General features: G+C 61.1%; 61 protein-coding genes (1 of these 61 only partly in view). 39 read left to right on the top strand and 22 right to left on the bottom strand.

From position 1 onward, the window contains the following. The 4 genes from GGD57_RS03335 to GGD57_RS03320 form a co-directional block, all read right to left on the bottom strand. On the bottom strand, positions 1-1567 hold the 5' portion of the coding sequence (locus tag GGD57_RS03335) for a cadherin domain-containing protein (protein WP_184467388.1). It extends 158 nt beyond the left edge of the window; the window shows 1567 of its 1725 coding nt (coding positions 1-1567); it begins with the start codon at positions 1565-1567; its stop codon lies beyond the left edge, outside the window. A gap of 390 nt (positions 1568-1957) precedes the next feature. Further along, the gene (locus GGD57_RS03330) at positions 1958-2344 is read right to left on the bottom strand and encodes a GNAT family N-acetyltransferase (RefSeq protein ID WP_184466829.1); all 387 of its coding nucleotides are present in this window, start codon (positions 2342-2344) and stop codon (positions 1958-1960) included. Between the two features lie 54 nt (positions 2345-2398). Continuing rightward, positions 2399-5479, bottom strand: coding sequence for an excinuclease ABC subunit UvrB (uvrB, locus tag GGD57_RS03325; protein WP_184466811.1), 3081 nt, complete (start codon positions 5477-5479; stop codon positions 2399-2401). 132 nt (positions 5480-5611) lie between these two features. Then, entirely contained in the window at positions 5612-7351 is a 1740-nt protein-coding gene (locus GGD57_RS03320; RefSeq protein WP_184466809.1) for a rhomboid family intramembrane serine protease, read from the bottom strand. 346 nt (positions 7352-7697) lie between these two features. Between GGD57_RS03320 and GGD57_RS03315 the strand changes: the two genes are divergently transcribed. Continuing rightward, positions 7698-8087 (top strand): hypothetical protein, encoded by a 390-nt coding sequence (locus GGD57_RS03315; RefSeq protein ID WP_184466807.1) that lies wholly within the window; start codon positions 7698-7700, stop codon positions 8085-8087. A gap of 196 nt (positions 8088-8283) precedes the next feature. After that, complete coding sequence (locus tag GGD57_RS03310) at positions 8284-8661, top strand: hypothetical protein (protein ID WP_184466805.1); 378 nt, start codon at positions 8284-8286, stop codon at positions 8659-8661. A gap of 139 nt (positions 8662-8800) precedes the next feature. On the opposite strand, the gene GGD57_RS03305 is transcribed toward GGD57_RS03310, so the two are convergent. After that, entirely contained in the window at positions 8801-9256 is a 456-nt protein-coding gene (locus GGD57_RS03305; RefSeq protein ID WP_184466803.1) for a DUF805 domain-containing protein, read from the bottom strand. A gap of 160 nt (positions 9257-9416) precedes the next feature. Beyond that, positions 9417-10184 (bottom strand): adenylate/guanylate cyclase domain-containing protein, encoded by a 768-nt coding sequence (locus GGD57_RS03300; RefSeq protein WP_184466801.1) that lies wholly within the window; start codon positions 10182-10184, stop codon positions 9417-9419. Between the two features lie 217 nt (positions 10185-10401). Here GGD57_RS03300 and GGD57_RS03295 point away from each other — a divergent pair, with 217 nt between their 5' ends. From GGD57_RS03295 to GGD57_RS03280, 4 genes are all read left to right on the top strand, one after another. Next, on the top strand, positions 10402-11187 hold the full coding sequence (locus GGD57_RS03295; protein WP_184466799.1) for a DUF899 domain-containing protein: 786 nt from the start codon (positions 10402-10404) through the stop codon (positions 11185-11187). 220 nt (positions 11188-11407) lie between these two features. Further along, positions 11408-11752, top strand: a complete 345-nt coding sequence (locus GGD57_RS03290) for a DUF4087 domain-containing protein (RefSeq protein WP_184466797.1) — start codon at positions 11408-11410, stop codon at positions 11750-11752. A 281-nt stretch (positions 11753-12033) separates the two neighbouring features. Continuing rightward, complete coding sequence (locus GGD57_RS03285; RefSeq protein WP_184466795.1) at positions 12034-12411, top strand: response regulator; 378 nt, start codon at positions 12034-12036, stop codon at positions 12409-12411. Positions 12412-12487: 76 nt separating this feature from the next. Then, complete coding sequence (locus tag GGD57_RS03280) at positions 12488-12739, top strand: hypothetical protein (RefSeq protein WP_184466793.1); 252 nt, start codon at positions 12488-12490, stop codon at positions 12737-12739. Between the two features lie 71 nt (positions 12740-12810). On the opposite strand, the gene GGD57_RS03275 is transcribed toward GGD57_RS03280, so the two are convergent. After that, entirely contained in the window at positions 12811-13725 is a 915-nt protein-coding gene (locus tag GGD57_RS03275; RefSeq protein ID WP_184466791.1) for a LysR family transcriptional regulator, read from the bottom strand. Positions 13726-13826: 101 nt separating this feature from the next. On the opposite strand from GGD57_RS03275, the gene GGD57_RS03270 reads away from it, so the two are divergent. Both GGD57_RS03270 and GGD57_RS03265 read left to right on the top strand, forming a co-directional pair. Then, a complete protein-coding gene (locus GGD57_RS03270) occupies positions 13827-14708 on the top strand; it encodes an NmrA/HSCARG family protein (RefSeq protein ID WP_184466789.1) in 882 nt (293 codons plus the stop codon). A 132-nt stretch (positions 14709-14840) separates the two neighbouring features. After that, positions 14841-15641 carry a class I SAM-dependent methyltransferase gene (locus GGD57_RS03265; RefSeq protein ID WP_184466787.1) on the top strand — a complete coding sequence of 267 codons (801 nt, stop codon included), beginning with the start codon at positions 14841-14843 and terminating at the stop codon, positions 15639-15641. Positions 15642-15908: 267 nt separating this feature from the next. Here the strand turns inward: GGD57_RS03265 and GGD57_RS03260 are convergent, their stop codons facing one another. Then, positions 15909-16745 (bottom strand): RDD family protein, encoded by an 837-nt coding sequence (locus GGD57_RS03260; protein ID WP_184466785.1) that lies wholly within the window; start codon positions 16743-16745, stop codon positions 15909-15911. 259 nt (positions 16746-17004) lie between these two features. Here GGD57_RS03260 and GGD57_RS03255 point away from each other — a divergent pair, with 259 nt between their 5' ends. Continuing rightward, positions 17005-17352, top strand: coding sequence for a DMT family protein (locus GGD57_RS03255; RefSeq protein WP_184466783.1), 348 nt, complete (start codon positions 17005-17007; stop codon positions 17350-17352). Between the two features lie 90 nt (positions 17353-17442). Here the strand turns inward: GGD57_RS03255 and GGD57_RS29365 are convergent, their stop codons facing one another. Continuing rightward, a complete protein-coding gene (locus GGD57_RS29365; protein ID WP_281423715.1) occupies positions 17443-17565 on the bottom strand; it encodes a hypothetical protein in 123 nt (40 codons plus the stop codon). On the opposite strand from GGD57_RS29365, the gene GGD57_RS03250 reads away from it, so the two are divergent. Then, positions 17564-19075 (top strand): DUF1800 domain-containing protein, encoded by a 1512-nt coding sequence (locus GGD57_RS03250; protein ID WP_184466781.1) that lies wholly within the window; start codon positions 17564-17566, stop codon positions 19073-19075. The genes GGD57_RS29365 and GGD57_RS03250 overlap by 2 nt on opposite strands. A 12-nt stretch (positions 19076-19087) precedes the next feature. Beyond that, positions 19088-20272: a DUF1501 domain-containing protein gene (locus tag GGD57_RS03245; protein ID WP_184466779.1), complete on the top strand. Its 1185-nt coding sequence runs from the start codon at positions 19088-19090 to the stop codon at positions 20270-20272. A gap of 171 nt (positions 20273-20443) precedes the next feature. Here the strand turns inward: GGD57_RS03245 and GGD57_RS03240 are convergent, their stop codons facing one another. Both GGD57_RS03240 and GGD57_RS03235 read right to left on the bottom strand, forming a co-directional pair. Beyond that, positions 20444-21031: a hypothetical protein gene (locus GGD57_RS03240; protein ID WP_184466777.1), complete on the bottom strand. Its 588-nt coding sequence runs from the start codon at positions 21029-21031 to the stop codon at positions 20444-20446. A gap of 18 nt (positions 21032-21049) precedes the next feature. Continuing rightward, positions 21050-21436: an acyl-CoA thioesterase gene (locus GGD57_RS03235; protein ID WP_184466775.1), complete on the bottom strand. Its 387-nt coding sequence runs from the start codon at positions 21434-21436 to the stop codon at positions 21050-21052. A 273-nt stretch (positions 21437-21709) separates the two neighbouring features. Between GGD57_RS03235 and GGD57_RS03230 the strand changes: the two genes are divergently transcribed. The 6 genes from GGD57_RS03230 (at position 21710) to GGD57_RS03205 (ending at position 27934) form a co-directional block, all read left to right on the top strand. After that, on the top strand, positions 21710-23530 hold the full coding sequence (locus tag GGD57_RS03230; RefSeq protein WP_184466773.1) for a methyl-accepting chemotaxis protein: 1821 nt from the start codon (positions 21710-21712) through the stop codon (positions 23528-23530). A gap of 145 nt (positions 23531-23675) precedes the next feature. Continuing rightward, positions 23676-25007: an extensin-like domain-containing protein gene (locus GGD57_RS03225; RefSeq protein WP_184466771.1), complete on the top strand. Its 1332-nt coding sequence runs from the start codon at positions 23676-23678 to the stop codon at positions 25005-25007. Positions 25008-25108: 101 nt separating this feature from the next. Then, a complete protein-coding gene (locus GGD57_RS03220) occupies positions 25109-25456 on the top strand; it encodes a hypothetical protein (protein WP_028757224.1) in 348 nt (115 codons plus the stop codon). Between the two features lie 123 nt (positions 25457-25579). Beyond that, a complete protein-coding gene (locus tag GGD57_RS03215) occupies positions 25580-26203 on the top strand; it encodes a hypothetical protein (RefSeq protein ID WP_184466769.1) in 624 nt (207 codons plus the stop codon). Between the two features lie 181 nt (positions 26204-26384). Next, on the top strand, positions 26385-26780 hold the full coding sequence (locus GGD57_RS03210) for an Ohr family peroxiredoxin (RefSeq protein ID WP_184466767.1): 396 nt from the start codon (positions 26385-26387) through the stop codon (positions 26778-26780). Positions 26781-26887: 107 nt separating this feature from the next. Further along, on the top strand, positions 26888-27934 hold the full coding sequence (locus tag GGD57_RS03205) for a DUF3095 family protein (protein ID WP_184466765.1): 1047 nt from the start codon (positions 26888-26890) through the stop codon (positions 27932-27934). Positions 27935-27966: 32 nt separating this feature from the next. On the opposite strand, the gene GGD57_RS03200 is transcribed toward GGD57_RS03205, so the two are convergent. The 3 genes from GGD57_RS03200 to GGD57_RS03190 all read right to left on the bottom strand — a co-directional run bounded on the left by GGD57_RS03200 (position 27967) and on the right by GGD57_RS03190 (position 29821). Beyond that, a complete protein-coding gene (locus tag GGD57_RS03200; RefSeq protein ID WP_184467386.1) occupies positions 27967-28377 on the bottom strand; it encodes an NUDIX hydrolase in 411 nt (136 codons plus the stop codon). A 27-nt stretch (positions 28378-28404) separates the two neighbouring features. Further along, a complete protein-coding gene (locus tag GGD57_RS03195; RefSeq protein ID WP_184466763.1) occupies positions 28405-28911 on the bottom strand; it encodes a MarR family winged helix-turn-helix transcriptional regulator in 507 nt (168 codons plus the stop codon). Positions 28912-29047: 136 nt separating this feature from the next. After that, positions 29048-29821, bottom strand: coding sequence for a siderophore-interacting protein (locus tag GGD57_RS03190; protein WP_184466762.1), 774 nt, complete (start codon positions 29819-29821; stop codon positions 29048-29050). A gap of 280 nt (positions 29822-30101) precedes the next feature. On the opposite strand from GGD57_RS03190, the gene GGD57_RS03185 reads away from it, so the two are divergent. The 9 genes from GGD57_RS03185 (at position 30102) to GGD57_RS03145 (ending at position 39954) form a co-directional block, all read left to right on the top strand. Next, the gene (locus tag GGD57_RS03185; RefSeq protein ID WP_184466760.1) at positions 30102-30719 is read left to right on the top strand and encodes a DUF1442 domain-containing protein; all 618 of its coding nucleotides are present in this window, start codon (positions 30102-30104) and stop codon (positions 30717-30719) included. A gap of 170 nt (positions 30720-30889) precedes the next feature. Further along, positions 30890-31285 (top strand): Rap1a/Tai family immunity protein, encoded by a 396-nt coding sequence (locus GGD57_RS03180; RefSeq protein ID WP_184466758.1) that lies wholly within the window; start codon positions 30890-30892, stop codon positions 31283-31285. 111 nt (positions 31286-31396) lie between these two features. Then, entirely contained in the window at positions 31397-32356 is a 960-nt protein-coding gene (locus tag GGD57_RS03175) for an acetylxylan esterase (protein WP_184466756.1), read from the top strand. Beyond that, positions 32353-33081 (top strand): esterase family protein, encoded by a 729-nt coding sequence (locus GGD57_RS03170; RefSeq protein ID WP_184466754.1) that lies wholly within the window; start codon positions 32353-32355, stop codon positions 33079-33081. The genes GGD57_RS03175 and GGD57_RS03170 overlap by 4 nt, the downstream gene beginning before the upstream one ends. A 367-nt stretch (positions 33082-33448) precedes the next feature. After that, positions 33449-34894, top strand: a complete 1446-nt coding sequence (locus GGD57_RS03165) for an MFS transporter (RefSeq protein WP_184466752.1) — start codon at positions 33449-33451, stop codon at positions 34892-34894. Between the two features lie 188 nt (positions 34895-35082). Next, positions 35083-36147 (top strand): sensor histidine kinase, encoded by a 1065-nt coding sequence (locus GGD57_RS03160; protein ID WP_184466750.1) that lies wholly within the window; start codon positions 35083-35085, stop codon positions 36145-36147. Positions 36148-36314: 167 nt separating this feature from the next. Then, on the top strand, positions 36315-36866 hold the full coding sequence (locus tag GGD57_RS03155; protein ID WP_184466748.1) for a DUF924 family protein: 552 nt from the start codon (positions 36315-36317) through the stop codon (positions 36864-36866). Positions 36867-37055: 189 nt separating this feature from the next. Beyond that, positions 37056-39575, top strand: coding sequence for a mechanosensitive ion channel family protein (locus tag GGD57_RS03150; RefSeq protein WP_184466747.1), 2520 nt, complete (start codon positions 37056-37058; stop codon positions 39573-39575). A 112-nt stretch (positions 39576-39687) separates the two neighbouring features. Further along, a complete protein-coding gene (locus GGD57_RS03145; RefSeq protein ID WP_085737553.1) occupies positions 39688-39954 on the top strand; it encodes a hypothetical protein in 267 nt (88 codons plus the stop codon). On the opposite strand, the gene arsC is transcribed toward GGD57_RS03145, so the two are convergent. Continuing rightward, entirely contained in the window at positions 39947-40381 is a 435-nt protein-coding gene (gene arsC, locus GGD57_RS03140; protein WP_184466745.1) for an arsenate reductase (glutaredoxin), read from the bottom strand. The two genes, GGD57_RS03145 and arsC, sit on opposite strands and share 8 nt — an antisense overlap. Positions 40382-40541: 160 nt before the next feature. Here arsC and GGD57_RS03135 point away from each other — a divergent pair, with 160 nt between their 5' ends. From GGD57_RS03135 to GGD57_RS03120, 4 genes are all read left to right on the top strand, one after another. Further along, complete coding sequence (locus GGD57_RS03135) at positions 40542-41045, top strand: DinB family protein (protein WP_184466743.1); 504 nt, start codon at positions 40542-40544, stop codon at positions 41043-41045. Positions 41046-41067: 22 nt separating this feature from the next. Then, a complete protein-coding gene (locus GGD57_RS03130; protein WP_184466741.1) occupies positions 41068-41676 on the top strand; it encodes a TetR/AcrR family transcriptional regulator in 609 nt (202 codons plus the stop codon). 233 nt (positions 41677-41909) lie between these two features. Further along, positions 41910-42740 (top strand): response regulator, encoded by an 831-nt coding sequence (locus GGD57_RS03125; protein ID WP_085737551.1) that lies wholly within the window; start codon positions 41910-41912, stop codon positions 42738-42740. A gap of 183 nt (positions 42741-42923) precedes the next feature. After that, the gene (locus tag GGD57_RS03120) at positions 42924-44255 is read left to right on the top strand and encodes a diguanylate cyclase (RefSeq protein WP_184466739.1); all 1332 of its coding nucleotides are present in this window, start codon (positions 42924-42926) and stop codon (positions 44253-44255) included. Positions 44256-44310: 55 nt separating this feature from the next. Here the strand turns inward: GGD57_RS03120 and GGD57_RS03115 are convergent, their stop codons facing one another. Both GGD57_RS03115 and GGD57_RS03110 read right to left on the bottom strand, forming a co-directional pair. Continuing rightward, positions 44311-45333, bottom strand: a complete 1023-nt coding sequence (locus tag GGD57_RS03115; RefSeq protein ID WP_085737549.1) for a GlxA family transcriptional regulator — start codon at positions 45331-45333, stop codon at positions 44311-44313. A gap of 295 nt (positions 45334-45628) precedes the next feature. Further along, on the bottom strand, positions 45629-45829 hold the full coding sequence (locus tag GGD57_RS03110; protein ID WP_184466737.1) for a hypothetical protein: 201 nt from the start codon (positions 45827-45829) through the stop codon (positions 45629-45631). Positions 45830-46204: 375 nt separating this feature from the next. Between GGD57_RS03110 and GGD57_RS03105 the strand changes: the two genes are divergently transcribed. The 4 genes from GGD57_RS03105 to GGD57_RS03090 all read left to right on the top strand — a co-directional run bounded on the left by GGD57_RS03105 (position 46205) and on the right by GGD57_RS03090 (position 47496). Next, on the top strand, positions 46205-46699 hold the full coding sequence (locus GGD57_RS03105) for a histidine kinase (protein WP_184466735.1): 495 nt from the start codon (positions 46205-46207) through the stop codon (positions 46697-46699). 84 nt (positions 46700-46783) lie between these two features. Further along, positions 46784-47017 carry a DUF2171 domain-containing protein gene (locus GGD57_RS03100; protein ID WP_097613016.1) on the top strand — a complete coding sequence of 78 codons (234 nt, stop codon included), beginning with the start codon at positions 46784-46786 and terminating at the stop codon, positions 47015-47017. Positions 47018-47067: 50 nt separating this feature from the next. Then, positions 47068-47277 (top strand): DUF2945 domain-containing protein, encoded by a 210-nt coding sequence (locus tag GGD57_RS03095; RefSeq protein WP_184466733.1) that lies wholly within the window; start codon positions 47068-47070, stop codon positions 47275-47277. A 33-nt stretch (positions 47278-47310) separates the two neighbouring features. Then, complete coding sequence (locus GGD57_RS03090) at positions 47311-47496, top strand: DUF3008 family protein (protein WP_184466731.1); 186 nt, start codon at positions 47311-47313, stop codon at positions 47494-47496. A 36-nt stretch (positions 47497-47532) separates the two neighbouring features. Here the strand turns inward: GGD57_RS03090 and GGD57_RS03085 are convergent, their stop codons facing one another. Next, a complete protein-coding gene (locus GGD57_RS03085; protein ID WP_184466730.1) occupies positions 47533-48252 on the bottom strand; it encodes an MgtC/SapB family protein in 720 nt (239 codons plus the stop codon). A 235-nt stretch (positions 48253-48487) separates the two neighbouring features. Between GGD57_RS03085 and greA the strand changes: the two genes are divergently transcribed. Together greA and GGD57_RS03075 are read left to right on the top strand one after the other, a co-directional pair. Further along, positions 48488-48970, top strand: coding sequence for a transcription elongation factor GreA (gene greA / locus GGD57_RS03080; RefSeq protein WP_184467384.1), 483 nt, complete (start codon positions 48488-48490; stop codon positions 48968-48970). Between the two features lie 137 nt (positions 48971-49107). Beyond that, positions 49108-49455 (top strand): hypothetical protein, encoded by a 348-nt coding sequence (locus tag GGD57_RS03075; RefSeq protein WP_184466728.1) that lies wholly within the window; start codon positions 49108-49110, stop codon positions 49453-49455. Between the two features lie 66 nt (positions 49456-49521). On the opposite strand, the gene GGD57_RS03070 is transcribed toward GGD57_RS03075, so the two are convergent. After that, positions 49522-50415: a LysR family transcriptional regulator ArgP gene (locus GGD57_RS03070; RefSeq protein ID WP_184466726.1), complete on the bottom strand. Its 894-nt coding sequence runs from the start codon at positions 50413-50415 to the stop codon at positions 49522-49524. Positions 50416-50516: 101 nt separating this feature from the next. On the opposite strand from GGD57_RS03070, the gene GGD57_RS03065 reads away from it, so the two are divergent. After that, a complete protein-coding gene (locus GGD57_RS03065; RefSeq protein WP_184466724.1) occupies positions 50517-51125 on the top strand; it encodes a LysE/ArgO family amino acid transporter in 609 nt (202 codons plus the stop codon). A gap of 41 nt (positions 51126-51166) precedes the next feature. Here GGD57_RS03065 and GGD57_RS03060 read toward each other — a convergent pair whose 3' ends face one another. Then, on the bottom strand, positions 51167-51385 hold the full coding sequence (locus tag GGD57_RS03060; protein WP_184466722.1) for a hypothetical protein: 219 nt from the start codon (positions 51383-51385) through the stop codon (positions 51167-51169). A 72-nt stretch (positions 51386-51457) separates the two neighbouring features. Between GGD57_RS03060 and GGD57_RS03055 the strand changes: the two genes are divergently transcribed. Together GGD57_RS03055 and GGD57_RS03050 are read left to right on the top strand one after the other, a co-directional pair. Next, positions 51458-52399, top strand: a complete 942-nt coding sequence (locus GGD57_RS03055) for a LysR family transcriptional regulator (protein WP_184466720.1) — start codon at positions 51458-51460, stop codon at positions 52397-52399. A gap of 99 nt (positions 52400-52498) precedes the next feature. After that, positions 52499-52654 (top strand): entericidin A/B family lipoprotein, encoded by a 156-nt coding sequence (locus tag GGD57_RS03050; protein WP_004680588.1) that lies wholly within the window; start codon positions 52499-52501, stop codon positions 52652-52654. Positions 52655-52709: 55 nt separating this feature from the next. Here GGD57_RS03050 and GGD57_RS03045 read toward each other — a convergent pair whose 3' ends face one another. After that, entirely contained in the window at positions 52710-53060 is a 351-nt protein-coding gene (locus tag GGD57_RS03045) for a hypothetical protein (protein WP_184466718.1), read from the bottom strand. 34 nt (positions 53061-53094) lie between these two features. Continuing rightward, positions 53095-54096: a glycine betaine ABC transporter substrate-binding protein gene (locus GGD57_RS03040; RefSeq protein WP_184466716.1), complete on the bottom strand. Its 1002-nt coding sequence runs from the start codon at positions 54094-54096 to the stop codon at positions 53095-53097. Between the last annotated feature and the right edge of the window lie 405 nt (positions 54097-54501).

Genomic DNA, 54501 nt, shown 5'->3' with positions numbered 1-54501 from the left:
TCTGGATCTTGTTGCCGACGAGCTTGAAGACGCCGTCTGCATCATCCGTCAGCCGCCACTTCACCGCTCCGCCTTCCGGATCCACGGCCGAGAGAAGACCGACCGAGGTGCCGATCGCGACATTCTCGGAGATCGAGCTGCGCGAGAAGGCGAGGTTGATCGGCGCCTTGTTGACAGGGGCCTCGTTGACGTCGAGGACGTTGATCGTAATGTCCTTTTCGACCGTGACCTTGCCATCCGAAACGGCCACCTTGATCGTGTACGACTTGGCCGTCTCGTAATCCAGAGCCTTTGACGTGACGATGCGATTGCCGTTGATCCGGAAATGGTCGTTCGCCCCGTCGAGTAGCTTGTAGGTAAGGACGTCGCCGTCGGCATCCTTGGCGCTGAGCAGGCCGACCGTGGTCCAGATCGGGGTGTCCTCGGACAGTGCGGTCTTCGAGAGCTGGATATTGGTCGGCGCGCTATTGCTGCTATTGGGCTTGAAGGTTCCCTGGGCGAAATCGTAAACGCCGTCTGCAAAGCGGGCGAATTCGACGTCAGTCAGCGTATCCGTTCCTTCCGCGGCGCTCGTCAGGATGTGATCGCCGTTGTTCATGGCGAAGGAATAATTGGCGAAATTACCTGAGAAGATCGCGGTATCGATGCCTGCGCCGCCATTGATGGCGTCGTTGCCGGCGCTGCCAGTCAATTTGTCATTGCCGGCATTGCCGTTGAGGATGTCGTTGCCGCCATTGCCGTCGAAAATGTCGTTGCCGTCGGTGCCAAAAAACTCGTCGTCGCCGCCGCCCGTCTTGACGTCAATGCCGGAGGCATAGCCGTGGATGAAAGATCCGCGATCTCCCAACTCGTCGGAAAGATCGAGGTGGGCATTGTCCGTCAGCGCCAATGAAGGATTAAAATTGTGGAAAGAATCGGTCGACCAGACGATCTTATCAAAGCTTTCGAACTGCGCGCTTGAACCGGCAACCCAAACGCCCGCCGTTTCAAGAATTTCGATGTTCTTAATCGTCAGGCCCTGGAGCGACGGGGCACGCAGCGTATCGATCCCGGCGCCGCCATCGATCGTTCCGGACAGTGAAACAAATGTATCCACAGTTATGGCATCGTCGCCGTCGCCCGCATCGATGTTATAGACCGCAGGGGTAAAGCTGAAGCGGTCATCATCGGAGATCGTATCGTTGCCTGCGCCGCCTCTGATGACGTCATTTCCGACGTCGCCCCAAAGCATGTCATTGCCATCCCCACCATTCAGCGTGTCATTACCAACTCCGCCCTGGATCAGATCGTTTCCGGCGCCGCCGTTCAGTGTGTCTGCACCATCACCGCCATTGATGTTGTCGTGGCCTGCGCCTGTCGTGATCGTATTGTCGCCGCTTGAGCCTGTCACGTTTGCAGAGACCGCGCCCAGTTCGTCGGCGAGGTTCGCTACACCGGAATCCGAGACCACCAGGGTGACAGGCGCGGAAGCGTTATTGGCGGAGTCGCGGATGATGTCGTAGGCTTCGAACTCTACGCCGGTCTTGGTAATTGTGGCGCCGTTCGTGTCTAAAATATTCAAGGCCATATTTATCTTTCCCCAAAAGATGCGTTGTACTCGGAAAATGAGAAATCCGCGAAAGAACTGTTTATTGTCTCGGCGGACGACAACCCCTCGGGGATCTATGCCCACCATTAATGAAGTTTTCAATGAGAAATTGCGATTTTTTCCTGGCTTTTTAACGAAAAAGTAAGGCTGCAATACTCGGGAAGGACTTCGAATTTGCGAACCAAAAGTCGTGGTTTAGTCTTTTAATTTATGCTCTCTCATATGCGTTTATGAGCTCGGATTATAAGCGTGGGAAAACTGCATTCGCCTGTGCTTCAGCATTGCCGTCGGGCGTGGCCATCGGCGGCGCTGTCTCATTCCCGATGAGTCTTGGCGCATCCGCTTTGAGGGGCGCTTCTGTCAGGGTTCTCATGCGAGCTTGATGAGACCTGCCTCTGTGGGGGTAAATCCGCAGGCGCGGTAAAAGCCGGTCAGATGCGGCTCGAAATCGACATGCAGCCATTCTGCGCCGCGTTCGCGGGCCATTCTCGTCGCTTCCCTGACCAGCCGCGTTGCGATCCCTTGCCTGCGCATCCCGGGATGAACTGAAGTGTCGAGAATGAAGGCGTGAATGCCGCCGTCCCATGCGACGTTGACGAAGCCGACGAGCCTGTTGTCGTGATAGGCGCCGATATGGGTGAGGCTGCGGGAGAAGACAGGGGTGAAGGCGCGCGGCGCTGGGGTGTTCCAGGCGGCGGACCAGAGGGCGTTGAGTTCGGTGGCGGAGGGGAAGGGGTCGATGCGGAGTTCTGCCATGACCGTTTCAAATTCTCTGCTTAGATGAGAGATGCCGGCATCGCCGCACGGCGTTCACCGCCCCGGCCGCCCGGTTTTCCCTTTCGTCCGCCCCTTGCGCTTCTGCTCGCCTGGGTCCTCATAGCTCCCAACGCCCGTCTTTCCCCTGACCACCGACCGTACGTCATCGCGTTCCGGCTGACCTTCCAGCAACGGCGAGAACCGTTTCGTGCCCTTGGCGGCGTCCGGCTTGTCAGGCACGTGGCCGGTCACGGGCTTTTCCGTGCGGCCGACGGTCATTTCGTCGAGGGTGTTGCGGCGGAAGAGGCTCTTGTTGTCGGCGGGGGTGGCGACGTGGCGGCCCATTTCGTCGAGGTCCGGTTTGCGGAAGAGGGGTGTGGTGGTGTCGGTGCCGGGGCCCATGTCGTCTAGGGTTGGTTTGGCGAAGTAGGAGGGTGTGGCACCCCCCTCTGTCCTGCCGGACATCTCCCCCACAAGGGGGGAGATCGACTCGCGGTTGGCTTTTCCGTTCCTTTTGCCGCCTTCCTGGTTGCGGGCTTCTTCTCTCGCCATCGGGTCGTCCATCGCGGCGAGTTCCACGGCCTTGAGGCGTTTGATTTCGTCGCGGAGGCGGGCGGCTTTTTCGAAGTCGAGGTCGGCGGCGGCGTCGCGCATGCTCTTTTCGAGCGCGTTGAGATGGGCCTGCAGGTTGTTGCCCACGAGGTTGCCGCCGTCGGCGAAGCCTTTGCCTGCGGCGCCCGAGATGTCGGCGCGGACGTGGTCGCGCTCGTAGACGCTGTCGAGGATGTCGGAGATCTTGGCCTTGACGGATTCCGGTGTGATGCCGTTTTCGAGGTTGTAGGCCATCTGCTTTTCGCGGCGGCGGCCGGTTTCCTCCATGGCACGCTTCATCGAGCCGGTGATGTTGTCGGCATAGAGGATGACCTTGCCGTCGACGTTACGGGCGGCGCGGCCGATCGTCTGGATCAGCGATGTCTCGGAGCGCAGGAAGCCTTCCTTGTCGGCGTCGAGGATGGCGACGAAGCCGCATTCGGGAATGTCGAGGCCTTCGCGCAAGAGGTTGATGCCGACGAGCACGTCGAAAGCGCCGAGGCGCAGATCGCGGATGATCTCGATGCGCTCCAGCGTGTCGATATCGGAGTGCATGTAGCGCACGCGCACGCCCTGTTCATGCAGATATTCCGTGAGGTCCTCGGCCATGCGCTTGGTCAGCACGGTGCACAGCGTGCGGTAGCCCTTGGCCGCGGTCTCGCGGATCTCGCCGAGCACGTCGTCGACCTGGGTGCGGGCCGAGCGGACCTCGACCGGCGGGTCGATCAGGCCTGTGGGGCGGATGACCTGTTCGGCGAAGACGCCGCCGGACTGTTCCATCTCCCAGCCGCCCGGCGTGGCCGAAACGGCGATGGTGTCGGGGCGCATGGCGTCCCATTCCTCGAAGCGCAGCGGCCGGTTGTCCATGCAGGAGGGCAGGCGGAAGCCGTATTCGGCCAGCGTCGCCTTGCGGCGGAAGTCGCCCCGGTACATGCCGCCGATCTGCGGCACGGTGACATGGCTTTCGTCGATGAAGACGAGGGCGTTGTCGGGGATGTATTCGAACAAAGTCGGCGGCGGATCGCCGGGGTCGCGGCCGGTGAGATAACGCGAATAGTTCTCGATGCCCTGGCAGGAGCCTGTGGCTTCGAGCATTTCGATATCGTAGCGGGTGCGCTGCTCCAGGCGCTGGGCCTCCAGCAGGCGGCCGGCCTTTTCGAGCTCGGCGAGGCGAAGCCTGAGCTCCTCCTTGATCGACTTGATGGCGCCGTTCAGCGTCGGGCGCGGGGTGACATAGTGCGAATTGGCGTAGATCTTCACCGATTTCAGATCGCCGACCTTCTGGCCGGTGAGCGGGTCGAATTCGGTGATGGAATCGATCTCGTCGCCGAACATCGAGATGCGCCAGGCGGCATCCTCAAGGTGGGCGGGGAAGAGTTCGATCGTGTCGCCGCGCACACGGAAGGAGCCGCGCGTGAAATCCATGTCGCGGCGCTTGTATTGCTGGGCGACGAGATCGGCCAGCAGCTGACGCTGGTCGAGCCGGTCGCCGACCGACATCTGGAAGGTCATCGCCGTATAGGTCTCGACCGAGCCGATACCGTAGATGCAGGAGACCGAGGCGACGATGATGCAGTCGTCGCGTTCGAGCAGCGAGCGCGTCGCCGAGTGGCGCATGCGGTCGATCTGCTCGTTGATCGAGCTTTCCTTCTCGATATAGGTGTCGGAGCGCGGCACATAGGCTTCCGGCTGATAATAATCGTAGTAGGAAACGAAATATTCCACCGCATTGTCGGGGAAAAAATTCTTGAATTCGGAATAGAGCTGGGCCGCCAGCGTCTTGTTCGGCGCCAGGATCACAGCCGGGCGCTGCGTCGCCTCGATCACCTTGGCCATGGTGAAGGTCTTGCCCGAGCCGGTGACGCCGAGCAACACCTGGCTGCGGTCGCCATTCTCCAGGCCCTCGACGAGATCGCGGATCGCCGTCGGCTGGTCGCCTGCCGGCTTGTATTCGGAGTCCATGCGAATGGTGATGCCGCCTTCGGATTTATCCGGGCGGGCAGGGCGGTGCGGCGTCCAGATCTTGCCGTTCTTGTGCAGCGGATTGCCGCTTTCGATCAGCTTCGACAGCGCCTCCACCGTGGCGGTGACGCCACCCGGTGCGAGGTTGCCGGCATCTTCGAGTGAAATGTCGAGACCGGCAACGGGATTGAGGCCGGCGGCGGCGCGTGTCTTCGGGTCGGATGAGCCGCCGATCGAGACGCCGCGCGCTGTCTTTGAAGCGCTCACGCTGCCGGCGCTCTGCGCCTTCGCTCCGCGGGGGCCTCGCATCGGCTCGGACGCCCGTTCGGGCTTGCGGCCTTCGGCCGATCGCGCGGCAACGGCTTCGGCGTGCTTGCGCGCCTCGTTCTCCACCTTCTTGCGGTGCTTGCCGGCTTTGGAGGCAATTTCGCGCTGGCTTTCGACGCCCGCCGCCTCGGCATCCGCCTCCAGCTGCTTCACCCAATCGGCGACGGAGCCGGAGAGCGGCGCGCCTTCAAAGGACGACTGCGGGGCTTCCTCGAAGCCATTCGGGGCGGGGGATTTCTTCGGAGATTTGGCCATGGCGGGAATATGGAGAGAGTCAGCGCGAAAGGGAAGAGGAAAAGAGTACAAAAGGGAAACGAACTGTTTGTTCGAAAGATGGAATAGTTGGGCGCCTGCTTAGCCTATGGCATCACTGCGCCTTCACGGTGATTACTTCGCGTTGAGATTGCTCAATTCGCCCCCTGCTCCATCATATTCGATGAATGTGGTCGGGCAGGACATCCGAGCGGTCTGGAATCTGCGGCGGGCCTCTTCCTTGGCCCCGGCAAGCAGATACCATTCGCCAATATAAAAGATCGACTCGCAGATCTGGTTGCTGTCAGTTGCCTTCGACGTCAGTTCGTCCGGCGTCAATTCGCGGAGGAAAAGACCGTAGACGGGATAAGGCCACACAGCCTTGTCGATCTCGCCGGCTGCAGCCCTGAGCTCATCGAGCGCTTTGGGATCGCCGCCCCGCCTTTGAGCGATATAACGCCAGAGACGATAATAGGGGGCGGTGCGCGGATCCTCGCTTGCCAAGGCGGAAAATCCCGCCGCGGCCTGCTCGTACCTTCCCCCGAAATAGTTGGTCATCGGGTCGTTGACATAGAATCGGCGCGCATTGGTGATGGGCCACAGCGACCCCGCCGCGATGAGGACGAATGCAGCGCTGAAGGCGATCGCGGCTGCGCCGAAACGCGGCGTCGGGCGTTCCCGCGGCCAAAGGGTCAACAGCAGGAGCGAGAGCGCCGCGCCGGTCACCGCGCCGCCGAAATGGCCGGCATAGTCGATGGTCTGCCCCTCCTTCGCCGCAGACAGGAACGGCAGCAGCGAGGGAACCAGAATCTGGATGGCGCCCACCTGCAGTGAAGATGCGATCGGCGTCGACCGGAAACGAATGCTGCCGGCGATCACGGCTGCGAAAAGCCCGACGATGCCGCCGGAAGCGCCGACACCAACCGTATTGACGTCATTGATCCAGACCGACGCAAGGGAGCCGCCAAGGGCGCTGGCGAAGAAGATTGCCGCAAACCAGCGCCAGCCGATCAGCCGTTCGAACAGCATTCCCGCCATCCACAAGCAGAAGCAATTGGAGGCGAGATGGACGATGCCTCCATGCATGAAGGGTGCGGTGAACAGCCGCCACCACTCGCCGCCCTCGACGATGCTCGGGCGAAACGTGCCGCCGAGCACCAGCAATGTGCGAATACTGGGAGAGCCGACCCTCGATGCTTCGACGCCGAAGGCGAGTTCGCCGGCATAGACGGCGACGAGAACGGCAAGAAGAGCATAGGTGAAGACGGGATAACGGGCGCCATCGAAAGCGGGTTCCGGCACTTCGTCTTCGTCCTCCTCGGGGATCGAACCGGCTTCCTGCAAGGCTTGCCATTTGGCTTCGAACGCTTCGATCGCCACTTCCGCGAATTCATCAAATATCGAGTTCGAACGGCCCCGCAACATATGCAGAGGGATGCCGACCTTGAGGCGCGAACCAACGAACCACTCCGGCAGCCTGGCGGCCAGCCCCCGTCTGATCAGCGCCTTGGCGGCGCCAGGATCGAGGTGGAGGACTATGGAATCCGCGCCTTTGCTCTGGAATCTTTCGAAGCTCCGGATGTCCGACCAGCGTATGATCTGGTCGGGGAAATTCGGCAGCCGGACGCCGGCCGTCGATACGACCAATCCTGGCCCCCTGGAAAAGAGCTTTGGCACGAGCAGGAGTGCGAGGAGGCCAAAGAACACTGCGCCCAGCAGCGAGAAGAACCAGACGGCATGAGGGTCCTTGTCCTTCGGCGGATGGAAGCCCAACAGGATGGCCCCGGCCGCGATGGCGATCAAAATCAGGATGATGAGCAGCAATTTGCCTTTGTTGTAGGCGTATTCCGATCTGCGCAATTCTTCCGGCTTCATTCAAAATTCTCACTAAAAAGGCATTCATGGCACCGCGCTGATCCGAGATCGCAAGCGAGTGATTTTCGTATCAAGAAGATTTCCCCGAGAAAGATTATCTACTTGCAATGGAATTTTACAAGCCGGCTTCGAAGATCTCGAACGCTGCTGCGGATGACGGTCATCCCCCAAGTTCCAGTTCAAACCTTCGGGTATATACGGAGCGCCTCAGCCATATCTACATGTCACGCGGTAACACGCGTAGCGTCAGCATTGTTTGATTTCATGTATTGCAAATATTATTCCCGCTGTGTTTGTAGGAATGCACAGCGTTTATCACGCTCCGATTCTTTGGAGATTCACCTGAATGAGAATAAAACTTCTTGCCTGCGCTGCCCTGCTGACGCTGGCCGGCTGCAACGCCCCCGTGTCGCAATCCGTTGCAGATTCCCAGCGTCCGCCCTCGAGCGACGTCCGGCAGAACTTCATCAACTTTATATTCAGGAAAGTTTATAAACACGAAGCGGGGGAAGTCGTCTGGGCGCGGATTTCCAGCGTGGTTCTGCTCGATCCTGAAAAAAAGATCTATGCTTATTGCGTGCGGGTGGTGCCCAAGCGCGGCTGGGGAGACTGGGCCTATCTCGGCGTCTCCTTCACGGATGGAAAAATACTGGGGGCGAAGGCGAATGACGATCGCTGCCACGACAAGCGGCTGCGCTACTACCCGTTTTCTGAGATGAACGGCATGAAGACCTGAAGCAGCGCGAAGGCTCCGGTCGCGTCGCCGTTCGAGATTTTGCTGAGCGGCGGTGCGGCCTCCTCCAACCGTTCTCATGCAGAGATGCGCGGCCCGCAGGACGGAGCCTCGACGTACGGGTTGTGCGTTCCTTTTTGCAGCCATGGCCTTTTGGAAACGGCCGATCTATCGACCTCGATACGGGAGATTCAACTGAATGAAGATCAAATTCCTTGCTTGCGCTGCCGCGCTGGCACTGGCCGGTTGCCAAACTCCGGCGCCGCAATCCGTTGCAGACTCTCAGCGGCCGCCCTCGAATGCGGTTCGACGCGAATACGTCGATGCTCTGCGGGGAACCATTAAGGCGGGGAACTTCGTGAAGGCAGAGATTTCCAGCGTGGTTCTGCTGAATCCGGAAAAGCAGATCTATGCTTATTGCACGCGTACGACGGAACGTGCTTACCCAGACTGGTCCTATATCGGCCTTGGCTTGCAACACAACATGATACTGTACCTGAAAAAGGACGACTATCGCTGCCACGACAAGCGGCTGCGTTACTATGATTTTCCTGAATTGCGAAACATGAAGTACTGAGACAGAGGCGGCCTTTTGCCAACCTCGCCGGTCCCTTCCGGATGCCGCCAGAAGCGGACCGCGCACCCCGCAGTCCGCGTAACGACGATGACCGTGCCTCGGACCGGCTCAAGCCGCGAGGACCATCCTCACACCTTGCTCACGCGAACACGGCTTCCCTGGAATCATCCACCATCGACGCCCTGCAGTACCATACGAGCACGATCACCGATCCAATGAGAGGTATTAGTCCAAGAAGCTGCCACCATCCGCTTCGGTTGATGTCGTGAAGGCGTCGGGCGGCCACGGCGATCCACGGAAGAAACGTGGCCAGCGACCAGATCCGGCTCAAGGTTTCGCTCCGATCCACGATATACAAAGCGACGGCGACGAGAAAGAGGAAGAGTACCGAATACCAGAATTCCGATCGGCTCGCTCTGCCGCTGAAGTTCACATAGTTCTTGAAAAAGCTTCCAATCGCCTGGCCGAAACCCATGGCCTGCGGCCGGCCGCCGAAGCGGTTCGGCCCAACCAGCGGCTTTCGTAAGACGAAGAACAGTGCCACGCCGATCGGGATCAAGACGATCAACCAGTGAAACAGAGAAAAACTGCCCATGAGAAACCCCAGTTGTTAAAACGGCTTAGAGATAAGCGATGTTTGTTTCCGGAGGATTAACTTGCTTGTGATCCGATGTACTCGCAATCACAGCTTGAGAAATTGCGGCTGTCACGTTGGCGGCGGGATGATGCTTCGAGCAGGCCGCAATCGCCGTCGCTCAGTGCTTGACCAGCACACGTGCCTGCACCGGCTGCTCGATGCCCTTCAGCGCCAGCATGCGGGTTTCGGCGCCTGCGGCCAGGTCGGGAGCCTTCGCCGCCGTATCCGCCGAGACCAGGATCTCGCCCGCTGCCGCGTGGGATTCCAGCCTGGCGGCCTGGTTGACGACGCCGCCGATTGCTGTGAAATCGCTGCGGAAGCTTGAAAATTCGCCGATCTGGACCTCGCCGGAATGGATGCCGACGCCGACGCCGAGGGTGCGGCCGGGCAGGGCCTCGAGCACCAGGCCACTCAGCGTCGCGGCGCAGTTACGCTGGATTTCCTGGGCGGCCAGGATTGCGGCGGCGGCGTGATCCTTGCTGACGATCGGGAAGTTGAAGATCGCCATCAGGCCGTCGCCCATCTGCTTGTTGACGATGCCGTCATGCGCCCAGATCGCCTGGGCGCAGCGATCCTGGAACAGACTGACGATCTCGCTCAGTTGCACCGCCTCGATGCGTTCGGACAGATCCGTGAAGCCTCTGATATCGGCAAACAGGATGGTGGCGTCGACGGTGATCTGGCGCTGCTTCTTGACGTACTGAAAGGAGCGTTCGCAGATCGTGCAGATATCGGGATTCATCTTGCTGCGGGTGATGCCGAAGGCGCGGAAGGGAAGCGCGAGCGGGCCGCCGATCGGGATTGGCATGTGCATCTGGTCCCAGCAGCCGCGGCAGATCCTGGCGCTGCCGTGCCTGGCCGGCTCACTGGAAGAGGCTGTCGTCATATCGAACAATCCGTCGCCTGATAGCCAAAGAACAAGCTTCCGATACTCGGCTGCTTTTGGCAACTCTCCAAGTCGGGATATGAATAGCGCCACACTTGTTACTCCCACTGGCCGAGATCCGCTGCCAAACTATCTCCCGCAACAGTGACAAGTAGCGGACGGAAGCGCGTTTTGCCTGGCGAGGCGCGGGAATTCGCCACAATCAGGAGATTTCAAAATGACCACAACAGCCCAGAACGGCGGCCAGCCGGCCATGCACAAGCCTGCGGTCGTGTCGGAGGCAGCCTGGGAGGCTGCCTGGAAGCAGATGCTCGTCAAGGAAAAGGCCCAGAGCCGCGCCCGGGATGCGCTTGCCGCCGAGCGCCGGCGGATGCCGTGGATGGCAGTCGAAAAGGATTACGCATTCGATGGGCCGCAGGGTAGGGTCAGCCTGCGCGACCTGTTTGAAGGGCGACACCAGCTCATCCTCTATCGCGCCTTCTACGAGCCAGGCGTCTTCGGCTGGCCGGAGCATGCCTGCCGTGGCTGCTCGATGGTGGCCGACCAGGTCGCCCATGTCGCCCATCTCAACGCCCGCGACACCACCCTGGTCTTCGCCTCGCGCGCGCCGCAGGCCGATATTGTGCGGCTGAAAGCACGGATGGGCTGGACGCATCCATGGGTGACGATCACCGACAGCTTCGACAAGGACTTCGGCGTCGACGAATGGCACGGCACCAACGTGTTCTACCGCGACGGGGAACGCATCTTCCGCACCTATCTCGTCAACAACCGCGGCGACGAACAGATGGGCGGCACCTGGAACTATCTCGACATCACGCCGCTCGGACGCCAGGAAGTCTGGGAGGATTCGCCGGAGGGCTATCCCCAGACCCCGACTTACAAGTGGTGGAACTGGAACGATGCCTATGTCGCCGACGCCGAGCCCGACAAGAAATGGGTCGAGGTTTCCGATGCCGGCGAAGCGGCGTTTCGGGAGGAAAGCGCCAAGGGCAAATCGTGAGCGGCTGTATAATGCGGTTCTGTGGCGAGGATGCGCGTTTCAGGATGAGCGTGCCGTGTTTGGCACACCCGTAAAGGTAGACGAAATTATATCCAGCTCAAGAGGGCGAGTGGCTGGGCAGATTTGGCGCGATATGGGAGAAAGGTCGCGGAGTCCTAAATTACCTCGGTTGTCTTGCCGGCAAGTGACGATGCATAGTGGCTGGTGAAGCGGAGGGGCAATGACCAGATTGCATGCGTTTGTTTTGATGATGCTTCTCGCACCGGCGGCAGCGCATGCCGAAAGGCGTTGCGGCTGGCTGGACAATCCCTCGACGGCAAACTGGTCGCTGATGGACGCCGGCGGCGGCTGGATCATCATGGAGAATGGCAGCGGCTACAAGGCCGAAGGAATGGACAAGATCCCCGACCTCACGACCGGCGAATACGTCTACACCAATGCCACGCACGGCTATGCCTGCGCCTGCATGGACGTGGACATGGACGGCGAGGGAGGGATCAGCCGCATTCATTCCGTGCGGCAATTGCCGCTTTCCCGATGCCGGAGCGATGCCGCCATCCGCTGATTCCTCGAAAAGGATCAGTGATCGGGCGGCTTGCCGGGCGCCAATCTCATATCCCTGACGTGCAAGCAGAAAAGCAGTCCGCTGTATGGTCGCGGCTGGAACTTTAGCGTCTGAACGGTGTTTGGGCGCTGCATCGAATGGCAGCGCCGACGATGCAAGAACTCGGTTACCATTTCAGCACGCATGTCTTTTATATTGGAAACATTCGAGGGGAAGTTGCGTTGTATGGGGTGCCGGCGGTGTGCCCGGCGGCCCGGTTGCTCGTGGCAGGAGGATGATCCATGAAGGTCCTGATCGTTGAAGATGAGAATATTATCGCGCTGGAACTCGAGCGCATTGCACAAGAAGCCGGGCACCAGACGATCGGACCGGTCTCGACGGTGGAGCAGGCTCTCGCCCATGCGCAGAGAAGCGATGTCGCCCTCGTCGATCTCGGTCTCTCCGACGGAATGAGCGGCGCCCAGCTTGCGCGCCGGCTGATCGACCGCCACAGGGTCGACGTCATCTTCGTGACCGGCAGTCCCGAGAATGTCGGTCACGGCATCGAAGGCGCCCTCGACGTGATCGGCAAGCCCTTCACCGACGAAAGGATCGCCGGCGCGCTCTCGCGGGCGCAGGCCCTGCGCCGGGATTTCGAAGGCCGCAACGCCGTTTTGTGATGTCGCGGCGATTTTATGATAAAAGGGGATTGGCGGCAGCGGGCCGCTGGCGCCTATCGGAAGGACGCTCGCCCAGATGAAGCACGCGCTCATCGCCATTCCCTTCATACTCGCAGGCTGCGCCAGCGCCGGTGATCCCGCGCCTCTTCCGGGCAGCCTCACCTATGGCGGCAAGGTCGTCCATTCTCCCTATCGGCCGGGAACGGTGGTGAAAAACACCTTCCTCGGCGATTTCGGCTACCGCGTGTTCGAGACCTATGTCGTCCAGCCGGACCGTACACTGAAGCTGACGATGCAGACTACGGGGCCGGATTTTTTGTGGCAGTGAGCGCATGCGTCTCCTGGAATGCGCAACCGCCGAGCCCGACGAGGAGGTGCGGCGCTTCAAGGCACATACCGCTATATGATGGCGAAGTCGTCGCTGCCATCGGCGCCCGCGTTCAACCGTCTAGCCGCGAGTTCAATAAAGGTCTTGACCAGAGGCGGCAGGTGCCGGCTGCTTGGATAGACGACGTGCAGGCCGCCGACCGGGGTCGTGTAACCGTCGAGAACGCGGCATAGCCGCCCATCCCTGATGAAGGCATTGGCGACCCCATGGGGCAGTCGGGCGATGCCATAACCGGCGATCGATGCGGCCATGACCGCCTGCATTTCATTGGCGGCGAAGCGGCCCGAGACCGAGACCGTTTCCTGTCCGTGCGGGCCTTCAAGCAGCCATTGCGCATGGGTGGATTGGCCGGCGACAACGCAGTCGTGGCGGACGAGATCTGCCGGGCGATCGGGCACGCCGTGGCGGGCGAGATAGTCGGGGCTCGCACAGAGCAAGCGATGGGTAGAGCCGAGCTTGCGGGCGATCAGCGTCGAATCCTCCAGAATGCCGGTACGGAAGGCGAGGTCTATGCCGTTTTCGACGAGATTCAGCCTGTCGTCGGTCAGCCGCAACTCGACCCTCGACTTCGGATAGGTGGCCAGAAGATCGAAGATCGCATCCTGCAGGAAATGGCCACCGAAGCCGACCGGCGCCGATATGCGGATCGTGCCGGCGGGCTCCGTTCTTGCTTCGGCAAGACGCAGGTTGGCGCCTTCGATCGTGCGGAGCGCCTGACTGCTTTCCTCGTAATAGAGGCGGCCGGCATCCGTCGGGCTGAGGCTGCGTGTCGTGCGCTGCAGCAGGCGCACGCCGAGTTCGCGCTCGAGAGCGGCAATGCGCCGGCTGACCGTTGTCTTCGGCATGCCGAGCAGGCGCGCCGCGGCGGTGAAGCTGCCGGCTTCAATGACGCGGGCGAAGATCATGATATCGTTGAGGTCCAGCATTGTATCCTATGATGGTACGATGTTTCCCAATTATAGGCTATAACGGGTCAATGCGATAGGCCTTAACTTTGCTCCATCGGTCACAAACAAGGAGCAGACAGATGAGCGATATGAGAAGCGTTTTGGTCACTGGTGCCACCGGCCAGCAGGGTGGCGCGGTCGTTCGCGCCCTGACCGCGCGGGGACACCGCGTCAAGGCGATCTCGCGCAAGCCGGATAGCGATGGCGCAAAGCGGCTGGCCACGGCCGGGGTCGAGGTCGTCGCCGGCGATCTCAACGATGGCGCTTCCGTGGCGAGGGCGGCTGAGGGCGTCGACACGATGTTCCTGATGGGCAACAGCTATGAGGCGGGAACGGAAGCGGAAACGCTCCAGGGCATCCTCGTTGCTGATGCGGCGAAGGCCGCCGGCATCGGGCACCTGATCTATTCCTCCGTTGGCAATGCCGACAAGAAGACCGGCATTCCGCATTTCGACAGCAAATATCTCGTCGAAAAGCATATTGCTGGCCTCGGTATTCCCTACACGATCAGCGCGCCCGTCGCCTTCATGGAAAACACGGTAGCGCCCTGGGCGGTCGACGGGCTGCGCCAGGGCGTCTATGCCTCGGCCCTGCCGCCAACCCGCCCGCTACAGCAGATCACCATCAAGGACATCGGCGCTTTCGTCGCAGCACTGGCCGAGCGGCGCGAACAGGTGTTCGGCAAGCGTTTCGATATTGCCGGCGACGACTTGTCTGGCGAGCAGCAGGCGGAGATCCTGTCCGAGGTGCTCGATCGTCCGATACGCTACCAGGAACTGCCAATCGCCGCGATGCGACAGCAGAGCGAGGATGCGGCGCGGATGTTCGAATGGTTCGACCGCACGGGCTACGATGTCGACATCGCTGCCCTGCGCCGCGACTTCCCCGATGTCGGCTGGCACAGCTATGCCGATTGGGCGCGCGGCTTCGACTGGAGCGTTCTCGGCAAGGCGTCCGCCTGATACACTCTCCGCCGTCTCCGGCCTGGACCGGGGACGACGGAGAGCCCGAGGAGAGCCCGAGGCGCCTTGCGCAGGCGACGGATCGCTCGGCTCTACGGCGATAGACCATCGTTCTTGAAGAGGGAGGTTTCCATGCCGTCGAGTTTTCATGTCGAAAGTGCCGATGGTTATGAGCGGCTGATGGGGCGATGGAGCAAGCGGCTGGCGCCGAAGCTGATCGATTTCGCCGGGCTTGCGGATGGCGATCGCGTGCTCGATGTCGGCTGCGGCACCGGCAGCCTGGCGTTCACGCTGGCGGAAAGACCAAGCCTGCGGGAAATCGCCGCCATCGACTATTCGCCTGTGTTCGTCGAGGCGGCGAAACGGCGCAATACCGACCCGCGGATCACGATCCAGCAGGCCGATGCCTGCGCGCTTCCTTTCGAAGACAAACGCTTCGACCGGGCAATGTCGCTCCTCGTACTGCATTTCGTGCCTGAGGCAGGAAAGGCGGTGTCCGAAATGTGCCGGGTGGTGCGACCCGATGGCGTCGTCGCGGCCACGGTCTGGGACCATTATGGCGGCATGTCGGGCATGCGGATGATGTGGGATACGGTGGTCATGCTCGACGAGAACGCGCTGCCGCAGCGCCGCAGATACTGTTTTCAGCCGATGATGCGGCCGGGGGAAATGAAGCAAAGCTTCATCGCTGCCGGCCTTGCCGACGTCGAGGAGACGTCGCTGCTGATCCGGATGGAATACACCTCCTTTGCGGACTACTGGGACCCGATCGCCGCCGGCGAGGGGCCGCTCGGCAAATATGTCGCCGGGCTGGACCCAACGAGGCGAAAGGCCGTCGATGCCGCCTTACGGGCCGCCTATGAGGCGGGCGAGCCCGATGGACCGCGGTCGTTTGCGTCGGTGGCGTGGGCGTGCCGGGGCAGGGTGGTGTGACCGGTGGCTTGTGGAGCGCCGATGCTTGAGAGAGCCTCATCCTGAGTTACCCCGCAGGGCCTCGAAGGACGAGGCGGGCGTACTGCGCTGGATGAATGCAAGACGCAATGTTGCGGCGTGTCCTTCGAGGCTTCGTCCTACGGGCTACGCGCCGCGGGATAAGGGACGTTGGTGGGTGCCGCGCCGCAATAGGGGGCGTGGCGTCCCGTGGTTTGCTTCCGGTTACTGTTATTTCACTGCCAGGCGCCTGCCTGAACACGGATGCCCTCAGGCGCTCACCACCTCGCAGGCGCAGATGCGATCGTAAAACGTCCGTCCCTGCCACAGCATGAATGGGACGAGCCACCAAGCCAGGGCCGCTCCCGTCCATAGGACGTAAAACCCGATTGTCCCATCGTATGAAGGTGCATATCCGCCGTGGAAAATGCCGAGCAGTGCGTCGAAGTCCTGCGTCGGATAGGCCGGCAACAGCGAGATTACAAAAGTAGCGGCACTGAAAAGCAGGGTCGGGCTGAATTTGAGGATTTCGCGTTTCAACGCGATACCGAAGTTGGGACCTTCACCATCGATCCATTGGACCCGTAGAAAGAAGACTGCCTTTCCGATTGTGCGGCGGCCGTTCGCAGAAAAACAGGCGAACGCCAGCGCGATCAGTGCAGTATTGGCAATGCCTGACATGAAGTCGGAGTACGCCGGTATTGTTTTGTTGACCGGATTATCGTCTGCGTCCAGAGGGATTGTCAGCACTTGAGTTGGTGTCACGTAGTCCCATGGCTCCATCTCAACGGTTATCTGCAGGTATCTTTGCTTTCCCAAGCCAAATTGGCGCGATTCGCAGATCTCGTTGGTGCGCAATTCGTTTGTCTTCAACGGCCAACCTGCGTCAATACGCTTTGCGAGCTGATCGGGCACTCCCTCCGCACATTCCATGGAGACCTTGTCGGCGAAGTGGGAACCCTCGGGAACGGTCGTTGAAATGTAATGGACTGCTATGAGGATAGCGGCCTGAAAGATAATGACGTCGACTGCAAAGGCGGCAAGGCGTCGCCAGAAATAGCGGGGAAGCAAAGCAATGGATTGCGGCATCTCGGCTGTATGATCCATATGCTCCCCGATAGATCGATGCCGCCACGTGCGGCGCATGTAATCCTTTCAATATGAAGTAGTAAATTTCGTGGCGATTGATACGGGGACTTTAGCATCCTCCTCTATCCGAGCGCCTCGGGCGCCGGCAATTTTGGTTTCGATGGCGTGAGACGATCGGTCCGCGCTCCGAGACTTGCCGTCCAACGACGACGTGCTAGGTAAAGCTGGCCGGTATCCCGCCGGGTCAACCATTCCATCCACAGCCCCGAGTGAGCCCATGCCATTTTCTCCCGCCGCCGTCTGGCCCGTCATCATGTTGTTTGCCTCCAACATCTTCATGACCTTCGCATGGTACGGGCATCTCAAACACAAGGGCAGCGCCATCTTCCTGGCCATCGTGGTCAGTTGGGGTATCGCCTTCTTCGAATATTGCCTGGCGGTGCCGGCCAACCGTATCGGCTCGGCGGTCTATACGACGGCGCAGCTGAAGACGATGCAGGAAGTGATCACGCTGATTGTCTTTGCCGGTTTCTCGATTTTCTGGCTCGGCGAAAACCTGACCTGGAACCACGCGATCGGTTTTGCGCTCATCGCAATCGGAGCCTCCTTCATTTTCAGGGCGTAAATGCGAGGCTTTTCAAGAGATTACAAATTGTCCATGTCTCGATAAGGCCGCATTTCCTACAGATTGCCGTCGCAATCTGCTGTCAGCTTCTCACCTCAGCATTTCCGTGTCACGGAAATGCTTCGCAATATCGTTTTGCGCAATTCCGGGCGCAAAACCGCGGCACACTTTTGCTGGAATTGCTTCAGCAGTGATCAGGAGGTGATCGGCCATGAGCCTCTCTTTCCCGACGATGGCGGCAATCCGCTTCGGTTATGGCTTGCGGCCGGGCGAGGCGCCGCCGCAGAACAAGGATGAGCTGATCGGCCAGATCGCCGAGGGCCTGGCGGCGACGCCGGACTTTCCGCTCGGTGGTCCTGACATGCGCCACCGGGCGATCCTCAGCCTGCAGGCGCAGCTGAGGCAGATCCGCGAGGACGCCAAGACGGTGACCGATGATCCGGTGCGGCGCGACATGCGCAAGGGCGTGCAGCGCCAAGCGCAGCAGCAGTTCCAGCACGATACGAACCTGCGGCTGATGCAGGCGGTGCTGTCGCCCTATGGCTTCTACGAGCGGCTGGCGACCTTCTGGACCGATCATTTCTCCACCAGCGCCAATAAAAGCCTGCCGATGCGCCTGATCGTGCCGCTCTACGAGGCAGAGGCGATCCGGCCGTTCATATCAGGCAGGTTCGGCGATCTGCTGCGCAGCGCCACGGCCCATCCGGCCATGCTGATCTATCTCGATCAGGCGGATTCGCTCGGCCCGGATTCATCAGGCGGCATCAAACGCAACAAGGGGCTGAACGAAAATCTCGGCCGCGAGCTGCTGGAACTGCACACGCTCGGCGCCGGCAGCGGCTATACCCAGGCGGATGTGACGGCGGCTGCCATGGTGCTGACGGGGCTCACCGTCGATCGCAAAGAGATGGATATCGTGTTCCGGCCGAATATTTCCGAGCCCGGCACGCATGCTGTGCTCGGCGTCAGTTATGGCGGGCGCAGGCGCTCGCGAGACGATTATCTCGACATGCTCGACGATCTCGCCGTCCATCCGAAGACCGCCGCCCATATCAGCCGCAAACTTGCGGTGCATTTCGTCTCCGACCGGCCCGACGAAGGCATGGTGTCCGATATGGCTGCGGCCTGGAAGAAGACGGATGGCGATCTCACCGCCGTCTACACCGCCATGCTCGACCATCCCGCCGCCTGGCGTGACGAAGGCGCCAAGGCACGCCAGCCTTTCGACTATGTCGTCGCCGGATTGAGGGCGCTGAATGCGGGGCCGGTCAACGGCGTCGTCGGCAGCTTCCTGGTGGCCAACCAGCAAGGCACCGATGAGGGCGACATGGCGGCGAATACGCCTGGCATGGCAGGGGCGCCGGTGACGACCGATCCCGCCGGCGAGGCGAGGGACAAGCGGCTCAAGGCCTTCCGGACGGCGCGGGCGCTGGGGCAGGGGGCGCTGAAGCGCATGGGCCAGCCGATCTGGCTGCCGCCGAGCCCCGCCGGCTTCGAAGAAGGTTTTTCCGCCTGGATCACCGGCAGCCAGCTCGCTGAGCGGCTGGCCTGGGCAAGGCGGGCGGCAGCGCAGTTCGGCCGCGACGAGGATCCGCGCGAGTTCCTCATATCGACGCTTGCCGATGCGGCGCGCGACGAGACGATCCGCATCGTGTCGCAGGCGCCGAACAAGATCAGCGGGCTGACCCTGGTGCTGGCATCGCCTGAATTCAATCGCCGATAGGAGGCTTTCGCCATGACATTGTCGATGAACCGGATCTCGCTGTCGCGTCGCGGATTTCTCACCTCTGCCTGCTGTCTTGCCGCCGCTCCCGTTTTCACGCCCGTCACCTTCGCGGCGATGCCGGGCGACAACCGTTTCGTCACCATCGTGCTGCGCGGCGCGATGGACGGGCTGGATCTCGTGCAGCCCTATGGCGATGCCGGCTTTGCCGCGCTCCGGCCGACCTTGGCGCTGACGCCCGATACCGGACTTCTCGATCTCGACGGGCATTTCGGCCTCAATCCCGCCGCCGCCGATCTCATGCCGCTCTGGAAGAGCCGGGAGCTTGCCTTCGTGCATGCGGTTTCGACGCCCTATCGCGACCAGCGCAGCCATTTCGACGGGCAGGACATGCTGGAGTCAGGCGGCGAGCATGTCGCCGAGGAAAAGACCGGTTGGCTGAACCGGGCGCTCGCCGTCATTCCGCGCTCGGATGCGCGCAAAGCGATCGACCTCAACACCTCGACGGAGTTGATCCTTTCCGGGCCGAACGATGTCGATGTCTGGGCCTCGGATTCCAATCTGGCGCCGGCGCGTGACGAGATGCAGTTCCTGTCGCGGCTCTATGCCGGCGATCCGCCCTTTGCGGCAGCCCTTGCCGAGGCGACGCGCGCCGACGCTGCCTCGACGATGGTCGAGCCGGACGGACAGCGCGGCGAGAAGGTTGCAGATGTGGCAGCGCTCGCGGCCAATATGCTGAAGGGTGACTATCGGATTGCCAGTTTCTCGATATCAGGCTGGGACACGCATATCGGCCAGGCCGGCCAGTTCAAGCGGCCGGCACAGGATCTCGCGCAGGCGATCAACACGCTGAAGACGACGCTCGGGCCGGAGATCTGGTCAAAGACGGTGGTGCTCGCCATGACCGAATTCGGCCGCACCGTCCGCCAGAACGGCTCCGGCGGCACCGACCACGGCACCGGTGGCTGCACGGTACTATCGGGCGGCGCCATCAACGGCGGCCGCATCCTCGGCCGCTGGCCGGGTGTCGGTGACGGGCAGTTGCTCGACGACCGTGACCTGATGCCGACCGCAGATGTGCGCGAGGTGGCGGCAGCGATGCTCTATCGGCAGTTCGATGTCGGTGTGGATGATCTGACGGGGAAGATTTTTCCGGGCTTGGGGTTTGATAAGGGGTCGCAGTTTTTGAAGGTTTGAGGGCTGGGCGAACGCACGCAACGTAAACGAACAAGGATGAGGGCTGGTCGTTGTGCGTGCCGCCTGCGATAACCTGCCGCACCGTCTCCCGGCCCTTCGCTTTAAGCTCAGGGCGTTCGTTGCTGCAATCGATTCACTGGATCGATTGCTCCCGCTTTGCGGGACCGCAACTCACCCCAAAACATCATAGAGCCGGAAGATGAAGCTCACCTGGTAGAACAGATTGGCGATGACGAAGGTGGTGTGGAAGCGGCGGTTGGGGGTCCAGGCGGCGAGGGCGCAGAGCAGGATGTAGACGATATTGCGGGCGGGATATTCCCAGCCGAGCGAGAGGATGCGCTCCGGCCCCTTGATCGCCGTGTCGAGGATATCGACGGCATAGATCAGGCCGAGAATGCCGAAGAACCATTTTCGCCGCGAAATGAAATACTCCTCGTAGCCGCCATATTCGTCGAGGCTCGCCGGGAAGAGCAGGGCGCAGAGCAGGAAGAACAGGCTGCAGAAGCAGACGAGGAAGAGATAGATGCCGAAGCCGATCGCCGGCACGGCCTGCAGGCGATATTCCCACCACCAGATGTGAATGATGAAGAGGAAAAGGGACAGCGCCCAGCCGAGATGGACGGCATAGACCTTGGCCTTGCCGGGATGCTGGACGATGCCGGCGACACCGGTCAAGAGTCTCGCCAGCGACAGGCTGATGACCATGCCCATCACCACCTTGATGTGAAGGAAGACCTCCGGCGAACTGACCGTTTCCATGGTGTCGATCCCGGCCTGTCACTCCTCGGGGACTTGCTTGGGCTTGCCCTCTTCGTCGAGCGCGACCATGATGAAGGTGGCGGCGGTGACCTTTTCCATCTTGGCGTAGCGTGAGCGATGCGCCCAGGCTTCGACGATCAGCGTGATCGAGGTGCGGCCGACACGCTCGACATCGGTATAGACCGACAGCGTATCGCCGATCTTGACCGGCAGCTCGAAGGCCATTTCCTTGACGGCGGCGGTGACGACGCGGCCCTTGGCGCGCTCGGCGGCGCGAATGCCGGACGCAAGGTCCATCTGCGCCATGACCCAGCCGCCGAAGATATCGCCGGCCGGATTGGCATCGCCTGGCATGGCGAGCGTGCGCAGCGTGAGTTCGCCTCTCGGCTTGGCGGCATCGGTCATGGAAAGTTCCCTTGATATTCGGATACGATTCTGTAGCGAAGGTTAGGCGAACTCGTGTGTCCGCACCAATCCTTTTCGGTGAGAGGGTTGGCTGCACAACAAATACGGCAGGTCGCGACGATTTAAATTCCGTTGGATTTCAGCCGGTTGAATTTTGCAACCGCTGCTTCACCTTACGTTATGTGAGGATCCGCTAATCCAACTTTACCGTCCGGTAATTCAGCTGTTCCAGTATGTGACGAATTGCAAATGTTTAGAATCGCCGGGAACCTCATGCGCAACGTCAAGATTTCCACCCGCCTTTACTGCCTCGTCGGCTTCACGCTTGCCGTGCTTGCGGCGACGATGGTCTTCTTTCTGAACTATTCCTACTCCGAGCTGCAAGCGGAGCGGAAGGCGGGGCTGGAGAAGATGGAGGCGACGGCGCTTGGCATCTTCGACAAATATTACAAGATGGAGCAGGCGGGCACCATGACCCGCGAGCAGGCGCAGGCAGCCGCCAAGGACGTGATCGGCGCGATGCGCTATGGCGCCGACGGTTATTTCTGGATCAACGACATGCATCCCACCATGGTGATGCACCCGATCAAGCCGGCGCTTAATGGAACCGACATCTCGCAGATGAAGGATCCAACCGGCAAGTTCCTGTTCGTCGAGTTTGTCAACAAGGTGAAGAAGGACGGCAAGGGCTTCGTCGATTACTACTGGCCGAAACCGGGCGCCGACGAGCCGGTGCTGAAATATTCCTATGTCGCCGGTTTCGAGCCTTGGGGCTGGATCGTCGGCACCGGCGTTTATGCCGATGACATTGCCGCGCTCTATCGTCAGAACGCGATCTGGGCGGCGGTGCTCTGCCTGCTCGGCGCGGCTGCCACGATGGCCATCGCCTATGCGATCGTCCGCAGCGTGACGGCGCCGATCGCTCGTCTGAAGACGGCGATGAACGCGATCGCCTCCGAAGAGGCATCGGTGGAGATTGCCGGCAGCGATCGTCGCGACGAGATCGGCCAGATGGCCAAGGCGTTGCTGGTGCTGCGCGATTCCGTCGACGAGCGCAGCGCGTTGCGCGGGCGGGAAGACGAGAGGCAGCGGCAGATCGAAGACGAGCGCCGCGGCAACGAGGCGAGCCTGCGTTCGGCCTCCGAGCGTCAGACCCGCGCGATGCAGGCGCTTGGCGTCGGCCTGGAAAAGCTCGCGGGCGGCGACCTGACGGTTGCGATCGGCGATATCGGCGACGATTATGCCAAGCTGCGGGGTGACTTCAACGCCGCCGTCGATGCGCTGAACGGGGTCATCCATGCGATCGCCGAATCCAGCCGCGTCGTCAACGACAGCGCCTCCGACATCAGCGAGGCGACCGGCAACCTGTCGAAGCGCACCGAACAGCAGGCAGCCGCGCTCGAAGAGACGGCGGCAGCGCTCGACGAGATCACCGCGACGGTCAAGACGGCATCCGAGCGGGCGAACGAAGCGCGCGAAATGGTGGCCGAAACCAAGGCGAGCGCCGGGCGCTCCGGCGACATCGTCCGCAATGCGGTGACGGCGATGGGCCGCATCGAGGAATCCTCAAGCCGTATCAACCAGATCATCTCCGTCATCGACGAAATCGCCTTCCAGACGAACCTTCTGGCGCTGAATGCCGGCGTCGAGGCCGCGCGGGCAGGCGAGGCGGGCCGCGGCTTTGCCGTCGTCGCCCAGGAAGTACGCGAACTTGCCCAGCGTTCGGCCAATGCCGCCAAGGAGATCAAGGAACTGATCAGCCGGTCGGCGACAGAAGTCGACGGCGGGGTCGCGCTGGTACGCTCGACGGGTGATGCGCTGCTGGAGATCGAGGCGCTGGTCAACCAGGTCAACGATCACGTCGTGTCGATCGCGACGGCAGCACGCGAGCAGTCGACCGGGCTGAACGAGATCAACGGTTCGGTCAACCATATGGATCAGATGACGCAGCAGAATGCCGCGATGGTCGAGGAGACGACGGCGGCAAGCCGCACGCTTGCCGACGAGAGCACCCAGTTGAAGGCGCTGCTTTCGAATTTCCGCCTGCGTGGGGCGGAGCAATCGCCTCAAGCCCGACACACACGGGCAGCGTGAGTTAAACGACAGATCAAAGGCCGGGCGACCGGCCTTTTCGATTCTGTCGCGTTCAGATTGTGCGGGTAAGTTTTCGTTCACCGTTTTTAATTAAAATTGGACCGAGTTTTTCTGGTCACTGCCGGCCTGTGGAAGCGGTAAGAGTATGGCGTTTGTTTCCTTTCCTCGGCGAGTCCTCCTGCCTGTGCTGCTCTCGGCGGCGCTGACGACCTGTTCGATCAGCGACGGGCTGGTGCCGCCGGCGAATGTCGACAACGGTACCAGGGTGAGCTCGATCTCGCCGGGACGGGGGGCTGCGCGCATGGCGCCTTCCGTCGGGATGGCGCGTGCGGAGCGCCTTGCGCCGGCGGAAAGCCAGGCCGCCTATCCCGTTTCCAATGCGCCTGTCGGCAATAATCAAGGTTCCGTCGATTATCTCGATACGCCGAATCTTGCCGGCACCGGTCATTTGGCACCCGCGGCGGGCGCAGGTGGTACGCGCAAGCTGCCGATGATCGACAGCGACGAAGCATTGGCGGCAGGCCAGCCGAGCGGCAACTGGGGCGGCACGAAGAACCTTGCGATCCCGTCCGGCGGCGTCAACATGGATGACGAGCTTGGAGCCGAGCCGGTCGTCGGATTGGCGCAGGAGCAACAGCAGCAGATCGCCGAGGGCAACGCCACCGAACCCGTCGTCGACGGTATCGGCACCGACACCCCGATGCAACTGAACCAACCCGTGCGTCAGCCCGTACCGCGAGCGATGCCGCAGCCGGCGGCACAAGCGCAGATGAGCCGGGCGCCCGCCTGGAGCGACGGCAGCCCGGTGGTGGCGCCCACCCGCGTTCCCGAAGAGGATGAAAGCGAAGAGGTCGCGATGCTGCGGCCGAACAATCCGATGATGAGTGAACCGGCAGCCCCCGTCGACCCCAGCGTCATGCCGGCCTCCGAGCTTGCCTGCCGGCGTGAACTGAAGCGCATGGGTGTGCTCTTCGACGACAAGCCGCCGATCTCGCAAGGTCCGGCCTGCCAGGTGCCCTATCCGGTGTCGCTGAAGGGGCTTTCCGGCAATATCGGCGTGCAGCCGGCCGTGACGCTGAACTGCCAGGTGACGCTCGCCTTCGCCAAATGGGTGAAGAACGAGCTAGCACCGTCCGCCCGTTATCGTTACTGGAGCGGCATCAGGACGATCCAGCCGCTCGGCGGCTATTCCTGCCGGCGCATGAACAACAGCCGGCAGAAATACAATCCGATGTCGGAACATGCCCGCGGCAATGCGATCGACGTCGGCAAGTTCGTGCTGAAGAACGGCCATGAGATCGACGTGCGCAAGAAGGGCCTGTTCTCGCTGCGTGAAGGCCGGCTCCTGAAGGCGGTGCGCACCGACAGCTGCCGTTATTTCAACACCGTGCTCGGCCCTGGCAGCAACCCGGAACACTGGAACCACTTCCACTTCGACCTGCGTTCCCGCAAGAGCGGCAAGGTCTATTGCGACTGATCCATATCGTCTTGAACCGTAGGGCGCGGCAGAAAAAGGTTCATCCCTGCCGTCTGGCGCGCTATAGATCGTTCAGGCGGTTGCCTTCGAGAGTTTGATCCATGAGCTATGATTTCCATGTCGGCCAGAAGGTCGTCTGCATCAACGATACCTTCAAGCATGTCAGCATCGACCAGCTCATCCGCAAGGGCGAGATCTATACGATCCGCTGGGTCGGCGAATATACCCACTATGTCGACGGCACCTTCATCGGGGTAAAGCTTGCGGAGATCCATCGCGGCAATGATGACGGGCCGGAAGGTTACGGTGCGGCCGACATGCCCTATCGCGCGACGCGCTTCCGGCCGCTGGTGAAGGACAAGATCGCATCGCTGCGCAAGCTTCTGGCCCCGACGCCCGATGCGCCGGTGGAGCCGAAGGAAAAGATCAAGAAGAAGGAAAAGGTCTGAGCGCGATCCGGCGGAACCAGGCCTTTTTTCCGATATCGCGGACGCGACATCAGGACTTCACTGACGCGATTGTACCCTCCCTTTGCCTGTGCGACAGTCCGTGCGCGACATGCGGGAGGGGACATGCAACCGATCTCGAAAATGATGGCGCCGCTTTGGGTCGCGATCGCCATCATGCTGGCGGCAACGGGAGCGGCGGCGGCCGATCCACTCGTTTTCGCCTATCACGGATGGCAGGTCGATCTCACCAATGCCAGGGGCGCCGAACCGGACAAGGAGATGGTTGCAGCCGTCAAGCGGCAACTCGACATCGTCGAGCGTGTCAATCTGAAGCCTGACGTCCTCACCTTCATGCGGACTATTCCGATCTGGGCCAACCCTGCCGCCGCAGGTTTCGGCCCCGGCCATTACAGCAGCAAGACCGGCATTGACCTGCGCCTCAGGAGCCTCGATCCCGACAAGCCGATCATCCTGCACGAGCTTCTGCATGCCTATAACGACCGGATGGTGCCCGGCGGTTTCGGCAATAGCGACATCAGGCAATTCTTCAACAACGGCCGCGGGCTCTGGCCTGATGATTCCTACATGATGAGCAATGATCGGGAATTCTTCGCGGTCACGGCCAGCGTCTATCTCTATGGCGATATCGAACGGCCGCCTTATACGCGCAGCCAGCTCAGAGAGAAGCAGCCGCGATACTATCAGTGGCTTGCCATGCTGTTCGACGATGGCCGGCCGCGGTCGTAACGCTTCAGATCAGTCCGTCTTCATGCTGAGAAATAAGGCCGCTCCCACACACGCTGCTCGGTCGCGAATATAAATCGCATCCGATTAAATCGGAATGTTGTTGACATCCGTTTTGGTGAGGCATATTAAAGCGCATCCGATTTAATTGGATACGTTAAAAACCCAGCGAAAGGATATCACGATGACCGAGAAGCTTCTTTTCACCGGCAAGACCCACATCACAGGCGGCCGCAACGGCTCTGCACGCAGCAGCGACGGCACGCTCGACATCAAGCTGCCGCAGCCGCATCCGGCGGCCGAAAACCTGTTCGGCGCGGCCTGGTCGGCCTGCTATATCGGCGCCATCGAGCTCGCCGCCGCGCAGCGGAAGATCACGTTGCCAGCCGGTCCCGAGGTCGATGCCGAGATTACGCTCAACGGCGATAACGGCTCATACTTCCTGCGCGCACGGCTCAATGTCAGCCTTGCAGGCATCGATCGCGAGATCGCAGAGGAACTGATCGAGGCGGCCCATAGCATCTGCCCTTATTCCAAGGCCGTCCATGGCAATATCGACGTCGAAACCAGGCTTGTCTGAACGGGAAGGGCCGGCCTCGTGCCGTCATCTTCAAGCGGGGGTCTGCCGATCGGCGGCAGACCCGTTTCTGAGCCAGCAGTCAAACCAGCCGATCAGGAGAACGTGCCGTGATCAACAGCCAAGCCGAGCCGCGCCGGGCCTATGACGAGTTTTCGCTTATGCTCGATCCCGATGTCTATGAGCCGTTGCCTGACGATTGGCTGATCGGCATCACCGACGTTGTCAGCTCGACCGCGGCGATCCGATCGGGGCGCTATGAGGACGTCAACTATGCCGGCGCATCGATCATCGCCGCGCTCGGCAATGCTTGGGGTTCGTTCGATTTTCCCTTCGTGTTTCGTGGAGACGGAGCGGCCTTCGCCTTGCCGGCGAGCGGCATCATGGCCGCGACATCGGCCTTGCGGGATGTTGCGGGCTTCGCCAAATCCGATCTTCATCTCGACCTGCGCGTCGGGCTCGTTACCGTCGGCGAAATCCGCAAGAACGGGCGCGATGTCAGGATCGCGCGCTATGCCGCTTCCGAGCGCGCCACCTATGCGATGTTTGCCGGCGGCGGGCTCAAATGGGCGGAGCAGCAGATCAAGAACGGCCGCTTTCTGGTCAAGCCCGGCCGATACGCGATGAGGCCCGACCTGACGGGCTTGAGCTGCGACTGGGCGCCGTTCCCGAGCCAACGCGGCGAGATTCTGTCGTTGTTGGTCGAGCCGCGCGACAACACGCATTCGGAGGTTTTTGCCGCGCTGGCGAAGCGCGTGCTTGCCGTCTTCGATGCCGCGCCGCGCCGGTCCCATCCGCTTTCCGGAGGCCCTGGCATAGCGAGGGGCAATGCGAAGCAGGTCGATGCGCAACGCTGGCTGGAGGTCGCCTCCCATTCGGATTTCCGCAAATTCGATGACGGCCTGCGCCTGACGCTGGACGGCACAGCGGATGAGATCGACAGCGTCGAAGCCATCCTCGTTGCGGCGCGGGCGCGCGGTGAGATCGATTTCGGTCTGCACCGGCAATCGCATGCGCTGATGACCTGCCTCGTGCCGTCAGGCCGGCCGGATTCGCATCTGCATTTCCTCGACGGAATGGGCGGCGGTTATGCCAGGGCGGCCGCGATGATGGAGGAGGGCGCGCTTGCGGGGGTGGCCCGGCCGTTGGCATTGTAGGCTGGGGTGACGTGTCGTCTCAGCCGAGCCTACTATTGGCTCGTTTCCGACCTCAGCAGGCTTAAGAGCATTTCAACGAGCTGAGACGGCGCCAGCTCGGTCTCGCATTCTATCTCCGCAGCGGTAAACCATCTCAGCGCGGTGTGCTCGTCATCGACGAGCTTGGGAACACCGTGCCATCGGTCGACGTGATAGACATGAAAGATGGCGGATGCCCCGGGCGGGCTTTCTGAAATGAATTTTCCGGCAAACCGCCAGCGCTGCGGCGTCACGGCGATTTCTTCCTGCAACTCCCGGCGCATCGCCGTCTCGGCGTCTTCGCCGCTCTCAACATGGCCGCCCGGCAGGCTCCACCGATCCGGATGCGTCCTGCGCTCAGAATTTCGCCTGGCGAGAAGAACGCCGCCATTCCCGATCAAGGCGCCGATTGCGATCTCGGCCATGTCACCAAGTGCCGACATGTGCCGCGATCATGATTTTCCCGGTTCGGCTTGCGCCTGCAACAGGTTGTCGCGCAGCCGTGTCACCGATTTCTGCACGACGGGGAAATCGTCACCAAGGCCGGTGGCGGCAACCAGTGTACCGCTGGGGTCGACGTCGAGGAGAAGATTGCGCCCGGCCGGTGTCAGGCTCACGCGGACCTGCCGTTCATCGGCGGGATCGCGATGGCGCGTGAGATAGCCGACCGACTCCAGCTTCTTGAGGATGGGGGTCAGCGTGTTGGATTCGAGGAACAGTTTTTCCCCCAGCATACTGACCGTCTGGTCGTCTTCCTCGGAGAGGGCGACCAGAGTGATATATTGCGTGTAAGTCAGGCCGAGCTCATCCAGGATCGGCTTATAGGCGCGGCCGAAGGCGAGGTTGGCCGAATAGACTGCAAAGCACAGGAAGTTCGAGAGCTTCCTGTTGCCAGTGCCTGCCTGCGGCGAGACAGGTGCAGCCGCGTCGGTTTGTTTTGCGGTCTTGGACGTGGGCATAGGGCAATCCTGTTCGAGGTGATTGAACAGGAATTACATATATCGTATCCGATTAAATCGCAATATTGTTGATGCCGTTTCGGAAGAACCGACCGTCGCCCGGTTTCGGGGCGGCGGCCAGTGGCGCTCCAGCCGTCTAACCGAACTTCTCCGTCGCGTCGGCCTTGCCGAAAACCCAGTAACCTGATGCCTTCATCCAGCTCAGCGGATAACCTCGTTCGGTCAGCAGATAGGCGCGGATATCGCGCGTTACCGAGGCTTCCGCCGCGATCCAGATGAAAGTCTGCGGTTCTATATCGACCTTGTGCAGGAGCTCGAGCAGCGCTGCGGCCCCGATTGCCTCGGAAAGTGGCCGGTGCGCCCAGCGGAGATCGAGTTCGGCTCGGGTTTCGAAGGTCTGTTCTTCCAGCGGGCCGGTGACGGCGGCAAGGGCGGTGATGACGGTCCCCGTCTGGCTTTCCTCGATCCGGCGGCCGATCGCCGGCAGCGCCGTTTCATCGCCGATCAGCAGCCAGCGTTTGACGCTCGCCGACACCACGGCGGAGCCTCTTGGCCCGCCGATTTCGAGCTTGTCGCCGGGGCGCGCCTCGATCGCCCATCGCGTCACCGGGCCTGCCTCGTGCAGGGCGAAGTCGATGGTCAATCTGCGCTCGGTATTGTCATAGCGGCGAGGGGTGTAGTCACGGCGTTCTTCGCTGCCATCGGCTGCGGGAGCGAAGATCTTGATGTGGTCGTCGGGCGCCAGGCTGATGAAATCGGCAAGCTCGTCGCTGCGAAATATAATGCGGCGCATGCCGGGGGTGATATCGACGACGCTCTCGACCGTCAGTATGCGCCGCCGGGTGTCGTGGCGAACCCGTTCGATGCCGGGGGCCGTTGAAGCGAGTTCTTTGAGTTGATTGTTATCCATGTGTCCTTCCGGGGCTTGGAAGCTCGATCCGCAGGACACAGTCGCGCAGATCGAAGCCGCAAAGCCGTTCGATCATACGCGTTGAGTGACGTTAACGCTTACGTGGCCGGGTGACCCGGCCATTGCGGTTTGATGTAGCCGAGGATGGCGGCATGCGCAACCGAAGGGGAGCCGGCAATGGCGATGATTGCCAAAGTTTAACTTTTCGGTGCTGTTTCGATCGGGCAATGATCGGCCGATCGACGGCAGAATTTCGCGCAGGCGGGCCATGGAGAAGATAGTGGACGGCAGAATCCAGGACGTGCTCGACACCTATCACACGATGATCGCGACGGAGCGCAACAGCCCGCGCAAGCTGCCTCCCGGCGGCCGCGACGGCGGACAGGATCAGCGGCTGCGCGCGGTCGGGCCGGAGACGGGGCAGTTCATCAATATCCTTGCCGGAAGCCTGAAGGCACCGACCATTCTCGAACTCGGCACCTCCTTCGGTTATTCCGGGATCTGGCTGGCGGCAGCCGCGCGCGCCAGCGGCGGCCGGCTGATCACCATGGAAATGCATGATTACAAGTCGGCTTATGCGCGCGACATGGCCGTCAAGGCAGGCCTCGCCGATCATATCGAATTCAAGGTCGGGGACGCTGTCGAGATGATCGGCGCGCTTTCTGCGGGTATCGATTTCGTACTGGTGGATCTCTGGAAGGATCTCTACGTTCCTTGCCTCGAGGCCTTCTATCCCAGGCTCAATCCGGGCGCGATCATCGTCGCAGACAATATGCTGCGCCCGGGAGGTGACGATGTGAGGCGCTACGGCGAAGCGGTGCGGGCGAAGCCGGGCATATCGAGCGTGTTGCTGCCTGTGGGCAGCGGGCTTGAGGTTAGCCGGCTCGATCGAGGGTGAAGGCGCGAAAAGTTTGATTTTTCGCAAGTCATGGTCGTAAAACCGCAGCACACTTTTGCGCGACATGCTCTAGATGTTTTGGGTTGCAGCAAAAAAGAAGACACGTTTTAAGCTAATTTCCGACATCTTCCCGATCAAAGCTCCGCTCCATCGGGGATTGGGGAGATGTTATGTCGGGCATTCTTATCGCCACCTTGTTGGCAACGGTTTCAGCAAAAACTCCCGCTGGATTTTCCAGCGGCGATTTCCTTTATTCCGATTGCAGCGGTTCCCGGCAGTTTGTCGTCGGCTACGTTGCCGGTTGGTTGGACAAATGGAACAGCGATGAATATGTCGCCCGCCGTATTTTCAACCACGTCGTTCCCGAGCCGAAAGCGATGGTGAAGTCGGCGTATTTTGCCAATTCCGTTGGCGTAAACGCCTGTGTTCCAGCCGGAACCACGGTGGAAGGGATAGGGGATACGCTGTGTACATTCCTGGAGGAAAATCCCGGCATACGAGATGCCACCGGCGACGAGCTGATGATGACGCTAATTCACTACAAATACCGCTGCCCAGCGCCATAGAGCTTGAAGCTTTCGTCTGCTTGTCGGCTTCGATGAAATGACTGAGCGAGGTCACGGTCAAATAGAGCGGCAAGTCTTGCGTAGCCGGCGCTTTCACACGACAAATCCCACATGAGCATTCCGAAGACACATCCCTTCGCCTTCGATCCGACCTACGGCATGCGGCTTCAAGAGCTTCTCGCTGTCCAGCCGCCGGATGAGCCGGATGGTTTCGACGCATTCTGGGAGGCGCGGTATCTGAAGGCACTTGATGTCGATCCGCGGCCGGTGCTGTCTCGAAGTGAGCTTACCCATCCCGACTGGCACGTCCTCGACCTCGTCTATCACTCGACCGGTGATTTCAGGATCGGCGGCTGGCTGTTGCTGCCGCGGCAAGGGCAGGTGCGGCGCGGGCTTGTCGTCGGGCATGGCTATGGCGGGCGTGACCGTCCGGATTTCGACCTGCCGGTCAGGGAAACGGCGCTCGTCTTTCCCTGCTGCCGGGGGCTGTCGCTGAGCAGCCGTCCGGAGATTTCCGAGAACCCGTCCTGGCATGTGCTGCATAATATCGACAAGCGGGATTCCTATATCATCGGCGGCTGCGTCGAGGATATCTGGCTAGCCGTGTCGGCGCTTGTGGCGCTCTATCCCTGGCTTTCAGGGCATATCGGCTATAGCGGCATCAGCTTCGGCGGTGGGGTCGGGGCAATGGCGATCGCCTATGACGGGCGCATCGACCGCGGGCATCTGGCGCTGCCGAGCTTCGGCCACCAGCCCCTGCGCCTCAAGCTGCCGAGCGTCGGCAGCGCCCAATCGGTACAGGAATATCAGGCCGAGCATGGAAACGTGCTGGAGACGCTGCGCTTCTACGATGCGGCGACCGCGGCATCTGGGATCAGCGTGCCGATGCTGACGGCAGTCGCCCTTTTCGATCCTGCCGTTGCGCCGCCCTGTCAGTTCGCTGTCGCCAATTCGATACCGAAATATAATGAAATCTTCATCCTGGACGCCGGGCATTTCGATTACCCTGGAAGTGCTCAGCAAGAGGCGGTTCTCCGCGACAAGATCGGACAGTTCTTCAGGGTGCCATGAACCGCGAATATCTCCGCTGGTACAGTCAGCGTCTGCATCGAGACATGGAGATGCTGGTGTTCGGCCATGCCGGCGCCAAGGTGCTGGTGTTTCCGACGCGGGAAGGGCGCTTTTTCGAATATGAGCAGCTCGGCCTGGTCGAAAGCCTCACGGAGAAGCTGCAGGCCGGCCACCTCCAGCTCTATTGCATCGAGGGCCTGGCGGCAGACAGCCTCTACGGCTTCCACCGCCAACCGGCCGAGCGCATCCGCCGGCATGCGGCGCTGGAGGACTACATCCTCAACGAGGTGCTGCCGCTGATGGCGGCGAAGAACCCGCATGACTGCACCATCGTGTATGGATGCAGTCTCGGCGCTTTCCAGGCAGCGAGCCTTGTCTTCCGTCACCCGCATCTCTTCCGCAAGCTCGTCGCTTTTTCCGGGCGCTACGACCTGACGATGAAGGTGGAATCTTTCGGCGACCTGTTCGACGGCTATTACGACGACAGCGTCTATTTCCACACGCCGACGCATTTCCTGCCCGGTCTTGGTTCGGACTGGCGGCTCGACAGGCTGCGCGAGATCGACATCGTTCTGACGATCGGCGATGCCGATCCCTTCCTCGACAACAACCGCTATCTCAGCCGGCTGCTCGGCGAGAAGAACATCCGCCATCAATTGCATGTCTGGGACGGCCGCGCCCACCGCGCCGGCGCCTGGCGGAGGATGGCGCCGCTCTACATCTGACGGCCATCAGGAGCGGTGTAATCTTTGACGAATCGCAAAATTTCGTCGATGGGCGTACCGATCCGGCGAAATCTGGCCTCGCTGCGGGGTAGCTCGCAAGGTATGGACCTCCACGCCGTTCCTGTTTTCCCGGAGCGGTGCAAACTTGGCCTCGCTCCGGCGGGGCTTTTTCTTTAGCGGGCGCCGGACCCCGTACGCGTCCGGGAATATTCTCGCACAGTGCGAGATTTAGCCTTTCCGGCCTGATGCAACGGGCGTATTCAGCCAGTGCGCGGCTTTTCAAATCCACGTTCCCCACGCGGCAGATCTTCGATCGGCTTCCTCCCTGCTTCCCGCCGCGCCATCCGGAATTTTCATTGGCAGACCCATGACCACGGCAGAAACGAGCGAAAACGGGCAAGAGGCGGCAAGCGGCCGCCAGGCGAAAATCGTGGCGCTTGTTGTCGCCGTCTCCTTCTTCATGCAGATCCTCGACGGCACGATCGTCGCGACGTCGCTGCCGCAGATGGCGACGAGCTTCGGCGTTCAGCCGGTGTCGATGAGCATCGGCATTACCGTCTACATGCTGACGATGGCCGCCTTCATTCCGCTGTCGGGCTGGCTCGGCGACCGGTTCGGCGCACGCCGTATCTTCCTGATGTCGATCGCCGTCTTCACCGGCGCCTCGCTGTTCTGCGGGCTGTCCGGCAGCCTGATGGAATTCGTGCTGTGGCGCGCGCTGCAGGGGGCGGGCAGCGCGCTGATGACGCCGGTCGGGCGCATTATCGTGCTGAAGAATGCCCGCAAGTCGGAGCTGGTGCAGGCGATCGCGCTGATCACCTGGCCGGCGCTGACGGCGCCGGTGATCGGGCCGGTGCTCGGCGGCTTCATCACCACCTATGCCAGCTGGCATTGGAACTTCCTCATCAATATTCCGATCGGCATTCTCGGCATGGGGCTGGTGCTGCGCTTCGTGCCGGAGCAGCGGGAGACGGATCCCGGCCGGCTGGATTTTTTGGGCTTCATCCTGAGTGCGGCGGGGCTGACTTTCCTGCTTGCGGCGCTGGAGCTTTCGGTCAAGTGGGATGGCGGACTCCTGCCTATCGTGACGATGCTGGCGGCTGGTATCGTGCTCTCCGTCCTGGCGACGCGCCATTTCCTTGCCGTCGACAATCCGCTGCTCGATCTCTCGGCCTTCCGCGCCCAGACCTTCTCGATGTCGACGCTGTCTGCCGGCACGGCCTGCCGGGTGGCGATCAATGCAACACCATTCCTGCTGCCGCTGTTGTTCCAGCTCGGCTTCGGGCTGAGTTCGATTGTCGCCGGCGCCTATCTGCTCGTCTATTTTCTCGGCAATCTCGGCATGAAGACGGTGACGACGCCGCTGCTGCGGTTCTTCGGCTTCCGCACGGTGCTGGTGCTTAATGGGCTGATTGCGGCATTTTCGATCGTCGCCTGCGGTTTTCTGTCGCCTGATACACCGCAGTTTGTCGTCCATGCGCTGCTTTTTCTCGCCGGCCTGTCGCGGTCGATGGAATTCACCGCGCTGAACACGCTCGCCTTTGCCGATATCGGCCCGGCGCAGCGAAGCTCGGCCTCGACGCTGTCGAGCATGCTGCAGCAGGTGTCGATGCTGCTCGGCGTCGCGGTGGCTGCGGCTGTGCTCAACATCTCCTCGGCTTTCAGGGGCGTCGGCAATCCCGTTCTTGCCGACTTTCGCTGGGCCTTCGTGGTGGTCGGCGCCATCGGCGTCGCCTCGTCGCTGCGCTTTCTGCAATTGCCGGCAGGGGCGGGGGCGGAAGTATCAGGCCACAGGAAATTCCAGAAAAACTAACCTGCCGACGGAACCAATCGGGCGGCTGAAAATGCCGGCTTTCCCACAACTCCCTTCCGCCCCGCCCGCGACGAGAGTGAGGGACCGCGGCTGTTTACCTCAGGCGGCCAATGCAATACGACATTGCCATGCGGACGACTCGGACGCTTGCGGGCGGTCGTCGCTCAGAGAGAACGCCGGGAGACGGAATGAGCAATTCTAACGTCGATGCGGACGGCCTGATCCACATCCTCTATATCGACGACGACGAGGGGCTGTCGCTGCTGATGCAGAAGAATCTCGGCCGGCGCGGCTTTTCGGTCGAGTGGGCGCGGAATGGTGCTGCCGGCCTTGCGAGACTTGGCGAAGGCGGCATCGATGCCGTCGTGCTCGATCATCTCCTGGCCGATGAGACCGGCCTCGACATCCTGCCCTGCATCACGGCGACGCCGGATCATCCGCCGGTCATCTATGCCACCGGTTCGGACGATACCGGCATTGCGGTGGCGGCGCTAAAGGCCGGCGCCGACGATTACATGCTCAAGGGAATCTCGGCCGATTATTTCGACCTGCTTGCCGCCGCCCTCGAGCAGGCGCTGGAGCGGGCGCGGTTTCGCCGCGAGACGGCGCAGGCGCAGGAGGTGATCCGCCAGCAGCGCGACCTCGCCGAGATGCTGCTTGCCGAAGTCAATCACCGCATTGCCAACAGCTTAGGCCTCGTCGGCGCGCTGATCCGCATGCAATCCTCGATGACCAAGGACCAGGTGGCGATCGATGCGCTGCACGAGACGCAGATGCGCATCAACGCCATCGCCAGCGTGCACCGCCGGCTCTATACCAACCGGCAGGTTGGCTCGGTGCAGGTCGACGAATATCTGAACAGCCTGCTCACCGAACTCGAAGCCTCGATGCGTGACGACAAGCGGCCGCACCGCATCGTGTTGACCGCCGCGCCGGTCAACCTGGCGACCGACAAGGTGATTACCCTCGGCCTGATCGTCAGTGAGCTCGTCACCAACGCCTTCAAATATGCCTATCCGGACAGCGTGCCGGGCGAAATCCGCGTCTTCGTGGATCAGACAGACGAGGCGCTGCGGGTCGTCGTCGAGGACGATGGCGCCGGTTTCGACCCGTCGAACCCTGCCAGGGGAACCGGCCTCGGCACGCGCATCCTGACGGCCATGACAGCGAGCTTGAAATCGGATTTCGCTTATGACCCCGGGCATGATGGGACGAAGGCGACGCTGGTGTTTTCGTTGGGCGAGGGGAAATAAATTGGGAGTGAAGGGTGTGCCTGCGGCCCCCTCATCCGCCCTACGGGCACCTTCTCCCCATTGGGGGAAGGGGGAAACGATGGGGGCTGCGCGGCACGCCGTTATCTATTTTCTTATAACAACTTACCAGCATGACATCATTAAGCCTAACGCTAGGGAATGGAAACATGACGACGATCCGCACACCTCGCGAAGTCTATGATTTTTGGTTCGTCCGATGCGGCCGGGAGCTGTGGTTCCGTCCGCCGCCGGAGCTCGATGTCGAGATCCGCGAAGGCTTCCGCGATACGCATCTGGCGCTCGCCGCCGGCGTCGGCGATGAGTGGCGGAGCGATCCCATATGCCGGCTGGCGGCTGTCATCGTGCTCGACCAGTTTCCGCGCAACATCTATCGCGGAACGGCGCTTGCCGTTGCCACCGACGGGCTGGCGCTTCGGGAGGCCAAGCTTGCGCTCGCGTCGGGCGCCGACCAGGCGGTGGAGCCCGCCTGCCGCACCTTCTTCTATTTGCCGTTCGAACATGCCGAGGATCTCGGCGAGCAGGAACGCTCGGTGGAATTGTTCACTGCGCTCGGTGACGAGGAGTACCTCGATTATGCGATCCGCCACCGCGACGTGATCGCCGCCTATGGGCGTTTTCCGCACCGCAACGCCATGCTCGGACGGGAGTCGACGGCTGGGGAGCGCGACTATCTCTCCAAGCCCGGCGCCGGTTTCTGAGCGTTCCCATGGCTATTGCCGTAGGGTGCTGCGGTTTCAAGAGGGCGACAAGGACGAGACGAAGGCCCGGCTGCATCCTATGGGACAAGTTCGAGGCAAGGCGCTTTCGGCATCTTCCGCCTTTCTGTCGCCTTTCTTTGCTATGAAAAGCAGGCATTCTGTCCCGACGACAACTTTCCGGAGGCGCTTTTGCGGCTGAGGTCCATCCTGCTTCGCACCATTCTTCTCGTGACGCTGGCGCTCGCCGGCGCGCATTTCGAGAGTGCCGCGGCCGTCGCGCAGGAACAGCAGACGCAGGCGGCTGCGCAGCCGGCTGTCGATACGCCGTTCGACCAGGCGGCGAAGGACATCGAGAAGGCGAAGACTCAGCTCGCCGCATTTCAGGACAGCGTCAAGCAGAATGCTGACAACGACGATGCGCTGGTGGGGCTGGCGACCAAGGCCGATGAACTCAGCCGCGCCGTCATCACCATATCGGTCAATCTGCGGCCGCGTTTCGACCAGATCAAGAACCGGCTTGCCGAGATCGGCGATCCGCCGAAGGACGGGCAGCCGCCGGAGGCCGAAATCGTCACCCAGGAGCGTAATGCGCTCGCCGCCGAGCGGGCGCAGATCAACGCGGTGACGGGCGATGCCGAAAACCTGTCGATCGCGGTGACGAAGCTCCTCAACGAGATCATCCAGATGCGGCGGCAGCTTTTTGCCGCAACACTTTTCAAGCGCACAGAGATATCGGTCTCCGTCCTCGACGACGCGGCCAGCGCCTTCGTGCGGGAGACCGGCGAATTCGCACAGGCGCTGTCGGGCTGGGCTAGCTTCGTCTGGAAGTTCAAGCGTTTCCCGCTGTTTGCCGCGATCTTCCTGTCGCTTGCTTCGGCACTGATCCTGCTCTCCGGCAGCTACAGGCTGTTCGGTTCGTATCTGCGCCGCGACGAGGCGGTCGAGAATCCGTCCTATATCGGCCGGCTGTCGATTGCCTTCTGGTCGACGCTGATCCGCACGCTGGCGCTCTCGGTGCTGCTCGTCACATCCTTCTTCTTCCTCAACAGTTTCAACGTGCTGAGACCCGACATCGCGCCCGTCATCGGCGCGCTGTTCGGCACGATCGGGCTCGTCTATTTCGTCGGCCGCTTCGTCAACGCGATTTTCGCGCCGCACGAACCGCACTGGCGGCTGGTGCGGCTTTCCAATCTCGGCGCGCGCTCGATCGGCTATTGTCTGCTGGCGATGGCCGTCATCAACGGGCTCGACTATCTCTTCAGCAGCATTGGCGAGGCGATGGGCTCGCCGCTGGTGCTGACCGTTGTGAGAAGCCTGATCGCCGCGCTCATCATCGGCCTGATCCTGATCGCGGTCTCCTTCGGTAAGCCGATGCTGGCAAGAAGCGGCGATCCGGATGCGCCGGGGCGGCATTGGCCGCGCGGCATGGCAATCATCCTGCGTGTCGTCGGCACTGCCCTGATCGTTTCGGCGCTTGCGGGTTATGTGGGGCTCGCGCGTTTCGTCGCCACGCAGCTCATCATCACCGGCGCAGTGGTTGCCACCATGTATGTCGGCCTGCTCTCCGGCAAGGCGATATCGCGGCAGGAAAGCTTCGGCGATACCTTCTTCGCGCGGTTCCTGACGCGCCGCTTCAATCTCGGGCCGGTGGCGATCGACCAGGTCGGCCTGCTCGTCGGCCTTGCCATCTATGCGGTGGCGCTGCTCGTCGGCGTGCCGCTGATCCTGCTGCTCTGGGGCTTCCATGTGCAGGACCTGCAGCTGATCGCCTTCCGGCTGTTTACCGAGGTCAAGCTCGGCGGCATCAGCATCTCGCTGCTCGGTATCTGCACCGGCATCCTGCTGTTTGCCGGCGTCTATCTGCTGACGCGCTGGCTGCAGCGCTGGCTCGACGGCAATGTGATGGCGCGAAGCCATGTCGATCTCGGCGTGCGCAATTCGGTCAAGACGGGCATCGGTTATCTCGGCGTCGGCGTGGCGGCGATCATCGGCGTTTCGTCCGCCGGTATCGATCTGTCGAGCTTCGCGCTCGTCGCCTCGGCGCTCTCGGTCGGCATCGGTTTCGGCCTGCAGAACATCGTCTCCAACTTCGTCTCCGGCCTGATCCTGCTCGTCGAGCGGCCGTTCAAGGTCGGCGATCATGTCGTCTCAGGCACGGCCGAAGGCATCGTCAAGCGCATCTCGGTGCGCGCCACCGAGATCGAGACCTTCCGCAAGCAATCGATCATCGTGCCGAATTCGGAGCTGATCAACGGCCTTGTCGGCAACTGGACGCACCGCAACAGGATCGGCCGTTCGGAAATACCGGTTTCCGTCAGCTACGACGCCGATCCGCAGAAGGTGATGGATATCCTGCTGGAACTGACTTCGAAGATTCCGCTCGTCATGCGCAATCCCGAGCCGCATGTCGAATTCCTGCGTTTCGGCCCCTATTCGCTGGATTTCGAGCTGCGTTTCTTCCTCGCCGACATGGGCGACGGCATGACGGTGCGCAACAATCTCCGGATCGAAATCCTCAGGCGCTTCAGGGCGGAGGGCATCGAGATCCCGCTGCCGCAGAGCGATCTGACCATTCATCGCGATGCTGCGCCTGTCCTTCCCACTGCCGTCAAAGAGCAGAGGGGCGGCCAGGAGGCTCCACGGGAGGAAGAAGAACGGCTGGTGCGGCAGCTGCGCGGGCGGACGGCGGACGGCAGCCTGAAGAGCTGAACGGCTCATTCAGCCATCGTTCACAGATCTCTGTGCATCATCTCCACCATCGGGATTGCTGCCGAGGGCAGCACCGATCGTTCGAGGGGAGGGCGCGTCCGCGCCGCCGCACATGATGGCAAGGTTTGCCGCCGTTCTGCTTGTCCCGCTGCTTGCCGCGCCGGCGGCTCATGCGGCATCCGTCACCAATACCGATCCCGCCGCCGTGGTGCTCGTCATCACCGAGAGCGGCCAGCGCGTCGAAGTCGTGGTCGATGCCGGCGCTTCGGAAAGCCTTTGCGCTTCCGGCTGCTTCATGACGACGCCCGACGGCGACCGCATCGGGCTCGACGGCGGCGAGACGATCGACATCGTCAAGGGTTCGGCCGTCGTCAAGTAGGCGATCGGAGGATCCGCTTGCCTTCGGCGTCGAGCACCTTCTCGCCGTCTTCCTTGGTGAAGGCGCCCTTGTGCGTCTCCGGCAGGATTTCCAGAACCAACTCGGAGGGCCGTGACAGGCGCGTGCCGAGCGGTGTGACGACGAATGGCCGGTTGATCAGGATCGGATGCGCGAGCATGGCGTCGAGCAACTGGTCATCGGTCAGGTCGGGATTGCCGAGGCCGAGTTCAGCATAGGGCGTATCCTTCTCGCGGAGGGCCTGGCGTACAGTCAAACCGGCATCGGAGATCATTCCGATCAGCTCCGTCCGTGATGGCGGATTTTTCGCATATTCGACGATCGTGGGTTCGATGCCCGCATTGCGGATCATCGCGAGCGTGTTGCGCGATGTGCCGCAGGCGGGATGATGGTAGATCCTGACGTCCATGTTTTGCCTCCGGTAGTTGCCTGCCTTAGCGGATTACCGCAGCTGCATGGAGGAGAAAAGCCTGAAAGCCGGCGCGGTTGACTGACCGACGGTCAGTCATTTATGTAAGGACTGCCGGTCCGATCCCGGCAGCCACCCGTTTCACCGTCCGGAGATCGTCATGAGCGCGCAGACCCTGTTGAACCAGCTGTTCCGATACAAAGCCAGCATCGACGACGAACTTCTCGACGCGCTGAACGGGCCTGGCGAGGGGGCGCCGACCGAGGCGTTTTCCTCGGCCCTTCGCGTGCTCAACCATGCCCACCTCGTCGACCGCATCTTCGCCGCCAATCTTCAGCGGCAGGGACACTCCTACGCAGCGAGCTGGAGCAGCGAGGCGCCGTCCCTGGCGCAACTGGCCTCCGACATCCGTGAAACGGACCGTTGGTATATGGATTACACCGCACGCCTAACGCCCGAGGAATTGGAGGAGGTCGTCGATTTCACCTTTACCGACGGTGGGCGCGGGCGCATGTCGCGTGAGGAAATGCTGGCCCATGTGGCGACGCATGCCGGTTATCATCGTGGTGAGGTCGCTCGCCTTCTGCCTGATATAGAGAGCACCGCTATGCGCGACGTGTTTGCGGGCTATCTCCACAGGACAGACCCCGCGCGACGCCAGTAAGGATGGATCGATTTCGCTGACGATGGCCAATTCCGTTTCAAAGCCGAGAACCAAGCCTGCCGAGGAGCGGCGTAACGAGCTCATGGTCTCGGCCGAACGGCTGTTTTTGAAGAAGGGCCTGGAGCAGACCACCATCGAAGAGATCACATCGGGGGCAGGGGTCGCCAAGGGTACCTTCTACCTGCACTTTTCCTCGAAGGCCGACGTACTGGAAGCGTTGCGCGCCCGTTTCGTGCAGGGCGTCCTTGACGGTGTCGTTGCGGCGGTCGACGGACGGAGGCAGGAAGACTGGCGCGGCAGGCTGGCGGCCTGGTCGAGGGCGTGCGCTGCCGGTTATCTCGATGCGGCCGGGTTGCATCATCTCGCCTTCGTGGCGGCGCCGCCTGCAACGCGAGAGGGGCTTTCCCGGAACATCCTAATCGACCATCTGAGCGAACTCATCACTGCCGGCACAGGCGCGAATGCCTGGGAGGTCGACGATCCCGGCTTTACGGCGGTGTTTCTGTTCAACGCCCTGCACGGCGTGGTCCATCAGCCCGGCGTCGCCGAGACATCGTCCGATCGCGCCGAATTGCTGCGCGCGATCGAGGCGCATTTCCTGCGCTCGCTGGGTTTACCTGCCGTGGGCTAAGCCGCGCCTTCTCCCCGACCTCGTCGTGAGGTGCCCCGCAGAGTAGAGGGACGAGGGCAGCCAGCGGCATCTCTTGCTTCACGTCTTATTTCTTAATCATATCTGCAAAGAAACCGAAGGTGACCCATCAGGCCGCTTCTTCGTTTCATATCCGGCCGCGCCGATTAATAATTACTCAAATCAATTGATGTACCAATTTGACCCGGGGACAGATTTTACATCAAAGGTTTGCTATGGCGTTTCTAGGTATTTCGGGGATGCAATATTCCGGGGAAATGTTTGCCGGCGCGCGCATTATTGTCGCGGAAGATTCCAATGTTTTCACCTCGATGATCAGCAAACGCCTGAAGGAGCTGTTCGACATTGATGTCGAGATCTGCCGCACCTTCGAGGACCTGCAGTTTTCCTACGACAAGTCTTCCGATCCGATCACGCTGGCGATTTCGAACATCAACCTGCCCGGCGCCGAAAACGGCGAGGCGCTGGAATATCTGGTCGATCTCTCCATCCCGACTATCGTCTTTACCGGCACCTTCCATGAGGGCATGCGCGACAAGCTGATGGCCAAGGACATCGTCGATTATATTCTCAAGGACAATATCTTCGCTGTCGACCTTCTGGCGGAATCGATCTGCCGGTTCCTGACCAATCACCGCCACCACGTGCTGATCGTCGACGACAGCGCGACGGCGCGCGCGCTGCTGTCGAGCCGGCTGAAACGTTATAATTTCCGTGTCAGCACCGCCGAGAACGGCGCCAAGGCGCTGGAGATCCTGAAGGCCAACCGCGATATCGGCCTGATGATCACCGACTACAATATGCCCGACATCGACGGCTTCGAGCTGACACGGCGAATCCGCTCCAATATCGGCTCGCACGAACTGCGCATCATCGGCGTTTCCTCTTCCTCCAACCGGCTGCTTTCGGCGCGGTTCCTGAAGGCCGGCGGCAATGATTTCATGCTGCGTCCCTTCATCGACGAGGAGTTCTACTGCCGCGTCAACCAGAACCTCGATACGCTCTTGCAAATCCAGTCGATGCGCAAGGAGCGGGCGGTTGCCTGACGATCCTTTCAGTATCGGGATCACCAGGGCGGCGATAACGGTCGCAGGCCGTTGTCGGATTTCTGCAATTGCAAGTAACGCCGACATTTGCCCCCTTCACGCGCGCAGGCCTCTCGGTTATCGTCCGCCGCGCCGGGGGGAGGGCCGAGTCGAGGCCACCGGACGCATGGGGGAATAGCGGCTGTGGCTTTTCAAGCGGATTTTCAGCGAGATGGCATTGGGCTGCGTTCCGGCGGGCTCAAAATACTTCTGGTTGAAGATTCTCGCATGTTTTCCGCCGTACTCTGCCATCGGTTCCAGACGGAGCTCGGGCTTGCGGTCAAATCCTGCTCATCGCTGAAGGCTCTTCGCGAGGAACTGGCCGAGGACGGTCACGGCTACACTATGGCCGTCGTCGATCTCAACCTGCCGGACTCGCCTTATGGCGAGGCGCTCGACTGCACGATCGAGCACGATATCCCGGCGATCGTCTTCACCGCGACATTCGATCTCAACACGCGCAACAGGATCATGGAGCGCAATGTCATCGATTACGTGCTGAAGGATAATGAATTCGCGCTCGACAATCTGGTCGCCACCGTTCGCCGCGCGATTTCCAACCGCAAGACGCGGGTGCTTGTGGTCGATGATGTCGTCTCGGTCCGCCAGGTGCTCGTCGATCTGCTGAAGGCGCAGCAATATCTCGTCATCGAGGCAAATTCCGGGCTTGAGGCGCTGGCAGCACTCGAAGCCTACAGCGATATCGAGCTCGTCGTCACCGACCACCATATGCCGGATATGAGCGGTTACGAGCTGACGCGGCGCATCCGCCATCGTTTCGGTTCGGACAGGCTGCGCGTCATCGGCGTTTCCTCCTCCAACGACCGCATGCTTTCTGCGAGCTTCCTCAAGGCTGGCGCCAGCGATTTCATCTACCGGCCCTTTGTTGCCGAGGAGTTGCAATGTCGCATCGCCAACAATGCCGAAACGCTGGCGCAGATGCGTCAGCTAAGGGCGGCGGCGGCCTGCGACTATCTCACAGGTCTCTATAACCGCCGCTACTTCTACGACAACGGCCCGAAGCTGGTGAACGAGTGCCTGCGGCTGAAAGTGCCGAGTTCCGTCGCCATTCTCGATATCGATCATTTCAAGCGGCTGAACGACACCTACGGCCATGAGATCGGCGACAAAGTGCTGAAGGCTGTTGCAAACAGGCTGTTCACGATCTTCGACGGCAGCGACAACCTTCTCTCGCGCCTCGGCGGCGAAGAATTCGCCATCCTCTTCCCGCAGATGGATTCGGCTGCGGCGACCAAACTCTGCGACGAGATCCGCTCGGACATTTCACGGCTGAAGGTCACCGCCGACGACGAGGACCTCGGCGTGACGATTTCGATCGGCATCGCCGAGATCGAGGGTTACGAAACCTTCGAAAACTACCTCAACGCCGCCGACCAGTTTCTCTACATGGCCAAGCACCGCGGCCGAAACCAGGTCTATTCCGATGCCCGAATGTCGGAAGAGGCGGCGCAGTAGAGCCGTTCGGGCGAGCCGCCGCCATTTTCAGGCGGCGGTCTCTTTCTTCAAACTCTCAGGCCGCGACCGCCTGTTGACGCGCGGTCGCCATGGTCATCTTGCGCTCGGCGCGTTCCTGCTGCGGTGAGCGGTGGTAGAGTTCGCGATAACACTTGGAGAAATGCGAGGCCGAGACGAAGCCGCAGGCGACGGCGACTTCGACGACGGGCATCGAGGATTGCACCAGCAGGTGGCGCGCACGATCGAGGCGGATTTCCAGATAATAACGGGCCGGCGAGCGGCCCATCTCCTGGCGGAACAGCCGTTCGATCTGGCGGCGGGAGAGGCCGGCGCCGTCGGCGATCTCGATCAGCGACAGCGGCTCGGCGAGATTGCCTTCCATCAGCTCGATGATCGACAGCACCTTGGCGTTCTGCACGCCGAGGCGGGCGCGCAGCGGCAGGCGCTGGCGGTCGTGCGGGTTGCGCACGCGGTCGGTCAGGTGCTGCTCGCAGATGCGGTTGACAAGGCTTTCGCCGAAATCTTCACCGACAAGGTTCAGCATCATGTCGAGCGAGGCGGTGCCGCCGGCACAGGTGTAGAGATTGCCGTCGATCTCGTAGAGGTCGGCATAGACCTCGGCCTGTGGGAAAGCTTCCGAAAAGCCCGGCAGGTTTTCCCAGTGGATGGCGCAGCGCTTGCCGTTCAGGAGGCCGGCCTGGGCAAGCACATGCGCGCCCGTACAGAGGCTGCCGACGGCAACGCCGCGATTGTAGCACTCGCGCAGCCAGGCATTGGCCGACTTGTTGTTGAACTGCTCGACATCGATGCCAGAACAGACGAGCACCATGCCCGGCCGGTTTTCACCGCCGAGATGGCGGCGCTCCTCGGCGAGTGAGGAATTGGCCTCGACGCCGATGCCGCAGGAGGAATAGACCTTCTCCCCGTCGAGGGAGGCAAGCCGCCAGGTATAGGCCTGGTAGCCGAGCATGCGATTGGCGATGCGCAAAGTGTCCACGGCCGCCGAAAAGGGCAGCATGGTGAATTGCGGTACCATAAAGAAGACCAGTGAACGCTTCTTGATCTGCATCCTGTTCATAGCGAAATCCATGCTCGAGGGGCGATGCATATTGGTTGCGCGGAATGCGTCGCGCCGATGTCCTGAAAGCGACACTGGCATGGAAAAATGCGGCCGTGAAGAGCAAATATGCGACATCGGCCACGATTTGGCCCTGTCAAACTGCCGGAATGGTCGCGGACGGAACAGAGCGCAGGCTGATGGACGACCGAAATTCAGGTTTGAAAACCGTTTGGAATGGGACTGTCGAGCCACGAAAAAGGCGGCGCTGCTGATGCAGACGCCGCCCTCATCTTGGGAAGCAATGTCGCATTCGTTATACGGTCCGGTGTTTGTTGTCGTCCGTGCTCGGCCAGCCGATGTCCTTGCGGATATCGAAGGGCATGGCTTCGATTTCACGGGCGGTCTGCCAGCGTGTCCAGGCAAGCACGAGCCTGCGGGCATAATCTGCCAGAACAAAGCGGCCTTCGCCTGATGTAAGGGTCTTACCGTGACCCCGATAGGTGAGCGTGGTCATTTTTCGGTTCCTTTCCTGAGCCGGGACATGGCCACGATGGGAGGTTCGTTCCATGTCCATGATCGTAATATGGGCCTCGGGAACTCATCATTCAAACGAATAGAGTTTATGGATAACATCAACGAGATTGAATGATCACGGCGTCTCCGCCCCGCCCCGGCGTCACATTAAGCGGAGCAAACACTGGCCTGGCAGCGAAGCCGATCCATTTGCAGCGAAGCGGATTCAAGCAACGCGAAATAGGATTTTCGGTTTGAGCAGTCGTTCCTGTCCGAATCTTCCGACATTTTCCATCGCTCTTTAACAATCGTGCGTGAGCGATCTTAACGACTGTTCGCTAAAGTCACGTCATTGCACTCAAACCTCGAGTTTTTCATGTACAAAACCTTCGCCTACGCCCTCATCGCAGCTTCCATCCCGGCCTTCGCAGACGCTGCCACGATGAAGTTTCCAAGCGATGCTCCGGTCGCGAGCATCAGCATCCCGGATAGCTGGCAACCCGAAGAGACGGAAACCGGTGTCCAGGCAACATCGTCGGACTCGGCGATCTACTTCTCCGTTGATGTGGCGGACTCCAAGTCGATGGATAAGGTCACCTCCGATGCCATCGACTTTCTCGCGAAAAGTGGCGTGACGGTCGACGTCAAAACTCAGAAGGAGACGCCGGTGACCGAAGTGAACGGCCTCCAAATGACGACGCTGGATTGGGACGGCAAGGATGCGGACGGGCCGGTGAGCGTTGGCATGGCGTTCGTATCGAGCACCGGCGAGAAAGCGCTTGTCGTTACCTACTGGGGAACGAAAGGCGACGAGGACAAGCACGATGGTGAAATTACCGACATGATGATGTCGATCAAGATGACCGAATAGGAAACAAACGAGGCCGTCGGACCGGGGAACCATGTCCGCTCCACGTCGTTGCCGTCTTGTACAGACAACGCAAAGGAGCAAACGATGATTTCCTCAGATCAGATCCGTGAACATATGGAAGTTCTGACGGCCGACGGCACCCATGTCGGAACGGTGGATCATCTCGACGGTCCCACCCGCATCAAGCTGACGAAGACCGACTCGGAGGACGGCAAGCACCACCTGATCCCGCTCGACTGGGTGGATCATGTCGACGCACACGTTCACCTGTCGAAGAACGCCAGGGATGTCCGCAGCCAGTGGGCCACCATCAATTGACGAGCGGTCGGCTGCGGCCTTTGCCGCAGCCTCCTCGCATAGGAGACCCTATGTCCAAGCAATTGAAGAAGGGCGACGCGGTGAGCTGGGATACCAGCCAGGGAAAGACCGCGGGCAGGGTGATCAGCAAGCAGAGCAGCCCGACGAAGATCAAGGGTCATAAGGTGAAGGCGTCGGCGTCTGAGCCGCAATATATCGTCGAGAGCGACAAATCGGGAAAGCGCGCTGCACACAGGCCCGACGAACTCAGCAAGCTTTGAAGCGACGATCGGCTCTAGCAACAGGAGATCGATATGCCAGCCAAATCCAAGGCACAGCAGAAGGCGGCCGGTGCCGCACTTTCGGCCAAACGCGGAGAGACGCCCAAGACGGAACTCAAGGGCGCTTCGAAGCAGATGGAGAAATCCATGAGCGAGAAGCAGCTCGAGGAATTCGCTTCGACCAAAAGAAGAGGTAAACCGGAGCACGTCTCCAAATAGGCCGGAGAATAGGGGCAGTGACGGCCGCCGTCCGGTTCATGTCGTTGTGGAATGCATCGAGAAATTCGCGACTTCGTGCAGGTCGGAGACGGCGACGAGGATCGCGCGTGCGGACGCGTCGGGATCTTTTGCCAGCCAGCGCAATTCGAACGTCACCCCGATGCGGCCATCCCCGGTCTGTCCCAGCGAAACGAACAATGCGCTGCATTCAAGAGATCCCAGCACATCCGACAGGTCGGGAATATCGGCAGTCGAGCCGTAGATGACGAGCGTCGCCTTGCGTTCGCAGCGCAGCCAGGTGTCCAGGCGTTTCAGCGGCGACAGCACGATGAAGGCAACCACGGTCGCCACCGTCCCGGTGACGATCTGGCCGCCGCCGAAGCAGAGGCCGACGACGGTCATGAACCATAGGGTTGCCGCCGTCGTAACGCCGGTCATCATGTCGCCGCGCCTGAGGATCGCTCCGCCGCCGATGAAGCCGACGCCGGTCAGGACGCCGAGGGGAAAGCGCAGCACGTCCATCTGTGTGAAAAAACTCAGCGTTTTTCCATAGGTCGATAGAAGGAGGTTCGCCTGGACCATCGCAATGCAGGCGGCAAGCGCCACCAGGATCGTGGTCCTGAAGCCGGCGGCGTGGCCGCCGCGCTCGCGATCGAGGCCGATGAGACCGCCAGCAATCACGGTGAGCATGATGCGTGCGCCGATCTCCCACCAGCTCGGCGTCAGCGGCATGGCGTCGGTCAGGAGCGAAGGCATGTCTGGCTCCAGACTTTATTTCGGCCTTTCTGCTGCGTGCCAGGCATTCGATCCTCCTCAGCCTCGATGTGTCCCGGGTCTAAAACGCCACGCAGCGCCGGACGTTCCCGTTGCCGGCATCAGCGCCGACAGGCCGAGATTGGCGGTTCGGCCGCAGCCGGTGTATGGTTGATTTCAAATAGCGGCGGTTTGCCCGTCAGCGATAGGCGCGTTGCGCCCAGAACGGAGTATGGAATTGGCCGTCGCCTTCACCAAGGAAGAGAGTTTCGAAACCGCTTCGGAAACCCTGTTGCCCGACCGTCCGGTTTCGCCGCATCTGAACCTTGTCACGGAAGCGGGGTTGAGGGCTCTGGAATTGCAGTTCCAGCAGGCCCGCGAGGCCTATGATGCGGCGAATACGATCGACGATGTGAACGAACGGCGGCGGCAGGCGGCAGGCCCCTTGCGCGACCTGCGCTACCTCAAGGCAAGGCTGCGCACTGCCCAGCTCATGGCTGATGCATCATCAACCGACACTGTCGCCTTCGGCAGCACGGTGACCTTCCGCCGCGACGACGGGCGGGTGCAGACCTATCGGATCGTCGGCGAGGACGAAGCCGATCCCAAGGCCGGATCGATTTCCTATGTCTCCCCGGTGGCGCGATTGCTGATGGGCAAAGCGGTCGGCGATATGGCGGAAACGGGTGGCCAGGAGCTGGAGATCATCGCTATCGCGTAGGACGCGATACTCAAAGCGGCGTCGAGGTCGGCGCCGCGCCATGATTGTTATAAAACGGTACTAAGTAGTACTTTATTTATCGGGCATTTACCATTCGTGGCCTAGGAGATGACATTCCATCATCGAAAGTCCTTGTCATGGTCAGCGCAATTTCCAGTTCTGCATCCGCCATTTTAAGTTCAGCCGCTTCAACCTCGTCCTCCAGTTCGTCGGACCAGCTCGCTTCTCTCGAGGCCCAGCTTGCCGAAAAGCAGGCAGCTCTGTCGCAAACGCAGGACGAGAAAGAGAAGGCCACGATCGAGAAATCCATCGAGACGCTGGAAGCCAAGATTGCCAAGCTCGAAGCATCCGAGAGCAGCCAAGCCGAGGCGTCGGCTTCGAAGCCGGCGGCGGCTCCAAAGGAACTCTCCGGCGAGAGCGAGCGTATCGGCACGAAGAATTTCGACGAAAGCAGCGAATTCGGTAGCCGCACCGCTTACGTTTGATCGCTTCGGACGACGCGAAGGCCCTCGATCGAGCCGTACCCGCCTGAGAGGGCGTCTGCATAACATTCAGAGACGGCGCTGTGCCACCGTGACGATTTCGCGCGTCAGCTCTGCCAGGCGATCGGCGGCGAGACGGTTTATCTGCCAATAGAGCGGAACATCGAGCGGCGTGTCGGGAACCAGTTCCACCAAGCGTCCCGATGCCAGATGTTCGCGGGTCAACTGGATCGGATTCATTCCCCAGCACATGCCGGAAAGGCTTGCCTCGACGAAACTTTGCGGTGAGGGCAGCCAGTGGGTGGGGTAATCGACATCCCGCCCGAACGTTCTGCGTATCCAGTTGCTCTGCAGCCTGTCCTTCTGATTGAAGGTGAGGGCGGGAGCGTTGCCAATCGCCTCGGCGGTCACCCCTTGGGGAAAGTGGCGGGCGACGAAGTCTGGCGTGGCGGTGGCGTGATAACGCAGAACCCCAAGCGCAAAACGCCTGCACCCCCGGATCGGCTTTTCCAGGCTGGTGACGGCGGCGATCACCCGCCCGCGCTGCAGCCACTCGGCGGTATGGTCCTGGTCGTCGACGGCGATATTCAGCAGATAGGAAGAGTTCTTGGCGAAACTCGACATGGCCTCCACAAACCATGTCCCGAGACTGTCGGCATTAGTCGCGATCTGAAGCGTCACCCTTTGGCGTGGTTCGTCGGGGTCGACGAGAGCCGGCAGTTGCCCGAAGAGTTCTGCCTCCAGCATGCCGACATTCTCCATGTGGCGGCAGAGCCATTCTCCTTTTTCAGTCGCCGTGCACGGGGTGCCTCTGACGATCAGGACGGTGCCGAGACGCTCTTCGAGCTGCTTCACCCGCTGCGAAATGGCCGAAGGTGTTACGTTCAGCGCGGTTGCAGCTCTTTCGAAGCTGCCCGTTTGGACAATGGTTGCGACGGCGCGGAGAGCGGAATAGTCGAGCATGGATTAGTTTCGCTTAATTGGGATAATTCAGATTAACTAGCCTAATTCGGCGAATGGCAATACCTCAACCTCCACCGAAGTGAGGGACGCTCGCCGAAACGATGAGTTTTTCGATTTATGTCACGGGCCTGATGATGGGCCTCAGCCTGATTGTCGCCATCGGCGCACAAAACGCCTTCATTCTTCGCCAGGGCCTGCGCAACGAACATGTCTTCGCCATCTGCCTCGCATGCGCCTTGTCGGATGCCGCGCTGATCGTGCTCGGCGTCACCAGCCTGCAGCAGATCGCCAGGCTGCTGCCCTGGCTCGATCCGCTCATGCGTTATGGCGGAGCCGCCTTTCTTGCCTGGTACGGCGCCAAGAGCCTTTACTCCGCCTTGCGGTCATCCGCTGCTCTCACGGCGACGGAGACCAAAACGGCGAGTTTCCGGCAGACGCTCGCGACCTGCCTCGCGCTTACCTGGCTCAATCCGCATGTCTATCTCGATACGGTCGTGCTGCTCGGCACGATCTCGACGCGTTATCCGGGGCAGCAGGCATCGTTTGCCGCCGGCGCGGTGACGGGCTCTTTCCTGTTTTTCTTTTCGCTCGGATATGGCGCGGCATGGCTGCGGCCGATCTTCTCGAAACCTTCGTTCTGGCGGATGCTGGAAACGCTCGTCGCTTTCACCATGTGGGTCATCGCGTTCAAGCTGCTGGGCGGGATGTGATCGCCTATGAGCTGAAATCCTGACAACCGCCGGGCCGCACATTATGCGCGGCCCGATGATTCCACGATCCTCAGAACCCTCTTCGGGCCGGCGGCGCTGCTCAGAAGGGGCAGCTCCATTTCACGCTGGCAATCGGCCAGCAGGTGCGATGGAAATCGCTTCAATTCCCGCAGTGCATGTTCGCGGTTCACGTCTCTGCGCCAGCGCGACTTGAATGCGGAGAGGGCTTGTAGGATATTCCAGGTGCTTGTTTGCGCCATGTCGAGCCTCCTTTGCTGCATCGGTTTCCGATAGCCAGACTATGCGAGGCGATTGACATTCAATCAAACAAAATGATATGCGGTTATAAATCAGAAAAATTGAAAGATGCGACGATGAGCCTTCCCTTTCGCCGTCCCATTCCTTTGCTTGACAACGATGTGCTGCGCACCTTCGTCGCCATCGCCGAAACCGGCAATTTTTCCACCGCCGCTGAAGCGGTCTTCCGCACGCCGTCGGCGGTTTCCATGCAGATCAAGAAGCTCGAGGAACAGCTCGGCGCCACGCTGTTTTTGCGTGACGCCCGCTCGGTATCGCTGACGCGGCATGGCGAGATGCTGCTCTCTTACGCCCGCAACATCCTGGCGCTTTCGAACGAGGCGGTGTCACGCTTTATCATGCCGGAACTAACAGGTGTCGTCAGGCTCGGCGCGCCGGAGGATATCGGCGAACGGCTGCTGCCGAGAATTCTGAAGAGCTTTGCCGAAAGCTATCCCGGCATCATGGTCGACGTGACGATCGACATGAGCGTCGGGTTGAAGAAGCGCATGGAGGAACAGCGGCTCGACCTGGCGCTGATCAACTGCGCGACGCGGCCCTTCCCGACCGGCGGCGAGGTGGTATTCCGCGAGCGGCTGGTCTGGGCCGGCGCCCGCTGCGGCTCGGCGCATCGGCGCGATCCCTTGCCGATCTCGATCTGGGAAGACGGCTGCATCTGGCGGCAGGAGGCGCTCTCCCAACTCGAACGCAACAAGCGGCCTTATCGGGTCGCCTATCTCAGCGGCCATACGATGGCGCAGCGCGCCGCCGTGCTCTCCGATCTCGCTATTGCGCCGCTGCCGCTCTCCTATGTCAGCGAGGACATGACGATCCTCGGCCTGCAGGAAGGGCTGCCGGAGCTCGGCTCCTTCGATATCCGCCTGCTCACAGCCTCGCAGATGTCGGGGCCGATCGAGACGGTGGCCGACAGCATTCGCGGCGCTTTTGCCGAAAGAGCGAAGGCGGTCGCCGCCTGAGCATGTCTTTCAGCCGTTGAACCTTTTGCTCCCTTGTGCGTTATCGGCGCGGATGGCATGAGTGCTATTCGGGGTTGATTTCAAACAAGGATATTCGAAATGACGACAACGGCCAAAATTGCCGCAGCCTTTATGGTTCTTCTTGCTCTTTCCTCCTGCGGCAACACGATCCGCGGCATGGGAAAAGATACGGCGAACGCCGTCAACGCGACTCAGGACGCCGGCCGCTCGGTCGACCGGGCTGCGAAGAAGTGATCGGCTGAAAAGTTTGTCGGCTGATCCAGGTCATCTTGGCCGGGTCCGGACCACCCTACCGGGTGGCCGGGGGATAAGCTTTTTCGAGGCCACCGGATCGGCTGAGGCCGGTCCGGACGGCTTGATAGGCGGGATGCTGGCTGGAACGGGCAGTTTCCATCAGCCTGATCTGCAAACGGTCGGGCGCTACGGTCCCCAGCCACAGTCCGAGATTTTCGAGTTTCAGCGAGTTCAGCAATCGCGACCCGGCGGCCAGATCGAGATGGCGGCGCAGGCCTTCCAACAGATTGTCGTCCTGAGCGGCGTTTTCCATGAGCAGCGCCAAGTATGACTTGTCGGCCTCCGACAGCGTAGCAAGCTTTTCCGCAACGGTATCGCGGTCGGGAAAGGGAACATTGCCAGTCATGTCGAATCGTCCGGTCGTTGATCGTCTCCTGACGTTATAAGCTCGCCTTGACCTTCTCGGCTATATCGGCCGGCACCCATTTCATCCACAGACCCTCGTAATTGCGAAGGAAATAGATCGCGGCATCCTCGTTGCTCTCGCGGTTTTCGTCCTGCCAGGCGAGCACCTGATTGATCGTCCCATTGTCCCATTTGCGGGTTTTGAGATAGGTGGTGACAGGCCCGGCACGGCTGGCGAAGGACCTCGTCATCAATGTGAAGGCGCGCGAGACCGGGTAGGAATTGAGCTGCGGCCTGCTGCAGCCGGCAACCGCCGTACAGCGGTCCCATTCGGTCTTGTCGTGACCGACGCCGAAGCTCAGCCGCGTCATGTCGTATTTGCCGAGGATGGCGGTCGGCGCCCAGTAATAACCGAGCCAGCCGACCTTGTTGTCGAAGGCGCGGGCAATCGAGGCGTCGAGTTGCTCGGGGCTGCCTGTCTCGACCAGCTCGAAGCTCTTCTTGTCCGCGGCAAGCGCCTTGAACAGATTGGTGGTCGATATCTGGCAGCTCCAATCGGCGGGGCAATTGTAGACCGCGCCCTTCGACGCATCGTCCTCGGCCGGGAAGAGTTCGGGATGTCTCAGCGCATCCTCGACCGAACGGATGTCGGGGTGGGCGTCGGCGATGAATTTCGGGATCCACCAACCTTCGACCGCGCCGTCGGCCAGGATTTCGGCCCCCTGCACCAGCCGGCCGCTGTTGACGGCCTGATCGAGCAGGGACCGGACGGAATTGATCCAATATTCCGAGGCGACGTCGGGTGTGCCTTTCTCGTTCATCGAAGCGAAGGTCGGCAGGGTGTCGCCGTCGACGATGGTAACGGAGCAGCCGTAGCCCTTTTCCAGGATGATCTTGTCGAAATTTGCCGCGATCCCTGCCGAGGCCCATTTCATCTCGGCGATCGAAACCTTGCCGCACTCTGCGGCTTCGGCCGGCGCGATGGTAGAAAGAGCCGCGGCAAAGACGGCCATCATCAGATACGTCTTCATCGTCATTCCCCGAATTCTTAGGCGGACGCGCGGCCGGATTTGAAATCCACCGACAAAGCTCTCCGGCGGGTCGTCGCAGGCGATGGTCAACAATGGCGCATTTTGGCGAAGCCTACGCGTTCGCTCGCAGAAATCAACCGTCTTCTGCTCATGGTTGCGTATCTAAATAATTGAATTCGAAGAATTTATATCAATATCCCAAAAATGGCGCCCGCGGGTCAAACGTACGCCCTTGGCGATCGTCAGTGGATATTCGACAGAAATTTCGGCAAGAATGTCAAAAAAAGTCGAAATTAACATTTGCGTAAGTCTTCAATAACTCTCCGGTAAGAATGTGCCGTTATCAGTTGGGTCGTGGCGGCAATGACCGCTGCTTCTTCGGTTCAGGTAGTGCGTACTGGAGAAAGCGAG

Origin of the sequence: Rhizobium esperanzae, from assembly GCF_014197615.1 — a bacterium.
GTDB lineage: Bacteria > Pseudomonadota > Alphaproteobacteria > Rhizobiales > Rhizobiaceae > Rhizobium > Rhizobium esperanzae_A.
This window is presented reverse-complemented; position numbering and strand designations above follow the sequence as displayed.

Bases quoted from the DNA above. Each gene is read 5' to 3' on its own strand.
- GGD57_RS03330 (WP_184466829.1), bottom strand. From the start codon at position 2,344: ATGGCAGAACTCCGCATCGACCCCTTCCCCTCCGCCACCGAACTCAAC.
- uvrB (WP_184466811.1), bottom strand. From the start codon at position 5,479: ATGGCCAAATCTCCGAAGAAATCCCCCGCCCCGAATGGCTTCGAGGAA.
- GGD57_RS03320 (WP_184466809.1), bottom strand. From the start codon at position 7,351: ATGAAGCCGGAAGAATTGCGCAGATCGGAATACGCCTACAACAAAGGC.
- GGD57_RS03315 (WP_184466807.1), top strand. From the start codon at position 7,698: ATGAGAATAAAACTTCTTGCCTGCGCTGCCCTGCTGACGCTGGCCGGC.
- GGD57_RS03310 (WP_184466805.1), top strand. From the start codon at position 8,284: ATGAAGATCAAATTCCTTGCTTGCGCTGCCGCGCTGGCACTGGCCGGT.
- GGD57_RS03305 (WP_184466803.1), bottom strand. From the start codon at position 9,256: ATGGGCAGTTTTTCTCTGTTTCACTGGTTGATCGTCTTGATCCCGATC.
- GGD57_RS03300 (WP_184466801.1), bottom strand. From the start codon at position 10,184: ATGACGACAGCCTCTTCCAGTGAGCCGGCCAGGCACGGCAGCGCCAGG.
- GGD57_RS03295 (WP_184466799.1), top strand. From the start codon at position 10,402: ATGACCACAACAGCCCAGAACGGCGGCCAGCCGGCCATGCACAAGCCT.
- GGD57_RS03290 (WP_184466797.1), top strand. From the start codon at position 11,408: ATGACCAGATTGCATGCGTTTGTTTTGATGATGCTTCTCGCACCGGCG.
- GGD57_RS03285 (WP_184466795.1), top strand. From the start codon at position 12,034: ATGAAGGTCCTGATCGTTGAAGATGAGAATATTATCGCGCTGGAACTC.
- GGD57_RS03280 (WP_184466793.1), top strand. From the start codon at position 12,488: ATGAAGCACGCGCTCATCGCCATTCCCTTCATACTCGCAGGCTGCGCC.
- GGD57_RS03275 (WP_184466791.1), bottom strand. From the start codon at position 13,725: ATGCTGGACCTCAACGATATCATGATCTTCGCCCGCGTCATTGAAGCC.
- GGD57_RS03270 (WP_184466789.1), top strand. From the start codon at position 13,827: ATGAGCGATATGAGAAGCGTTTTGGTCACTGGTGCCACCGGCCAGCAG.
- GGD57_RS03265 (WP_184466787.1), top strand. From the start codon at position 14,841: ATGCCGTCGAGTTTTCATGTCGAAAGTGCCGATGGTTATGAGCGGCTG.
- GGD57_RS03260 (WP_184466785.1), bottom strand. From the start codon at position 16,745: ATGGATCATACAGCCGAGATGCCGCAATCCATTGCTTTGCTTCCCCGC.
- GGD57_RS03255 (WP_184466783.1), top strand. From the start codon at position 17,005: ATGCCATTTTCTCCCGCCGCCGTCTGGCCCGTCATCATGTTGTTTGCC.
- GGD57_RS03250 (WP_184466781.1), top strand. From the start codon at position 17,564: ATGAGCCTCTCTTTCCCGACGATGGCGGCAATCCGCTTCGGTTATGGC.
- GGD57_RS29365 (WP_281423715.1), bottom strand. From the start codon at position 17,565: ATGGCCGATCACCTCCTGATCACTGCTGAAGCAATTCCAGCAAAAGTG.
- GGD57_RS03245 (WP_184466779.1), top strand. From the start codon at position 19,088: ATGACATTGTCGATGAACCGGATCTCGCTGTCGCGTCGCGGATTTCTC.
- GGD57_RS03240 (WP_184466777.1), bottom strand. From the start codon at position 21,031: ATGGAAACGGTCAGTTCGCCGGAGGTCTTCCTTCACATCAAGGTGGTG.
- GGD57_RS03235 (WP_184466775.1), bottom strand. From the start codon at position 21,436: ATGACCGATGCCGCCAAGCCGAGAGGCGAACTCACGCTGCGCACGCTC.
- GGD57_RS03230 (WP_184466773.1), top strand. From the start codon at position 21,710: ATGCGCAACGTCAAGATTTCCACCCGCCTTTACTGCCTCGTCGGCTTC.
- GGD57_RS03225 (WP_184466771.1), top strand. From the start codon at position 23,676: ATGGCGTTTGTTTCCTTTCCTCGGCGAGTCCTCCTGCCTGTGCTGCTC.
- GGD57_RS03220 (WP_028757224.1), top strand. From the start codon at position 25,109: ATGAGCTATGATTTCCATGTCGGCCAGAAGGTCGTCTGCATCAACGAT.
- GGD57_RS03215 (WP_184466769.1), top strand. From the start codon at position 25,580: ATGCAACCGATCTCGAAAATGATGGCGCCGCTTTGGGTCGCGATCGCC.
- GGD57_RS03210 (WP_184466767.1), top strand. From the start codon at position 26,385: ATGACCGAGAAGCTTCTTTTCACCGGCAAGACCCACATCACAGGCGGC.
- GGD57_RS03200 (WP_184467386.1), bottom strand. From the start codon at position 28,377: ATGGCCGAGATCGCAATCGGCGCCTTGATCGGGAATGGCGGCGTTCTT.
- GGD57_RS03195 (WP_184466763.1), bottom strand. From the start codon at position 28,911: ATGCCCACGTCCAAGACCGCAAAACAAACCGACGCGGCTGCACCTGTC.
- GGD57_RS03190 (WP_184466762.1), bottom strand. From the start codon at position 29,821: ATGGATAACAATCAACTCAAAGAACTCGCTTCAACGGCCCCCGGCATC.
- GGD57_RS03180 (WP_184466758.1), top strand. From the start codon at position 30,890: ATGTCGGGCATTCTTATCGCCACCTTGTTGGCAACGGTTTCAGCAAAA.
- GGD57_RS03175 (WP_184466756.1), top strand. From the start codon at position 31,397: ATGAGCATTCCGAAGACACATCCCTTCGCCTTCGATCCGACCTACGGC.
- GGD57_RS03170 (WP_184466754.1), top strand. From the start codon at position 32,353: ATGAACCGCGAATATCTCCGCTGGTACAGTCAGCGTCTGCATCGAGAC.
- GGD57_RS03165 (WP_184466752.1), top strand. From the start codon at position 33,449: ATGACCACGGCAGAAACGAGCGAAAACGGGCAAGAGGCGGCAAGCGGC.
- GGD57_RS03160 (WP_184466750.1), top strand. From the start codon at position 35,083: ATGAGCAATTCTAACGTCGATGCGGACGGCCTGATCCACATCCTCTAT.
- GGD57_RS03155 (WP_184466748.1), top strand. From the start codon at position 36,315: ATGACGACGATCCGCACACCTCGCGAAGTCTATGATTTTTGGTTCGTC.
- GGD57_RS03145 (WP_085737553.1), top strand. From the start codon at position 39,688: ATGATGGCAAGGTTTGCCGCCGTTCTGCTTGTCCCGCTGCTTGCCGCG.
- arsC (WP_184466745.1), bottom strand. From the start codon at position 40,381: ATGGACGTCAGGATCTACCATCATCCCGCCTGCGGCACATCGCGCAAC.
- GGD57_RS03135 (WP_184466743.1), top strand. From the start codon at position 40,542: ATGAGCGCGCAGACCCTGTTGAACCAGCTGTTCCGATACAAAGCCAGC.
- GGD57_RS03130 (WP_184466741.1), top strand. From the start codon at position 41,068: ATGGCCAATTCCGTTTCAAAGCCGAGAACCAAGCCTGCCGAGGAGCGG.
- GGD57_RS03125 (WP_085737551.1), top strand. From the start codon at position 41,910: ATGGCGTTTCTAGGTATTTCGGGGATGCAATATTCCGGGGAAATGTTT.
- GGD57_RS03115 (WP_085737549.1), bottom strand. From the start codon at position 45,333: ATGAACAGGATGCAGATCAAGAAGCGTTCACTGGTCTTCTTTATGGTA.
- GGD57_RS03110 (WP_184466737.1), bottom strand. From the start codon at position 45,829: ATGACCACGCTCACCTATCGGGGTCACGGTAAGACCCTTACATCAGGC.
- GGD57_RS03105 (WP_184466735.1), top strand. From the start codon at position 46,205: ATGTACAAAACCTTCGCCTACGCCCTCATCGCAGCTTCCATCCCGGCC.
- GGD57_RS03100 (WP_097613016.1), top strand. From the start codon at position 46,784: ATGATTTCCTCAGATCAGATCCGTGAACATATGGAAGTTCTGACGGCC.
- GGD57_RS03095 (WP_184466733.1), top strand. From the start codon at position 47,068: ATGTCCAAGCAATTGAAGAAGGGCGACGCGGTGAGCTGGGATACCAGC.
- GGD57_RS03090 (WP_184466731.1), top strand. From the start codon at position 47,311: ATGCCAGCCAAATCCAAGGCACAGCAGAAGGCGGCCGGTGCCGCACTT.
- GGD57_RS03085 (WP_184466730.1), bottom strand. From the start codon at position 48,252: ATGCCTTCGCTCCTGACCGACGCCATGCCGCTGACGCCGAGCTGGTGG.
- GGD57_RS03075 (WP_184466728.1), top strand. From the start codon at position 49,108: ATGGTCAGCGCAATTTCCAGTTCTGCATCCGCCATTTTAAGTTCAGCC.
- GGD57_RS03070 (WP_184466726.1), bottom strand. From the start codon at position 50,415: ATGCTCGACTATTCCGCTCTCCGCGCCGTCGCAACCATTGTCCAAACG.
- GGD57_RS03065 (WP_184466724.1), top strand. From the start codon at position 50,517: ATGAGTTTTTCGATTTATGTCACGGGCCTGATGATGGGCCTCAGCCTG.
- GGD57_RS03060 (WP_184466722.1), bottom strand. From the start codon at position 51,385: ATGGCGCAAACAAGCACCTGGAATATCCTACAAGCCCTCTCCGCATTC.
- GGD57_RS03055 (WP_184466720.1), top strand. From the start codon at position 51,458: ATGATATGCGGTTATAAATCAGAAAAATTGAAAGATGCGACGATGAGC.
- GGD57_RS03050 (WP_004680588.1), top strand. From the start codon at position 52,499: ATGACGACAACGGCCAAAATTGCCGCAGCCTTTATGGTTCTTCTTGCT.
- GGD57_RS03045 (WP_184466718.1), bottom strand. From the start codon at position 53,060: ATGACTGGCAATGTTCCCTTTCCCGACCGCGATACCGTTGCGGAAAAG.
- GGD57_RS03040 (WP_184466716.1), bottom strand. From the start codon at position 54,096: ATGACGATGAAGACGTATCTGATGATGGCCGTCTTTGCCGCGGCTCTT.